Raw genomic sequence first — 54,852 nt, forward strand, 5'->3', positions numbered from 1 at the left:
GGCAAGTTGCTGCTCCTGCACGCCGTCCGCCGGTAAAAAGGCGCTGGCCTGACGGTTACCGAGCGTGATGGTGCCAGTTTTATCCATCAGCAGAATATCGACGTCGCCCGCCGCTTCCACTGCACGTCCGCTGGTAGCGATCACGTTAGCACTCAGCATGCGGCTCATACCGGCGATGCCGATGGCCGACAGCAGCGCACCAATGGTGGTAGGAATCAGACAGACCAGCAGCGCCACCAGCACCGTGACGCTGACCGGTCTGCCGCCCCAGGCGGAAAACGGATAGAGCGTAGCGGTAGCCAACAGAAACACGATGGTGAGCGAAATCAGCAAAATGGTCAGCGCCATTTCGTTGGGCGTCTTCCGGCGGCTGGCGCCTTCCACCATAGCGATCATGCGGTCCAGAAAGGTTTCGCCCGGGTTGACGCTACAGCAGATCACCAGCCAGTCAGAGAGAATGCGCGTGCCGCCGGTGACGGAGGCGAAATCGCCGCCCGCCTCACGGATCACCGGCGCGGACTCACCGGTAATGGCGCTTTCATCCACCGAGGCGCCGCCCGCCAGCACTTCGCCGTCGCACGGGATGATGTCGCCCGCGCTGACCAGCACAAAGTCGCCTTTGCGCAGGCTGTCGGCCGCAACCTGCTGCTGCGCCGCATTGACGTCCGCCGAGGCGAGTTTTTTCGCCCAGCTGGTTTTCTTGATGCCTTTCAGGCTTTCCGCCTGCGCCTTGCTGCGCCCTTCCGCCAGCGCTTCCGCAAAGTTGGCGAACAGCACGGTGAACCAAAGCCACAGGCTGATTGCCGCGGTAAAGGCCACTGGCTGCTGGTGCGCGGCTAAATTGATCGCCAGTAAGGTGGTGAGCACGCTGCCCAGCCAGACCACAAACATTACCGGATTACGGTACTGCGCCCGCGGATCGAGCTTAAGGAATGAGGCGGTAACCGCCGTGCGCCAGATGGCGTTTCGCTGTTGTGCAGGCAGCGAATGCCCGCGCTGTGACTTCTCCATCAGTTCATACCCCGGAGTTGCAAATGTTCAATAACCGGACCGAGCGCCAGCGAAGGCACAAAGGTCAACGCGCCAACCAGCATCACGGTGCCGACAATCAGGCCAACAAACAGCGGCCCATGGGTCGGTAAGGTGCCGGGGGTCGCAGGCTGGATTTTTTTGTTGGCCAGCGATCCCGCAATCACCATCAGCGGAATAAAAGGGGCAAAACGGCCCACCAGCATCGCCATGCCGAGCAGCAGATTCCAGAACGGCGTATTGGCAGATAAACCGGCAAAGGCGCTGCCATTGTTGTTGGCGGCAGATGAGAGCGCATACAGCACTTCACTGAAGCCATGCGCGCCCGGATTGAGCATGCCCGCACGGCCCGCGTCGGTCATCATCGCCAGCGCCGTGCCGAGCAGCACCAGTGACGGCGTGATCAGGATATAGATTGCCGCCATCTTCATTTCCGGTACGCCGATTTTTTTACCCAGGTATTCCGGCGTGCGACCAATCATCAGCCCGGCGATAAACACCGCCAGCAGCACGTTCATCAACATGCCGTACAGACCGGAACCGACGCCGCCAAACACCACTTCACCCAGCTGCATTAACCACAGCGGCACCATGCCGCCCAGCGCGGTAAAGGAGTCGTGCATGGCGTTGACTGCGCCGCAGGATGCGGCCGTGGTTACCACGGCATACAGCGCCGAGTTCAGAATGCCGAAGCGGCTCTCTTTGCCTTCCCAGTTCATGGCGCTGTCACCGCCCAACGCGGTCAGATGCAGGTTGCCGTTGACCTCCGCCAGCATCACCAGCAGCGCGGCAGCGACAAAAAGCAGCGTCATCGCCCACAGCACGGTATGGCCCTGACGACGATCGCGCACCACATTGCCAAAGGTAAAACAGAGCGCGGCCGGAATGAGGAAAATCGCCAGCATCTGCACGAAGTTGGTCAGCGCAGTGGGGTTTTCAAACGGATGAGCGGAGTTAACGTTAAACAACCCACCGCCGTTGGTGCCCAGCAGCTTGATCGCTTCCTGCGAGGCCACTGGCCCCATGGGTAAGGTTTGCTGTGCGCCTTCCAGCGTATGCACGGTAATAAACGGCAGCAGATTTTGAATCACGCCCTGCTGCATAAAAAACAGCGCCAGCAGCAGAGAGAGCGGCAGCAGCACGCCCAACGTAATGCGCAGCAGGTCGCGCCAGGCGCTGCCTAAATCCTGCGTGCTGTGGCGGGTAAAGCCGCGCATCAGGGCAAAGACCACCGCCATGCCGGTTGCCGCTGAAAGGAAGTTCTGCACCGTCAGACCAACCATGCTGCTGAAGTAGCTGATGGTTGATTCACCGGCATAAGATTGCCAGTTAGTGTTACTGACAAAGCTGATCGCCGTGTTCAGCGCCAGATGCCAGGATAAGCCCGGAAACCCCTGCGGATTAAGCGGCAGCATGCCCTGCAGCAGCAGAACCGCAAACAGAAACAGCACGCCCAGCAGGTTGAACAGCAGAATGGCGAGCAGATATTGCCGCCAGTTCATCTCATCCTGACGCACGCCGCAGATCCGCCATAGTGCGCTCTCCAGCTTGCCACCCGGACGATCCAGCACCATTGCGGTCATCATGCGTCCCAGCGGCTGCGCTAACAGCAGCAGCACCGCCAGGAAGCAGGCCAGGAGTAAAAACGCTTGTGCGGCCATCAGAACTCCTCCGCTCTGAACAGGGCGTAAAACAAGTAGGCCAGTAATATGAACACCAGCGCGATGCCAGCCAGTAATGCTGTACTCACGGTCATTCTCCGAATTAATTAGCGTCGGAGTGAGTCTACGGAAGGGGCTATATATTTGTTGTAAAGATACAAACGGCAGATATAAAGAAAATATAAAAATGCGTGGAGAACAGCCGGATAGAGGAGTAAAAACGGACAACCTCCGCGCGCCATTGCGGCGGTGCGGAGGTGATAACGCGATCAGATCAGCGATTTGGACATATTAAAACCGGTCACCGCAAAGCCCGCTTTTTCGTACAGGTGTTTGGCAGCACCATTCTGCGTGGCCACGCGCAGGCCGATCTCAGTAATGCCTTCCACCATCAGCACGTTGCCCAGCAGCTCCAGCGCCTCAGCGCCCAGTCCTTGACCGCGCCATTGCGGATAGATATAAAAATCGCTGATCCAGACGGTCTGACCGCTGACCACCAGCCAGAGATAGCCCAGCGTATCCTCTGCAGGCGACGCAATGCACAGCAGACGGTTTTGCGGCGTGTTAACGCCCTGCTCCAGCGTCAGATCGATCGAAGAGGTGGCGCGGGTTAGCGCATCATCTTCGGAGCAGCCGCGCGATGAGGCGATATCATCGGCATATTCTTTAATGAAAATCTCACGGTAAGCGGGAAACTCGTCTGCGGTCATGGGCCGAAGGATCATGGTTAATATTCTCTGTCAGAAAAAGGAAGATAACGCGGTGTGGCATCTTTTATAGAGTGTGCTCAACAGGTTGTCCAACCGTGAGGATTATATTTACGCTGCCAGATTAATTATCAGAATTATCCCTCGCCGACGCCGGAGGGAAAAAGCATCGCTGCGATAAAGAATAATGTGAGGGCCAACAGATACAAGAGAGAAAAATAGAGGAAAAGGATTAGCGCCATTACTGTTTCATTCAATATATAAAAAACAGATCTACCGATTGTCGCGGCAGATCTGCATTATTTTTTCAGACGTAAAGGCAATTACGCGCTTTTCCAGTGGCTTTCCACTTCATCTTTATTTTTAGAGAGAATGACTTTGTTGTCATCAATCTCTTTTACCCAGGCCAGCGGAATAATATGGTGCTTGCCGCCTGCTTCCGGATCGTTTTTCACCAGCTTGATGCTCTCATCGCCATCAAGGTGATCAACAACGCCAACGTGTTCGCCGTTGACGTCCACAATCTGAGCGTGATCCAGAATTTTGCTTTTATCTACCATAATTTCCTCCTGTTAATGACCTGAATTAAGTTAGTTAATAAATGCTGGAATTGCCAATTTCGCAGTGCAATGAAAACAGAAGTTACATTTAGAATTATGTTGCGTATCCGCGTTAGTGGCATAAAGGCGTTATTATCCTGATGAGAAGGTTGATGATTTTAATTAAACCGGCTTTGGTCGGGCGTTAAATTGCCGCCACCCTTAAACCACGATGGATAAAGGTAAGCACGTCTGATTGATTGCGCGGGCAAGCCGGTAAATGACACGGAGAAAATGATGAAAACATGCAGGCTTAAACGGTGAAACGATTAACCGTCACCGACTTCCCTTCGACGCTAAAACATGATGCCTGGCTTGGCCTGTGCTGTTTACCGGCGCTGATGCTGATTTTCTTTGTCGGCTATTATCTGGAGCGAATGCAAACGGCAAGCATCGTTGCCAGTGGCGCCATTACTCTGGCCTACGGTGCTAATAAAACCTGGGAATCGTCGTCATTATTGCTGTTGCTGGCAACGGCGGTGGGCGTTACGGTATCGACCTGGCTTGGCAGCCTGGCGGGCAATGTAATGCCGGTCTATATCTTCGGCTCGATGCTTTACGCCGGGCTCTACGCGATGCTGGCATCGATTCAGAGTGGATTGTGGTGGGCATTGTTGCAATGTGCGATCGCCTGGCTGGTAGCCGGTTATTTTGCCGGTTCCCCTCTCCATGCCGCTGAGCGTGCCGCACTGGTCGGTATCGGTGGCCTGCTACAGATTGTCTGCCTGGTGCTGCTGTTCAGTAAAATCCGCTTTCAGCTACAGGACGTCACGCGCCACACCTGGGCAACTATTTTTCAGCACGCCAGGCAACGCTATCGGCAAAAAATCCATATTGGCTGGAGCGTGTTTTTCGCCATGGCGGCGATGGGAATCGCCCTCTGGCTGGTGGAACGTCATGCGGTGGGCAACGGCTACTGGGCGGGCATGACGCTGCTGCTCTGCTTACGCAACGATTTTCGTCAGTCGGTACGCCGCGTGCCAGCCCGCATTCTCGGTACGCTGCTCGGCAGCCTGACCGCCACGCTGTTGTTGACGTTCCTGCATACACCGCTGATGTTGGCGGTTGGTCTGACAGTAACTGGCTATGTGGCCTTTACCGCCTCCTACACGCTGGCGACGCGCTCCTACTTTATTTTCACTTTTCTGGTCACAGTAACGGTGATCTTTTTGATGTCCAGCCTTGGTTTGCCTCAGCATAACGTGGCAATCAACCGGGTGATTTCCACCACCACCGGCGCGCTGTTTGCGCTCTGTGCCATTGTGCTGGCGCGAATGATGACCGATTTTCACGTAATGAAAAAACTTCGTCAGCGCGCGGCGCGTTTACCGGATGCTGCACGATCTTTTCGTCGCAGAGATACAGGGAACAGAGAGAAGCGTTAATCTGATATGCCGGATAGCAAGGCCGCCAGGACCGCGCAGAAAGAGCAAGCGAGGCTAATGGCGTTTCGGGGCGACGTAATCGGGATCTTCAATGTAAGCCAGATGCTGATTCAGGCTGGCGATCAGTTTACGGGTCATCCCGGCGGTGAGACTAAAAAACACCGATTCCTGTGGATCGGTGCCCGGCAACGCCTGCGCTTCGGTGTAACTGAACTGCAGTACGATCGCGGGATGCCCGCTCACTGGCCCAATGTGCCATCCGGTTATCGGATAAAATACGAGTTCTTCAAACTTAGTCACATGATAGCCTTACAACGTTGGCGTGTTACCTTACTGTAGTTAGCATTAATGGTGAGGTGAGATAATCGTCCCATCGCTAGCAATCTATGATCGGTTTACGGGTTTGTTGCCTTTAAGTAGTTTTATTCACTACTTTAATTCAATTTATCAGTTATTCCTGCCAAATAAGCTATTTTACCTTCATTGCACCGTTAGCGTGCAGAACTCAGGCTGTTGTTTCCGGTGAAGATTTAGGCAAAGCCCACCTTTTCAATTATTGTAATCAGCATGTTTAACTGTATCTTTCCACAGGTATTCGCTTCATACTGTCTGTTCATCCCCGGCGAAAGCTGGCGGCCTTTCCCCTCCTATGAGGGCACAGTATGACTCTTCACACAACTGACAGCGTTTGCGCCATAACAGGTTCTCAGCCGGCTAATCTTCGCCGCTGGTACCGCAGTGGATTGATAACGCGCAGTGATATTCAGCAAGGCTGGAACGATGTTCAGCTTGGCGAGATTCAAAGCATGATGCAGGTAACCGCATCAGGTGCGACTCAAAACGAAATCAGCCAGGCGCATCTGGAAGCGCGGGCGGTGAATACCGCAGGCTGGATGGGCCGTAAAGGCGATCTCATCTGGCAACTGGAATATGGCTCCGACCGCTCACTCTATCGTGAGCTGCGCACGCTGGCGGACAGCTTCAGCGGCGACGACTTTATCAACAGCCTGATGCGGCCGCTGAGCCGGTGGCTGTATGATGACAAGCGCTGCGGTGCCGATCGCCGTCTTGCGCGCTTTCATCACTGCGTCATGAAACGCGCCAGCCTGAACATGCGCCACTCCGCGCGTAATAAGGCGACGCCGCTGGTGCTGCTGCAAGCACTGAGCGTGGCCGATGAAACTGAGATTTGGCTGGAAGCGATTCGGCTGGGTGGTCAGGGATTCAGTGTGGATATTACCCGTTTCACGATGGATGCCACCGACGGCTACGAACATCATATGTTGTGGTGTGGTGCCGGTATCAGCGAAGCATCGCATCAGCATTATCATGACGATAAAGCGGCTGGCAAACCGGTTATGCTGTGCGGCCCGGATCGCTCAATTACCAAACCACTAAAACGCCGTTTACGCTCTGCCTGATCCCCCATTCCCTTCGCTTCCCGATTTAGCTTTCACCGTTGTATCCAGGCCTGCTGTTCAGGCCGGGTAGCGGTGATGTTGCTTCCGATCGGATAACGCTCGCTTTTTATGCTGGCAGATAACCTGTGCAGCATTCGACATAAGGCAAATTCCTAAAGCGCTGGCATTGCGAATGCGCTCCCGGTTTGCTCAGGTAATCCTGTTATGGTTAGCCTGCCGAAGCGCGGAGCCGTACCTTTCCTCCTGTGAAAGAGTCAGGTGCCCGCTTCTCGCTTCGGCAACTCCCCTTTTTCTGCCTGCTCAACCCTTACTTCGTTGTTGATCCTGTATCAGTTTCCGTCGCAGACGTATCCGTTGTGGTTTTTTCTGCGCCCGGTGCTTCAATCACCGGCTGCTGCTGTACGGCGGCTGGCGTTTGCGTTGTCGCCGGAGTTTGCGTTGTCGCCGGAGTTTGCGTGGTCGCCGGCGTTTGCGCTGTCGCCGGCGTTTGCGTTGTCGCTGGCGTCTGCGTTGTCGCTGGCGTTTGCGTTGTCGCTGGCGTTTGCGTTGTCGCTGGCGTCTGCGTGGTCGCTGGCGTTTGCGTCGTGGCTGGCGTCTGCGTTGTCGCCGGCGTTTGCGCTGTCGCCGGCGTTTGCGTTGTCGCTGGCGTTTGCGTTGTCGCTGGCGTTTGCGTTGTCGCTGGCGTTTGCGTGGTCGCCGGAGTTTGCGTCGTGGCCGGGGTGCCGGTTTCAGGCGTTGCTTTCTCAGCACCAGGCGCTTCAATTACCGCAGGCGCAGTGGGGATAGCAGGCAGTGCAGGCGCTTTCGTAGCTTCAGGTGCTGGCGCGGCAACGGGCGCGGCCTCTACCGGCTTTTTCTTTTCTACCGGCGTTGGCGAGCCTTCGGCAAAACCGGGCTTAGTGCGCGTCACCGAGTAGGCGATATTACGGATCTGCTGTTCTGATGTGGTGACTTCAATCGGCGCGATGGTCACACGGCCCATGCCCAGCAGGGTTTGCACATAACCGCCAACGCGATGTTTGCCCGCCGGAACAAAGAATTTTTGCTTCTCTTCGCCGGTCAGCACGCCTGCGTTTTTGCCGTCGATGGTGACAAACACCACCGAGCCATCATCCGCGCGGGTGAAGATATGCGATACGTTGATTTGGGTAGGGCCGGAAGCGAACTCGTTAGGCGCATCGGCCGTGGAGTGTTTAGCACAGCCGGTGAGGAATAGCGTGGCGCACAGCGCCGCAGAAATAAAACGATAACCCATTATAACTTTCTGACCTCTGATAGTAATAAGCGCGCTAGTGTAGCCTGCCGGAACAGGTGATGACAGCCTCACGCCTGGTGAGTTCATGCTGTTTCATCCGCCTGCATCCAAAATCAGATTACACCTTAGTTACGCACCCGTTTTCCTTTCAGACATCCAGGCTTGGGTCATTTAGCGACACTGGTTGGTGCAGGCCTGCACACACATTTGCGCCTCGGTGCTACAGCCGCCGCCCTCTTTGTTTTTGCAATGCGTCCGGGCGACATAACAATCCTGCTGACAGCGCGACAGGTCGCATTTGGCGGCCGCTGGCGTTAACTGCACCATGGTCGGTGAGGATGGGGGCTGCCACGGCGTAGTGGTTGGCTGCGCAACCACGCTGACGCTAAGGCAGGCACCGATCAGGCAAAGCAGTAATGAACGTTTCATGATGACGTTTCCAGTAGGGTAACTGTGATCAGTATGGCTGCAGATGCCATTCACGTCCTGTTCATTGTCCAGCCAGCAGCGAGTCAACCGGTAAAAACAGCGTAAAACAACCACTTGCCGCTTCGCCTGTGGTTCAACTTTCAGGCAAACGCACAGCCAAAGGCGGCAACCGCGAGCATTCTCAACTACGCTTTTTTTCATTGTCCCTTACGGACCAACCGGTTAATTTTCCGGCGACACACTCTGCTGCTGTTGCCATCACTCAACCATTAACGGCACACAGGCCGTTCAGGAGGAGACGCTATGTCAGATATTCATCGTCCACAACCCCCACAACCTGAGCAACAGCAAAGCTGGCCTGGCGATACTGCCAGCATGACACCGCAACCCGATCACGGTGAAAACAGCTATAAAGGTTCCGGCCGCCTGAAAGGTAAAAAAGCCATTATTACCGGTGGCGATTCCGGTATTGGTCGCGCCGTTGCCATTGCCTATGCCCGCGAAGGCGCCGATGTGCTGATCGCCTATCTGGATGAACACGATGATGCCAAAGAGACCGCGCGCTTGATCGAAGAGGCGGGTCAAAAAGCGGTGCTGGTTGCCGGTGATATTACCGAAGCAGCGCAGTGCCAGGCGATTGTTGATAAGGCGGTGGAGACGTTTGGCGAGATCAATATCGTGGTCAATAATGCCGCCTTCCAGATGACGCGCGATTCACTGGACGAGATCAGCGATGAAGAGTTTGATCGCACCATGAAAACCAATCTCTACGCCATGTTCCGCATCTCGAAAGCCGCGGTGCCGCATATGCCTGCTGGCAGTGCATTTATTCACACCGCATCGATCAATGCCGATCAGCCAAAACCCAAGCTGATCGCCTATTCGGCAACCAAAGCGGCGATCATTAACTTTTCTGGCAGCCTGGCGGCGCTGTTGGCCGAGAAAGGCATTCGCTCCAACGCGGTGGCGCCTGGCCCGATCTGGACTCCGCTGATCCCGACCACTATGCCAACCGAGCAGGTCAAGAATTTCGGCAGCGAAGTGCCTTTGCAACGCGCCGGTCAGCCAGCCGAACTGGCGTCGAGCTATGTCATGCTCGCCAGCGATGAAGCGAGCTATATTTCCGGCGCGACTATCGCGGTGACCGGCGGTGTTGCCTTTATCTGATATTGTCCGGAACCATCTTGCCTGCGCATCTGCGGCTATTATCCGCCGCAGATGCGCAGGCGACTGCTAAGGAGCCCTGTAATGAAAGCCCATCCTGTACAGCTGACTCTGCCGATGGCATTTCACATCTTCGGCGGCAATCTGATCGAAAAAAAACTTGGTAAAGCGGATCTGCCCAATCGGCGCATCGCAGAAACCTGGGAAGTCAGTGACGTCGATGGTATGAACGCGTCGGTAAAAAACGGTCCGCTGGCCGGTAAAACCCTGCGCGAGTTGACCCTTAATGAACCCGATGCGTTGGTCGCGCCCGGCTGGCGGGGCCCGCAGTTCCCACTGCTCACGAAATTTATTGACGGCACCGGCATGCTGCCGGTGCATCTGCACGCCAACGATGACGCGGCACAGCGCCTGGAACAGCAGCCAAACGGCAAGACGGAAGCCTGGCATATTTTGTGGGCAGCGCCAGGGGCTACCTGCCTGGCGGGCATTAAACCCGGCATCAGCCGTGAACGTATTCGCGAAGCGCTGCTGGCGGAAGAGTACGACAGCATCATGCAGCGCCTGCCGGTCAAAGCGGGTGATACATTTTATATTCCTGGCGGCATGCTGCATTCGTTTGGTCCCGACACGCTGATCTATGAGATTGAGCAAACCTCCAATATTCAGCAGCACGCGATGCCATGGCGCATGGAGGACGGCAGGAAAATTTCACCCGCCGAGCGTGAGAAAAACATTGATGCGCTGATGCAGCAGTTACGGCCTGAGTTACAGGTGGAGCCGCAGCCGGGACTGTTGCTGGAAGAGAGCGAGGCGCTGACGCGCCGACTGCTTTGTGCTGGCCCCTATTTTGCGCTGGAGCGCACGACCTTCGCCGAACGCTACCATTACGCCTTCAACAGCGTGCGCATTATTTCCAACCTCGGCGCGCCGCTGCATATCGAAATGGGTGATGAGCGCTGGCCGCTGGATCGCGCCGCTACCTGCATACTGCCCGCCTCGCTGGGTGAAGTCACCTTTAGCGGTGAGGGCGAACTGCTGGTCGGCTATCTGCCGGATCTGCAGCGTGAGGTTATCGCACCGCTGGAGGCGCGTGGCTACGATCGGCAGGCCATTTCGCAGCTGGGCGATGTCTGGGATGAAAAAAGATAGGCCGTGCGCGCAGCGAAGCAACAGATTGCTGTAATTCACCACAGGCAGAGTGATGCGCTGCCCGCCGCGCCGCAGGCCGTTGAGCGCGGCGCTTCGGCTGATTTACCTACGTCGGGACTCGCGGATGCGTACAAGCCGACAGCCGCGCAAAAAAAGAGTCGGTTGTCCGCGCAAGCGGCTCACCGGCATACGCTACCACTTTACCCGATGGCCTTCCCTGGCTATGATTGCGCACAGACATCAGGGCGCCTGCCCTTTTGCGTAAGCGTTAACGTCAACCAACGCATTAATCAGCAGATTTTCTGCTCATTGTGCGATCGCGATTATGTCTCTTTCTTCTGTTAACACTACCGCTGGCTCCCGTTCCTTACTGTTTGTGGTGCTGCTCACCGCAGCCAATTTGCGTACGCCGATCACCGCCACCGGCCCGATTCTCGATAATATCTGCCAGACCTTTGGACTCAGCGCTGCGCAGGCAGGGCTACTCAACTTTATTCCGCTGATGATGTTTGCCGCGCTGGCGCCGATCTCGGCATGGGCTGGCAACCGCTTTGGGCTGGAGAAAACCTTGTGGGCGGCGCTGTGGTTGATTGGCATCGGATCGGGATTGCGCATCAGTGGCAATGAGAGCGGCTTATGGTGCGGCACGCTGCTGCTCAGTGGCGGAATTGCCGCCGCTAACGTGCTGCTGCCACCGTTAATCAAGCGCGATGCGCAGCAGCATACGGCAAAATATATTGGCCTGTATGCGTCGACCATGGCAATCACCGCCAGCATCGCCTCAGGGGTGGCAGCGCCGCTGGCGGCGTTCAGCGAAGGCGGCTGGACAGTGTCGCTGGCGGTCTGGCTGCTGCCGGTGATCGTGGCGCTGTTCGCCTGGCGCCCGCTGCTGGCGCGGGCCGCCGTTCCGCGCACGCAGGCAGCGGCGCCCACCCCTGCGGGGCTGTCGCCGTGGCGTTCATGGCTTGGCTGGCAGGTTTCGCTGTTCATGGGATTGCAATCGCTGGTGTTTTACACCCTGATCGCCTGGTTCACGCCGTATGCGCAGTCCAATGGTTTTAGCCAGGTCAGCGCCGGATGGCTGCTGTTCCTCTATCAGATTGTGGCGGTGGCCGCTAACCTTGCCTGCATGAGCGCCATCAGGCGCTTGCGCGATCAGCGTCTGCTGGGATTTATCGCCTCGCTGGCAATTTTTAGCGGTGTTGCTGGCCTGTTGCTGTTCCCCGCACTGGCCGCGCTGTGGCTGATCGTCGCCGGTCTTGGCGCGGGCGCGTCAATGGTGCTGTCGCTTTCGCTGTTTTCGCTGCGCACCGCTCATCCCCATCAGGCCTCACATCTTTCTGGCATGGCGCAGTGCGTCGGCTACAGCCTCGCCGCGCTGGGACCGCTGTTTTTCGGTCTGCTGCATCAGCAATTGCACAGTTGGTCACTGCCGCTGCTGGCGCTGTTGGGCATGAGCCTGCTGCAAATGATGCTGGCGCCGCTGGTGGGCGCCAGTCGTCAGATCGGCAGCTAGCCCGATGTTACGGCGCCGCGAGTGAATAGCGGGAAAGCGGCGCCACCTGCGTGATCAGCTTGTTGGCCAGCATGTAATCGGCAAAGCGTTGATAACGTGTGGCATCAAACGCGCCCGCATCACTGGCAAAATAAGGCAATGTCGCCAGCCACGCCTGATGGTTTAACGGCGTGTTTAGCTCAGGATAGGCCTTGATAAAGGCGAGCCATACCTGCTGCGGATGCGCGCGTAACCAGGCGACACCGGCATTTAATCCTCGCAAAAATGCAGGAATGCGTTTGTCACTGGCCGCGGTTTTTTGATTCGCTAAAATAATCAGCTCATCCCACGCGGGTACGCCGTGTTCCTCGGGCTTGAACGTTATCGGCGTGACACCTTTATCCTGCAATTCCAGCTGCTCATAGTTGCGATAAATGGTCATTGCGCCATCGATGCGCTTGCTCAGCAATGCGCTCACGGCAGACATATTCAGGTTAACCAGCTTCACGGAATCGGGGTTGACGCCTGCCGAGGTGAGCATGGTGCGAACGGTTACATCCTCAAAACCCGGAATGGCGTAGCCCAGCGTTTTACCGGCGAAGTCGCTCAGCGAATGAATATGGCTGTCCAGCGTGGTCAGGGTGTTTAACGGCTGATTAATCAGCGTGCCAACCCTGATGACCGGCACCGCTTTCTCCACCAGCGTATAGAGCTGCGGCTGATAGCTCAGCGCCAGATCTGCCTGGCCCGCCGCCAACAACAGCGGCACGGCGGCGGAATCCGCTGGCGCAATCATCTCAACATCCAGCCCTTCGCGCGCAAAAGCCCCGCTTTGCCTGGCGGCAAAAATGGCGGCGTGGTTGGGATTAACAAACCAGTCGAGCAAGAGGCGCACGCGTTCTGCGGCACTCACCGACAGCGAACAACCCAACAGCAGAACAACGGCAAAAAAGCGCACAGTTTTCAAGGTGACATCCTCAGGATTGCCAGAGATATTTACGCCGCAACAGCGTCACAATAGCTGAGAGCAACAGTGTGATCATTAACAGCAGGGTTAGCGCAGCAAAGCTCAACGCCGTTTCCAGCCGCGCATTGGACTGCATCATTAAATAGCCCAATCCTTCGCTGGCGCCGACCCATTCCCCCATCACTACACCAATCGGCGCGAGTATCATCGCCATGTGCAGCCCGGTAAAAAAACCGGGCAGTGCGGCGGGCCAGTAGAGATGGCGGAAACGGTAAAACCGTGATGGCGACAGGGTTTGCGCCAGCTCCAGCCAGCCCGGCGGCGTACGACACAATCCTTCGAACAGCGACAGGCAAAGTGGAAAAAACAGGATCAGCGCCGCCACCGCGACCTTAGAAGCGATGCCGTAGCCAAGCCACAGCACCAGCAGCGGCGCGAGGGCAAAGATCGGAATCGCCTGGCTGACGGTAATGAGCGGAAAAAGCAGCCGCCGCAGACGCTGACTGCTGGCCATCGCAATGGCCGCCAGCGTGCCGCTGCCGATGCCCACCAACAGGGCCAGCAGAATTTCAGTCAGCGTATAAAACAGATGATGTGCCAGCAGCGCCCGATGCTGCACCAGCGCGACCAGCACCGCCTGCGGCGCAGGCAGCAGAAACGCCGGAACGCCAGCCGCGCGGGCAGCCTGCCAGGCGCAGCCAATCACCACCAGCAGCCAGAGCAGGCTGTAAAATTTATCTCTCATCGCGGCTCAACCGGCTGAACAGCCTGCCCTGCTGATGCAGCACGCCCGCATCACTGACCTCGCGCGGCGGCGCGGCCTCTGGCGCACCAAAAGGTTCGTAGCGCAGCGGATTGCCGGTGAGCACGCCAATATCATCCGCCATACGGCACGCCTCCAGCGGATCGTGGGTGACCAGCAGTACGGTTTTATCCCTGAGCAGGTTGGCGGTAAGCGTTTGCAGGCTGAGCTTGGTTAACACATCGAGCGTGGCAAAAGGCTCGTCCATTAACACCACCGGACACTGTGGATAGAGAGTGCGCGCCAGTGCTACCCGTTGCCGCATGCCGCCCGACAGCGCAGCGGGTTTTGCCTCGGCCAGTCCGCCCAGACCAACCTGTTCCAACAGCTCATCGGCCCGGCCACCGTCTGCTTTTTCTCCGTTGAGACGGGCCGCAAGCATCACGTTTTCTCGTGCGGTAAGCCAGGGATAGAGTAAATCCTGTTGTCCCATCCAGCTGATCCTGCCGGGCAGCGGCAAGCCATCGCTGCTCGTCACGTTACCGGCCGCGGGCAGTAGCAGGCCGGCGATCAATCTCAGCAGCGTGCTTTTGCCACTGCCGCTGCGGCCCAGCAGCGCGGTGGTTTTGCCACCTCGCAACGATAACGAGAGCTGCTGACAGACCGGCTGGTTGCCCCAGCTAAACGACAGCGCATTCACCGTAATGGCCGGTGCGGAAACGACTGGATTGCGCATCTCAGTAATTCGCCGCCAGCAGCGCGAGTCGGAAGAAACCGCGCTGCTGTAGCTGTTGCGCCGCCTGTCCTGCACGCAAACCGCTGGCGCAGACCAGCACGATGCGCCGATCGGCTGGCGGTTGCCAGCCAGCTATATCCGCTGGCAGGATGCGCTGGGCATGCGCGCTAACGCTGTGCGGTGCTTCGCTGCTGCTGCGCAGATCGACCACACAATCATCGTCGCACAGCAGCTGACGATCGATGAAAGGAAGAAGATTGACGGGCTCTTCTGCGCCATCAAAGCGGAAGCTATTGAAGTGCCAGCGGCTAAAGTCGCATTGTGTCACGCTACCCAGCGGCGAAGGCTGATGCGCCAGCAGCACGCTCAACGCCATCTGCGCCTGAATCGCGCCCAGCGCGGCGACTGCGGGTCCCATCACACCTGCGGTATTACAGTTTGCCGCCGTGCGCGGCAGCTGAGGAAACAGCGCGCGATAGCCAGGCGCGCCGCCGCAAAAGCCGCCAACATAACCCTGACGGCCCAGCACTGAGGCGCTGATCAGCGGCAGCGCAAGGCGCTGGCAGGCATCCGACAGTAGCCAGGTTGTGGCAAAGTTGTCGGCGGCGTCGATCACCAAATCAACCTGCTCAAGCGCGCGATCTACGTCGCTGGCGGTGAGCATCGCAGTATGCGCCTCAACCCGGCAATCGGGATTAAGCCGCGCCAGCGCCTGCTGTGCACAGTGAACCTTTAGCGCGCCGATATCCTGCATGCCGAACAGCGTTTGACGATGCAGATTGTGCAGCGCCACCCGATCGCCATCGTAAATATGCAGTGTGCCGACGCCCGCGCCTGCCAGCAGCGGCAGCAGCGTGGCGCTCAGTCCACCGGCGCCGATCACCGCGACACGCGCCTGCGCCAGACGTTGCTGCCCCACGTCGCCGACTTCCGGCAGCATGGTTTGACGTTGATAACGATCCATTTTTCCTCGCTTGTTAACTGAACTCGGCCAGGCCAAAGATCGGCGTGGAGGCTGCGGCCATGTCGCGCTGCTCCATTAATCCTGCGGCGTAAGCCTGTTCTCCGGCGCGAATAGCGGCGGCAAACGCCGCGGCCATCCTTACCGGATCTCGTGCTTTCGCTACCGCGGTGTTAAGCAGAATGCCATCAAAGCCCATCTCCATCGCCTGCGCGGCCTGGCTTGGCGCGCCGATGCCCGCATCCACGATCAGTGGAATGCCTTTGAACCACGCGCGCATGGCGCGCAGTCCGTGCGGATTGCGCAATCCCTGCCCTGAGCCGATCGGTGCCCCCCAGGGCATCAGCAGTTCACATCCCGCCTCAATCAGCTTGTCGCCGACGATCAGATCTTCAGTGGTATAGGGAAACACCTGAAAACCCTCGGCACAGAGAATGCGAGCGGCCTCAACCAGCGCAAAAGGATCGGGCTGCAGCGTGTCGGCATGGCCGATTACCTCCAGCTTGATCCAGCGCGTGTTAAACAGCTCGCGCGCCATGTGTGCGGTGGTTACCGCTTCTTTCACCGTATGGCAGCCTGCGGTATTGGGCAGCACGCGCTTATTGAGCTGCGTCAGCAGATCGCGGAATGCTGCGCCTTCGCTGCCTTCACGGCGCAGGCTGACGGTGATGATGTCGCTTTCTGCGGCGGTAATGGCCTGCTGGAGCACGTCGGGTGAAGGATAACCGGCGGTGCCGATCAGGAAGCGTGACTGCGGCGTAAAGTCATAGAACATGGTTCAGCCTCCCTGCATCGGCGACAGCACTTCCAGCCGCATGCCGTCGCCAAGTAGCTGCGTTTCATAATGCGTGCGCGGCACAAACTCGCCGTCAATCGCGCTGGCCACGCAGGCGGGATCGAGCTGCTGTTCGTGCAACAGTGCCGCCAGCGTGCTGCTGCGGGTAGTGATGGTGCGCCCATTGAGGATAAGGGTGATCATGAATGCGACTCCTGTTTCAGTTGCTGCATCAGTTTTTCGGCCATGACTGGCGCCAGCAAAAAGCCGTGACGATACATGCCGTTGAGATAGAACCTGCCGTCCTGATAATGAATTTCAGGCACGTTATTGCTGAAGGCGGGACGCAAACCGGTGCCGCTTTCCAGCACGCGCGCTTCGGCCAGCGCCGGGTGAATCGTCCAGGCGGCGCTGAGCAATTCCATCATGGCGCGAGCGCTGATCGGGCTGCTGTCGTGGCTTTCGACCATGGTTGCGCCGAGCATGAAACGGCCCTCGTCACGCGGCACCAGATAACAGGGAAAACGGGGATGTAACAGGCGGATTGGCCGGGAAAACTGCACGTCGCAGCTCTGCAGGATCACCATTTCACCGCGTACGGCACGCAGCGAGGGCAAGGCTTGCGCGGCGTGAATGCCCCGGCAGTCGATGACCTTGCCAACCGGCTGCCCGCGGTGAAAATCTACGCCGCGCTGCGTCAGGGTTTCACGCAGCTGTTGCATCGCCTGCCGCGGATCGAGGTGCGCTTCATCAGCAAAAAACAAGCCGCGGGCAAAACGATTTTCCAGCTGCGGTTCCAGCGTGGCCGGTTCCACCCACTGATGAGCCTGCGTCATATCGGCGAAACGGATAAGCTCCTGGCGATCGCGCGGAGCAGCGAGCACCAACGTGCCATGATGCGTAACGCCGCTGACCCGCTGAGCCCACCAGCCCGCCGCGCGCTGGCCCCCTTCGGTCACCTGCGCAGGCGCGCTTTCGCCTTCACACCAGGGCGCCAGCATGCCGCCCGCCCAGTGCGATGCCGCAAGCCGTGTCTCATCGGTAATAATCTCAACCGATTCGCCCTGCTCTGCCAGCAATGTGGCCACACACAGTCCGGCAACGCCGCTGCCCAGCACTGACCACCGGCTCATTGCGGCTTGTCCAACAAGAAAAATAGGGAAGTAAAAAACAGCGTCACTTTGGCCTCTCAGCGTAACTGAGACCCGTGATACAAGAAGGGGAAAATGCGCGGACGGATGAATACAGCCCTTGCGGCAAGCCGCTGAAAAGCATCAGCGGCCCGTCTTCCTACGCCAGTATCAACTGGGTCAGGTTCTAAGGGTCGCTACGCCGCGAATCGCTCGCTAGTAGCCTCTCAGTCTCTTTGGCGAGACTCCCCTGACGGCTCTATTTGTAGGTTACGCGGCGGGTTGACGTCAAGCCCTGTAGGAAAATTCTGCTGCAATAAAAAAGCCCTCGCTCAGCGAGGGCTTCCAATGCGCAACGTGTTCAGGCAGAAATCAGTGCCCGATGCTGCTGCCCTGTACCGCAGGTGTTTTGCTTTTCAACAGCGTGGTCAGCGCGCTGATAACAAAAACATAGGCATACAGACCATTCAGGAACCACAGCGTTTTTTCTACGCCGATGGAACCGACCATCGGACCGGTCACCACGAAGGTCAGCATGGTGCCTACCGTGCCGCAGGTCAGGATGAAGTTTACCAGGCTCGGTGAAGCGGAACGCACCTGCAAGGTACCTAGCGTGATCAGCGTGGTGTAGATACCACTGGAGATAAAGCCAGCGGCGATCAGCGCATAGTTGGCGACTTCAAAATTGTCCGAGGTGATGGAAAGATAGATAAGCAGGCTGCTCAGCGCAGTCTGCGGGATCAGCACCACAATCGGGCGCAGGTATTTCAGGATCACGCTAAAGCACCACATACCGACCATATAGGCAGTCCAGAAATGTCCTACGGTGGCACCGGCATCGGCAATCGTCACATTAAAGCGCTCCATCACCGACTGCGGAATCCATGCCATCAGGCCAAGCTGGCCGAGAATATAGGCAAATGCCGCGGTAGAGATCAGGTAAACGCCCGGCCCCCATTTTTCGCCGCGGGTCACGCCGGTAGTCGCTGCTGCTGCCACCGCAGGTTTTTTCACCGCGGCCGCAAAATTAGCCACCAGCGACAGCAGAATAATGACCACGCCCATGGCGATAATGGCCGCATAAATCCACTGCCACGGCTGGTTGCGTACCAGAATATAGCCCGCCAGCATCGGAAACAACGTACCGGCCATGCTGAAGAACGAGTCGGTCAACAACAGTCGCGACGCACGCATACGCCCTTCGTACATATTGGCAATCAGCGAGGTGCCCACCGACATGGTGATGCCGCTGCTGACGCCCAGCAACAACATGCCAAAAGAGAAACGCGTCAAATCGTGATCGGCAAACAGCAACCAGAGTGCCAGCAGCAGCAGCACGCCCATAAAAATGAACTGTTTCTTCGCGCCGGTCTTTTTGAGCAGGAAAATATTGGCCGTGGTGGCCAGCAGGATACCGCTGTTCAGCCAGGTGAATATCATTCCCATTTCAGCCGCAGGCAGGCCAAAGTATTTTGCCAGGTCACCGAGCACAACGCCCGTCACGATGACGGTTGCCCCGGTAAAGCCATAGCAGAGAAAGCATATAATCAGCACCGGGTTAATTCTTTTAAACATATGCCACCTGTAAGTATTGAGCATGTGATGAACCGCAAAGGTCGGCAATTGACCTGAGTTATTCGCCCTGGTAAGAGAATTTTGGGTTGATGAATATATATCAAAAACAACGTTGTCCCTAATAAGGATGCGTCAACAATGCAACTTCCTGAGCCAGATCGCTTTCTGCTTTTTGTTGCAGCGCGTTGCATTCATAACGTGATCAAAATCCCATTTCTACACGTACGCTGCTGTATAATCACGCGCCCTCAAAATCAAATTTCAGCCAAATACAACGCCGTTGCGTATGGCCAGTCGAGTTGAATATTCTTCCTCGTTTACCGCACTTTTCTCTGGGGACTGATTACCGGGTCCAACCTAAACTGAGAGAAGAGACTCGCTATCCCGGTGCCAGGCTCCATTTGTTCACCGCTACATGATTACTCTCCCTCTGCTCAAAGCGAGAACACGTGAGACCCAGGATAACCTTTGATTAACTGCATTTCTGGCGGCAGTGCTACCGACAACGCTTCATATTCTGCTACGGAAATAAACATCAATTTATTTGAAAGACTTGAGCAAGATAATGGCCTTTTAAGCGTCAGACATCGCGCCTATGATAGTTTCCATCGAGGCAAAACGGCCTCAAAATTAAAAAATAACCTTGGGAATTCATCATGAAAAACATCAAAAAAATTGCAGCAGTTATCGTACTTTCTTTCGTATCAGCCAGCACCTTTGCTGCTTCACTGAGTGTTACTGCCCCTACGCTTGACGATGCAGAAGCGAAAATTGCTGCGCAGGCACAGGAAATGGGCGCCAGCTACAAAGTGACCAGCGCCTATTTTCAGAATGGCGTTTACATGACTGCCACGCTGACTAAATAACATCCTCTTTAAAAAAACAGCGTAGCCTCAGGCACGCTGTTTTTTTATTACCTGCCTCCCCTGCTTCCCGTCTCTTCTGCTTTAGCGCTCCATGCTTCCTTTCTCCCGTCGCGGGCGATAATCTGAAATCCCGATCTATCCTGCTTTGCAGTCGATACGACAGATGATAATGATTTGTATTGTGTTAATATCAAAACCCCGTTTTAAAATGATGTAAACAATGACGAACCTGCAGATCTTATGGTCGCCATTCCGCAGCGCAAACACGATCGCTGGCAGCAGTCACAGAGGCTGATTATGGAACGAATCGTATATGTGGTTGATGATGATAACGCGGTCAGAAAATCGATCGTCAGGTTGCTTCAGTCGGAAGGTTATAGCGCAATGGATTTTGCATCGGCCACGGCATTTATGTCGCATACGTTTTGCGACGCGCCAGGCTGTCTCATTCTCGATATGAATATGCCGGTTGCCGATGGTTTCGACGTCGTTGGCGCCCTCAAGCAAAGTGGCCGTGTACTGCCGATCATTTTTCTCACCGGTTACGGCACCATTCCCCTCTCCGTTCGGGCGATGAAAGCGGGCGCGCACGAATTTTTAACTAAGCCGGTCGCGTCTAATGTGCTTTTGCAAGCCGTTGAGGGTGCGCTTCAGCTTGCCACGCGCAATTCCAGTCATTGCCTGGAGAGCCACCAACTCCAGCAGCGTTTTCTTAGTTTGACCCGCCGCGAGCAGGAAGTGCTATGGCTGACTATTCGCGGATTATTGAACAAACAGATGGCGGCGGAATTGGGCGTCAGTGAGATTACCGTTAAAGTGCATCGTCGTCGGGTAATGGAAAAAATGCAGGTGCGTTCGCTGGCCGATCTGGTGCGCGCCGCAGAACGGTTACAGCCGACCGAAATCGCCTGAGACATAACACAAAAAAAAGAGGATGCCCTGGAGCATCCTCTTTTAATTTAGCCAGCCACGATCGTTCACTGTAATCAGCCACGCTTAGCGGGTGGGATGATTAACTTCCACAGGCCGCAAATCGAAAAACAGCACTTCCGCATTATCGCCCTGACTAAATGTCAGCGCATGTTCTTCACGAACGCGCGCACCATCACCAGCGGCGAACGGCAAACCGTTAATCACCACGCTGCCACGGGCAACGTGAATATAACCATAGCGGCCTTCACCGATCTCAATCGTATCCTGCTCATCGCCATCAAACAGACCGGCATAAATTTTCACATCCTGACGGATATGCAGGGCGTGTTCAGCGCCGTCCGGCGAGATGATCAACCGCAGCTTGCCGCGTTTTTCAGCATCCGGGACTGAGATTTGCTGATATCCCGGTTCGCCATTTTTCTCAGCCGGCACCACCCAGATTTGCAGAAAATGCACGCCATCGGTGGTGGAATGATTATATTCACTGTGCGTCACGCCCGACCCGGCGCTCATTAACTGAACATCACCGGGGACAATCACTGAACCCGTGCCCATCGAATCCTTATGTGCCAGCTCGCCCTGCAACACGTAGGAGATAATTTCCATGTTGCTGTGTGGGTGCGCACCGAAACCGCGACCGGCGGCGACACGATCGTCATTGATCACCAGCAGATCGGAGAAGCCAACCTGAGCCGGATCGCGATAGCCAGCAAAAGAGAAAGTATGACGTGAATGCAACCAGCCGTGATCGCCGGTACCACGTTGTGCAGATAATCTTTGCTCGATCATGATGCTTTCCTTAATGGTGTGAGGAAGTGCGTTTACGCTTCCGATGCATAAAGATTACCCGTAAACTCATTCCCTCAACAATGCCCTGACGCGGCAATCAGTGTCACAATTTGGTGGACAATATGCAGATTGAAGATCTTCGCATTTTTCTCGCGGTAGTGAATGCTGGAAGCTTTACCGCTGCGGCGGAACAGCTGCTGTTATCTAAACAATATGTCAGTCGCCGTATGGCGGCGCTTGAGGCTTCACTCGGTGCGCGGTTGGTCAGCCGTAATACGCGCAAGCTGTCGATAACCGATTCAGGTCTGGTTTTTGCCCGCCATGCACAGCGTATTCTGGATGATATTCAGGAGGCTGAACAGGCGGTCACCGAACGCCGTCACGATTTGCATGGTGCGTTCAGGATCAGCATGCCGATGTCTTTTGGCATGAGCCACCTTTCGCCGTTGATTGCCCACTTTCTGTGTCAGCACCCCGCCGTGCAGTTTCAGGTTGAGCTGGCCGATCGTTATGTTGATGTCATTGGGGAAGGTTTTGACATGGCGATCCGCATCGGCACGCTGGCTGATTCCACCCTGATTTCACGCTGGCTTGGCGAACTCAAGCGTGTGATCTGTTGCAGTCCCGATTATCTGGTACGTGAAGGAGAACCAGAGACCGCGGATGCATTAATCCATCATGCGTGTCTGCGCTATGGCAGAGAAGGTCAGCAAGGCTGGGAACTGATTCAGGATGGCAAACGCAAACTCGTCGACGTGCGCGGACCGATGGTGAGTAATAATGGTGAGATGCTGCGCGATGCGGCTATCGCCGGTCTGGGAATGGTGTTGCTTCCGGAGTTTATCGTCGGACCCGCGCTCAAAAGTGGCGAACTGGTTGCCGTGCTTGAAAACAGTTATCCCGCCTCACTCAATCTGCATGCTGTCTATCCTCAGCATCGTCAGCGCAGCGAAATTAATCGGGTTTTCCTTGATTATCTGGTAGAGGCGTTACGCAGTGCATAAGCCATTACAATGATGAGAATCCAGCTGGCCGCTACGAACTCACCGCCAGTACATTTTTTGGCAAAAGCAAAAACTGAAAAAGCGTCTATTATTAATAATAATCAGCATCATGATTAACGTACTGTCCCCCCTTACCGGATGGTAAAATTTTCAAATAAGGGATATCAAGGAAATGAAAAAAACAATTTTCGCCGTAGTGGTTGCCTCACTGTTTCTTGCTGGCTGCTCATCTAACCAGTCTCTGCAAACGACCGACGGCAAAACCATTGTAACTGATGGCAAGCCTCAGGTTGATAGCGATACAGGTCTGGTTTCTTACAAGAATGCACAGACCGGCAAGATTGAACAAATTAACCGTGATCAGGTTAAAAACATGAGTGAACTGGATAACTAACAATCAATCAGGAGATGACCATGAAGAAGATTATTTTACTGCCAGCGGCAGCGTTAATTTGTGTAGCAGCTCTCTCTGGCTGTACGCGTACCAGCTATGCTATCCACACTAACGACGGCCGCACTATCATCAGTGATGGCAAGCCAAGCGAAGCTGAGACAGGCCTGCTGGGCTACGTTGATGCAAATGGCGTGAAGCAACAAATCAACAAAAGCGATGTAAAAGCGGTCTCAGAAGTTCCGTAATAACCGTACATTGCCAGGCCCCTTCGGGGGCTTTTTTTTTGCCTGCTATTGATTCTCCCTTTTCGACAATTGTATTCCCCGCGCGTATTTTCACAACAGACAGTGCCATAGCTAAAGACTTATGAGCCAGGGTAATAACCTCTAGCGATGTTACCCCTCTAATCAAAGCCAGTTAATGCCGTTATGCTGTTTATCACTTATAGCGAATTAGCCAATGCCATTTGGCTATTCACCCTCATGTTAGCGGCTGACGAAACGCTGGGCATTCAGGCGTTTTTTATAGCAGGAGTAATGATGAAAATTATTCGTAGTGGTTCCGTTCCATCAGCATCCGGCCCGGACAATTATTTCACTGGCCGCGTCCGTATCGATGCCCCCTTTCAAACTGACGCACCAGCCAGAACCGGCGGGGCGACCGTTACTTTCGAACCAGGCGCGCGTACCGCCTGGCATACGCATCCTCTCGGCCAAACGCTGATAATCATTCACGGACAGGGCTGGATTCAGTGCGAAGGGGAAGAGAAAAAGATTATGAACCAGGGCGATATTGTCTGGATACCGGAAGGTATTCGCCACTGGCATGGTGCCACCGATAAAAATGCTATGTCACACATTGCGATCGCGGAATCGCTGGATGGCTCACCGGTAACCTGGCTGGAGCAGGTTAGTGATGAGGAGTATCGTAGTTAAATAGTGAAAATCAGGCTGAAACAGTGGCGATTTCAGCCTGAAATACTTTATAAAAAACCATATAATTCATTATATTAGCGATGAAATTAGCGTGGCGAACCTTCGCAATTTCAGGTGCTCATTTCCCCTGTTATCATGGTCGACGAACTTGAAACTTAAGATGATGATTCACACTCAACAGCAGCCTCTTTCAGCCACGTGATAAACCACGCCAAACGTGCAACAAAAACCGTCTTCTTAACACAAGGTGAATGGCTCTGCTTTAAAAAGTAATCCATCAACTCACGATGTTGCGGATAAACAGCAACGATTTTATCCACATGATCCTGAAGCGAATAAGGCCAGTCGCGATCGTCGCACTCTCGAAGAATGTTGGTGCTGCGAATCAATTTTTTAGCAGCAGATTTCTTAAGAGCGTATAACTCCACAGCGCATTTCGCAGCTTCTATACGTTTCAGGTAATCCACAAGCACGCTTTCGTAATCTCCGTTCACCGCTAACGCTATCTCCTTTGAAGGCGCAAAGTCGGCAAAGCCAGCGCTGAGATCGGCGCCATAAAGCGGACGGCAATGATGCCTCAACCAGTATCCCCAGCTGTACAAATTTTGTGGCGCCAGCACTTCATTGAGCGTTCCCATATCAACATCTATTTTGCGGACAACATCATGCTTTTGAGTAAGACGTGAAACCATTGCTTTCAACTGCGCCTGTTCAACGGCACTCAGCGGCTGAAAGAGAATCACGCAGATGTCCAGATCGGAATGTTCTGGGAGGGCACAGGTTTCTGCCACGCTGCCGTAAACGTAAACGCTGTGCAGATTATTGTTCAGGATTTGACGTAAGGTTTCTGGCACTGCGCTAAGCAATGGAATAAATTCTGGTTGAAATGGATCTGAGGAAGGCCGCCTTATAAAACAATCGGACGAGCAGGTCATAAAGACTCCTGGTTCACACGTGCTAAATGAAATGTTGGCGATTTCAGGCTGAAATTGTATCAGAATTGCCATTGCTTACATTAACTTAGCAGTGAAATTAAACTGGCGAGCACAGAGAGGGCAAGAAGGGAGAAAATCTCCCCTCATAAGCGCTGACGGCATGAGGGGAGAGAGAAGACTAGTCGGCGAGATGCTTTTTCAGGGTGGCGGCAATAACGCGATCGAGCTCATCCTGCAGCTCTTTAGACTGACGATTGAACTCATAGCTAAAGCTGCGTCCGCGGCTCTTCTTACGTGCGTAACGATCTTTATCGGCAAATGACCACAGCGATGTTGTCACCGCTTTCTCTTTTACCGACCGCTTAAGCAGCGCAGCGCTCTCAGCACGCACATAACGTAAGATGGCATTTTTGATTTCATCATCGGCCAGGTTTTCGCTCGCCCGAACGTCATCGACTTTTCCTGCTAAACCATCAATCAGCGTATCCAGCGTCTGGCCAGACTCCTGTAGCTGTTCACAGGCAATTAGCAACGCCTTATAGTCAGGATGCGTCAATTCAGCATGGTTCGGAAACAGCGCTAACAATTCGCCGGGTACGCTGGCCGCCTGTAATGCGCGCGTCACTTTGGCGGGTGACAGTCCCTGGCTCTGTGCGATCTCTTTTTGGCTCAGACCACCCGCCTTGAGCGCCAGTAAACGCATGCCGATCTCACGCAGACTGTGCTCACGGGCGGTTTGAATATCCTGCGCCAGTTTTCTCGCTTCTTCAGCCGAGATATCAGCATCTGTCACCAGGATATTCAGCCCGGTTTTGCAATGAAGTGCGGCGGCACGGCGACGTGAACCATCAAGAATTTCAACCTGCTCGCCGCGACGAATACCGATCGCCGGGAAGAACTGCTGCAAACGGATAGTGCGGATAATATCCTTCAGCGACTCTGGGGTTAAGCCGGCCTGATCGCGGCCGTTAGTGTCAGTATCGACAAAGGTCTTTTCTTCAATCTCTTTAGCCGCCACGCGCTCGAAGCGAAAGTCTGCTCGCTTGCCGGTGTACAGCACGAAGGTCTGTACAGGATTACTGCTGTCTTCCGTTTCCACCGGCGTTTGACTAAACGTCCGGCCAATAGTAATTCTTTTCGCACTCATGATGACCTCAGTTCAGTCGGATAAATTCAATACGATCAAAAACCGCTTTAGCGAAATCTTCAGCAGCGGAGCGAGCATTTTTCAGTGCTTCACTGCTGCCAACATAGGTCGCGGGATTAGCGGATATAACCGTATCAAACGATTCTCCGCATCGCTCAAAACCATCCAGGCGCGGCAGCGCAGCATCCAGCATATCTCCGCCAAAAATTTCTTTTGCCAGACTGTGGCACAGCTTGTGGTCGGCCTTGTTGGAGAGCTTGGACATAAAGCCAATGTTGCCTTGCAGGCGACAGGCCGCGCCGGAGTCCTCGATGATCGAAATCAGTTCAGGCAGGCGCGTCAGGTATTTTAAGGTGGAATGAAAATCAACCTGAGCCGGGGGCACTGGCGTTAGCAGTAAATCAGATGCAGCGATGGCGTTTTTAAGAAAGGCATCCAGATGCGGGCCGCTATCAACAAAAATGAAATCGTAATCGTCTTTCAGTTTAGCAATGACATTTTCATACAGAACGGTATGCACGTTTTGGCCCGGCAAATGTTCTGCACACAGCTCATCCCAGCGTGAAGCAATAAAGGCATCGTCAATGGAAGCTGGCAGGACATCGACACCAGGCACGATAGAAGGCGCAATAAACTCCGCTTTGAGTTCTTCACCGCTGACGTTTTGCAGCATCGCCTGTGCGGCAGTGGCTTCCACTAAACCTACCGAACGTTCGTGATTCAAAAACATGGTGGCTGAGGATTGCGGATCAAGATCGATAACCAGAATTCGCAAATCTTCGCAGAGCAGGTGAGGATGGGCGCGCAACGCATGCGCCAGCGAGACTGTTGAAACCGTTTTTGATACGCCACCTTTTAGATTGCCGATGAACAGCGTATAGGCACCATCGTGACGATCGCGATACTTGGGAACGCCGCGATGATGATAGATATCGATAATATTTTGAATGGAGATAGCATATTTGGTTGAGCTGCCAGCGGCACGTTTATCAAATACGTAACCATTTTCTTCCATTTCATTAACGGCATAATCAACACTGGCGCGCGTCAGCTTAGGCAGTTTAGCCAGCGCCGCTTTAGCGTAAACTTGGTAAAAGGTGTTTTCACGTAATTCTGCTTTTTGTGCCTGAATTTGATCCGTCAATGAATGCAACATTTTCTCAGAGCGCTGGGCAACTTTCAGCACCTGCTTTTCATCAATTCCCATACATGCCTCATATATGTAGCTTTTTCACCTTTATACATAATTCCTGCATGTATGACAACATTAGACTTAGAAGAAGCTACGTCAGAAATTATCCTGAATGCACATTACTGACCGATTACCAAAACATTCACTGTAATGAGCAGAGCAGTGAAAGAAGGGGGTACTCAAGGTGTCATACATTCACTGTAATGAGTAAATATCGCCGTGAGCATAACGTTCACTGTAAGGAGCAGATTTGCTTTCTCAATAACATTCACTGTGATCAGCAAAAGCAGGAAAAGCGCGGGCAGGGGAGGCGAATAAAGTGTACGCCAGCGTCGTTAGCGCTGCCGAGCCGGTTAAAAACACTCATCACAGTGAATGTTACTCATTGCAGTGAACATGCGAACCATCAAAAAACCACTGTGCCTGAGGGTTTTGAAATGCTGCTCATTACAGTGAACGTTAGTGAAAGCGCACATTTTACTGATTACAGTGAACGTTACTGATTACAGTGAATGATCAGCCGCCCAGCAGTGCTCATTACAGTGAACGTTTGGAATGAGGTCATGCTGCAAGCAGCGCTGCTCATTACAGTGAACGTTTAGCAGAAGGGATTAAGCACTCATTACAGTGAACGTTTGCCGATTACAGTGAATGCTATCGACATCAGCTCACGCTCATTATAGTGAATGCTCTAACTTGATGGCTTTGCAACTTATTGATAATAAAGGAAATTTTACTCTTCAACTGGGAAGTCAGTAAACTCAGCGATATCTTCAATCGACTGAATACCATCCAGCTTAGGCATGCGATTATGGATAATGAAATAGACGGCACGGCCACGCTTCACTTCGGTGTAATCGAGGTAGCCAATCTCCTGCAACTGCTCCATTGCACGACGCACCACATGGTTTTGCGTGGTGGTCTTGGAGGCCAGATTGAGGCGCATACGCAGACGAGCAAGGGAAACGGGTGCCGGATTGGCTGGAAGGCTCTCCAGATAGGTATAGAGCGCCTGTGCGGACTCTTTGCGCTTCAATCGGGAGATAGCCCGGAGCTGCAGCAAAACCTTGTGGTCGAAGTTGTAGAGCTCAAACAGCTTGGGATCGGCCTGAATACGCACGATGTCTTTTTCACGATCGTAATAGGCGGATTGCACAAGGTGCGTGTGATAGGCTTTGCCGTTGCCTTCAAAGGAGAGCGTATTGGTGGCGATGCGACGTAATGAAGCATCGAGCCTTTTACGCAGCGCCGCTGATGAACTGGAAGAGGGGATACCGCACATCTTCACGAAATCAACAAAAGGCAGCGTCACCGTATCGCCTTTGCAGGGATAGCGGGAAAACGACTGAATAATCCCGGCCCAGGTCTTAAAATCGTTATCCATATCCAGCCGGGCGCCGGTTATGGTGATCTTCTCATAACCTTCCGCTTTCACCAGCGTTAAGTTCTTGAGTTCTTTAGTGGCATCGGTAGAAGCCATCGCACCTGATTTGCCGCGGGCCGTGGACTTTAGTGTCGGCACAAACAGCCCAAGACGCATCAACGCGACAGGCTGAACGGTATTATTTTTATTGGGATGAAGCTGAATAACTTCACCATTATGTTTGGTCACTGACAGAAAAGGATCAATCAATCCTTTGTTTTCATTGATATTATCTGCCATGGCTTCGGATCTTCTTTTTGTGGATGGAAAAAGCAATGTCCTGATTATAGTGAACATTAGCACTGTTTACAGTGAACATACCACTCTTTATAGTGAACACTGTGCTGATTACAGTGAACAGTTTACTCATTACAGTGAATGCGATCACCCTCTCAGCCCTTGGTATGTCTGGCCTGAGACGATCAGGGATCTCTTTGGATCTATTCAGGAACTATAAGGATCTTATATTAGGATCTATTCACTGTATAAGTGGATAAGTTTTACCCGTTTCCGCTCGACATTAACGTGAAAGCATCGCTATTGAGCAACCGCGATATGGCGCTTCCTCACGCCTTCGTCATAAAACTGACTCAGTCGCTTGCGGCGAGCGCTACGGATACCTACTGCGGCATAAGCTGATGTAGCAATCTGTTTAAAAAAGCACCCAACATTGACAGTAATAAGCAGATCCTTCTACGAACGATTGCAGAGATGCAACACAGGATCATAGTGGCGATCGCATTACGATCTTGGAAAAGGATCGGGCCAAATCGTACGACGCATTAATGAATGCCTCCGATCAAGATCGTTATGGGCCAGATGAGGGTAAAGAGAGGCTCTGTAAGGAACCCACGGAGTTGCAAAGCGCGTTTTGATGTCAGGAGTAACGTTTTGCTCAACATTGCTCAAAAGGCAGCAAGCGCGCGCTTTTAGCAATAAAACAAAATATGTACGGATCATGGCTTTTCTGGAGGGTAAGGATGGATTTTTCAGCCATACACTTTGTTTCAGCACAAACAGCAGCAGATTGTCATCAGTTTGCCACCAAAAGCGTAAAAAATAGTCAGCCAGCCAAATACCGAGCGGTCAACGGCATGACTTTTAAACACTTAGCGTGCTCATTTTTCTCAGCCCTGTTCGCTTAACCAGAGAAAATTCAGTTTTATACTTTTTCATACACAGCCTATCCCCATTTTCTGTGGATAACTTTCTGCTGTTTTCGCTGTGGATCCCTGCTGCAAGCAGCTCAGCATAACAATAAGTAAATTCACTTATTTTTGCCGGGGCCATAAAAAAGCCCCCGCACAAGGCGAGGGCAGTTTGATACATCGGGCTTATTACAGCGCCATATCGTGCTGTGGGCTGTTAGTGGCTTCTTTTTTCTTAGGCTCAGCTGCCGGAGCAGGCGCACCCTCTTTCATATTAATGACCGGTGGTTTGGTGAGCTGCAGCGTAGCTGCCGTCTCGTCCCATACTTTCTGCGTCAGCGCAGTATTACCGTTCAGCGTTTCACCATAGCTCGGCACAATCGTACGGATTTTGCTCTGCCATTCAGGCGAGTTGAACTGTTCAGGGAACAGCTTCTTCATCACATTGATAGAGATGGGTGCCGCAGTAGATGCACCAGGCGATGCGCCTAACAGTGCAGCCAGCGTTTTCTGCTGATCGGTCACAATTTCAGTTCCCAGTTTCAGCACGCCACCTTTCTCAGCGTCTTTCTTGATGATCTGTACACGCTGACCCGCCTGGATCAATTTCCAGTCTTCTTTACGTGCAGAAGGGTAGTACTCTTTCAGCGCAGCAAAACGATCGTCATCACTTAACATCACCTGGCCGATCAGGTATTTCACCAGATCAAAGTTATCCAGACCCACATCGGTCATAGGAATGACGTTTTTAGTGGTGGTGGTGCCAAGCAGATCCATGAAAGAACCGTGCTTCAGGAACTTGGTAGAGAAAGTGGCGAAAGGTCCAAACAGCACCACGCGTTTTCCATCAAGGAAACGCGCATCAAGATGCGGTACAGACATTGGCGGTGCACCTACCGATGCCTGACCATACACTTTCTCGCCGTGCATTTTGGCAATCTCTGGATTTTCGCTTACCAGGAAAGATCCGCCTACCGGAAAACCTGCATAGTTATCTGCTTCAGGAATGCCAGTTTTCTGCAGCAGTTTTAGTGCGCCGCCGCCAGCACCAATAAAGACGTATTTCGCATCAATATTGTGCTCTTTACCGCTTTTCACGTCGGTCACGGTGACATGCCATGAATTATCGGCATTGCGTTTAAATGCCGTGGCTTCCGTTGAGGTTTCCAGCGTGAAGTTATCTTTCTTCTTCAGGCTGCCAACCAGCTGGCGCGTGATCTCACCGTAGTTAACGTCAGTACCAACCGGCGTCCAGGTTGCTGCCACTTTCTGATTAGGATCGCGACCTTCAATGATCAGCGGCGCCCATTTTTTGATCTGATTCTGATCGGTAGAAAATTGCATACCCTGGAACAGGGTCGTGTGTTGCAGCGCTTCATAACGCTTGGTCAGGTAATCGACGTTGGTGTCGCCCCAGACAAAGCTCATGTGCGGTGTGGAGTTAATGAACGAGTGCGGATTATCCAGCACGCCGCGCTTAACCTGAGATGACCAGAACTGGCGAGAGATCATAAAGGCTTCGTTGATCTCCAGCGCTTTGCTGACGTCAATCGAACCATCGGCGCGCTGTGGCGTGTAGTTCAGTTCCATGTTGGCTGAGTGGCCAGTACCGGCGTTGTTCCAGCCGTTAGAGGATTCCAGCGCCACGCCATCAAGTTTTTCAACCATTAACTGTTTCCAGTCGGGCTGAAGTTCCTGCAGTAAGGTGCCTAAAGATGCACTCATAATACCGCCGCCGATCAGTAACACATCGGTTTTCTCCGTTGCGTTTTCAGCATGAGCGGTAGAGCAGAGCAGGGCCAAAAGGGAAATAACGGGAACAAATTTCTTAGGAGTTTGTGACATGTAGGCAGCTTTGATAAACAATTATTGAATAATGAAAATTTATTTTATCGCAATTGTTAACAATTTAAAATCATATTTACTCACATTTCAGTGACCTTGCGTTTACAGATGAAAAATAAGAAGTAAGTGATTGTTATTATTTTAATTAATAAAAACCCTGTTATTTATAATGTTAACAAGTTTGATTCAATTTTAAGCTTGATAAGTCAAATTTATGACCACGATCTGGCACTGCTCTTGAACAGAATTTATATCGTTTTGGCCGTAACAATCGCGGAGTGAATATATTACGCAGTATCATCTGATTAAGAGTGACGCTATTTTGCTTTGAACAAGCCAATAGACGTCAAAAGAGAAATGAAGATGAAACATTAAATTAATGTTAAATACTATGCTAATTAGCGCCTTATCGCTTCTCAGGTCCAGCTGTGACTGGAGTGTAAAAAACATCCTCATCTCATCGCTTGCTTATTGAGCTGTTTCAACCAGACTTCTTCTCTTACATCTACCAGGTTTCATCTTTATTACAGCTCGATTGCCCGGCATTACAGGCTGAGCGGAGATCAAACACATAAAGAAGGAGGCATTATGGCAGCGCAGAAGAAAGAGTCAGCATCGGGCAGCAATGTCCTGACGTTTCCCGCAAGACCCGCCATGAACGAGGTGGCAGAGCAGCCGACCAGGCAGCGAGAGCTGGAAATTGAAATCCTTGCACTGATGCAAACGTTGGAATCAGAAGCCGATCCCGTTGAGCAGAAGCGCATTCGCGCTCAGCTCTGGCAGGCGGTAAAAAACGGTAGAGCAGAGTAAGAGATGTTGGCCGAAAATTTTCAGGTTGTCTCTTTTCGGTCAACCCAATCCGCTGTGGTCTGAGCTGCCATCTGTTTTATGCAGTTCCCTCTATAGACCTGTCAGCATTGTCGTCGTGCACGGCAGAACAAAACCGTCCGTATTATTATTAAGTTGAAATAAACATTGCGTAGTAAGTCCGACCATGGCTTAATAGCGTCATCGGTTTGGAACACAGACCTTATGAACGCAGTTTTAGTAAAGCAGTCCTCAGCTCAAGTGTTATCCTTTGATATCCTTCTTCGTGAGCCTCCTCCTAAGTGCCAAGTAAGTTTCTCTCTGCGATACAGGCCATCTTTCGCCGCTTTAAGTGGCTCATAAATAAAGGAAATATCACATGTCTGATACAATGACTGGTACAGTAAAATGGTTTGATGCTGGTAAAGGTTTTGGCTTTATCACTCCTCAGGACGGCAGCAAAGATGTATTCGTACATTTCTCTGCAATCCAGAGCGATGATTACAAAACTCTCGACGAAGGCCAGACCGTGACCTTCACCATCGAGAAGGGCGCTAAAGGCCCATCAGCTGCAAACGTTAAAGCTATCTAATATATCGACCGCTGTATCTGTGATAACGGCTTAGCCTGAGCAGATAAGCAACGATATAAGCGACAAAACCCGCCTCGTGCGGGTTTTTTGTTTTTTTCGAACGGCTGTTTACCGCCGCATGATGATCTTAACCTTCTGATTTTGCCCGCCGCTCGCTATCCGCCTGACCCTTACTGACCGACCTTTCGATAAATCACCTCAAGTTCAGCCTCAGAGATGGCCTGTTCATCGGTGAAAAGAGCCTTAACCTGTGAACAAAATTCGGCAAAGTTCTGCACGTGCGTTTCTCTGCGCGTTTCGCCATGCGTGGTCTGGCGCAAATCAGACATATTTACCTGAACGCCATCTATGATTCTCGCCATCAGCAGATGATGACGAAAATGTGATTGTGGCCAGGTCGATACAAAATGATTGGCAACCACAATATCCACGGCTTCGCACGCGCGCTGATGGAAGCGATACATCGGACGCGCCTTATCGTTCAGGTTAGCCGCCAGCAACCAGTCGCCACTATCGTCTTGTTTCAGGATAAAACCGTGCTGTTCTCCCGGTTCAAGCAACAGCGGCCGGGTAAGGCTGACGCCACCAAAACCGACATCAGCAAGATATTGCCTGCCTTGCAGTTCCACCAGCAACACCATATGCGTTTCAGGTGATGCCGTGTTCTCCGCTGCGCCCCACACCACTCTTGCCAGATGGGTGGAAACATTAAAGCCCATCGCTTCGAGCATCAGCCTGAACAGCGTATTGTGCTCAAAACAGTAGCCGCCACGCCGGTTAATCAGCAACTTTTCAATAACATCCGCAGGCTCGATGCTGATCGGCTTGCCGAGTAAGACGTCGATATTCTCAAACGGCAGATGTTGAACATAGAACTGCTGAACGCCTGCAATGCAGGAAGGTCGGCAGACATGTCTGGCGTAAAAGAAAAAGTGTCGCAAAAACGTTGAAGCGCGGATTGAGCATGCATGAGCGTTAACCTGTAGCCAAAACGCTATGATAAAACCCTTTTTAGCCAGCATTTTTCCATGCGTGCGCTAAGGTAATGAACGGAAAATTTCAGGGAATATCATGACACTCACGATTCGCAAGGCTGACCAGCAAGACAAAAGCGTATTACATCGGCTGGGTGCTGAGATTTATCGCGCTCATTTCGCCCATCTTTGGCAGTCAGCCAGCGAGCTGGATGCCTTTTTGGCAGCGGATTATGGTCTTGCGCAGCTGGAATCCAGCCTTTCTGACGATAATGTCAGCTGGTGGATAGCGGAAAATGCCCATCCGGTGGGCTTTGCAAAAGTCACCTGGTCCGCCGAAATACCGAACAGCGAGCTCTCGGGTGTGATGTTGAATAAACTTTATCTGCATCCAGCTGAAACGGGAAGCGGCAGCGGTAAACAGATGTTTGACCAGGTTGTCACGCTGGCACGCGAGCAACAGCGGCCCATGTTATGGCTGGAAGTCTTGCAGCAGAACCGGCGAGCGCAGCAGTTTTATGCCGCCCGGGGCATGAAAACGATCCGCGAAGTGACGTTCAGCACCGCGTCACAGCAAAGTGTCGTCTGCATTATGGCAATGGATCTGTGAGGAACAACTCTTGTTAGCGAGGATCGAGCCGCTTTGCCAGACAGATCGTCTCCTCACGGCCAACATAATCGCCATAATTATCGATGATGTTATAGCCCTGACGGCGGTAAAACGCCACGGCGCCGCTGTTAATAAGGCGGGTCGCCAGCCAGATATCGCAATAGCCCAGCAGCAGGGCATTATTTTCGAGGAAGCGCATCAGCGCTGCGCCGGTGCCGGGGATTTCTCCTGTGGAAAAGACCCTTTTTACTTCAGCGGTGGATGCCGAAAGCGGCCTGATCGCACCACACCGTGATGATTGCGAGCCAGTGCCCATAACGCGCGCGGCGCACTCAGCGTATCGGAAGAGAAATGGCCTTTGCCCTCATCGCCGGTAATGTCGGCTAACACCGCAGAGAGCTGTGCGATAAGCCGCTGCGATTCCGCCGATGTCGGATCGGATTTTTCTATCGATATCATTACCGCACTCAGCTCCACGCAAAAAAGTCTCTGTGCACAATATCATCGCACTGACCCCATCAGCAAAATGCCTCCGAGGTAACATCATGCTGTTAGAAACCCTGATTGCACTGGAACGCTCGCTGCATGCTGAAAAGCGCAAAGATGCTGGCTGGCTTGACGCGATTCTGCATGCTGATTTTCACGAAATTACCCGTTCCGGCACCTCGGTAAGCCGCGCCGAGACGCTAAGTGCGCTGATTAATGAACCGGTACATCAACCGATCGCTGGCACTGATTATCAGCTGGTGACAGTGGCGTCGGGTCACGCGCTGCTGCATTACCACTCCGATAATCAGGACGGAACGCGCAGCACGTTACGCACTTCATACTGGGTCATGAATGACGCCTCACGCTGGCAGCTCTTTTTTCATCAGGGCACGCCCGCTGCGGAATGCTGAACCAGAAGGAAAGGAAATGTTTATTGCGGTATACCGCTTCACTGTTATTCCCGGTAAAGAAGCGACCTTTGAAGCAGCATGGCTGAAGCGAACCCAGGAATCTACTTGCGCCTCGGCAGTCTCGGTTCCCGCTTGCATCGTCAGGCCAATGGCGATTACATCGCTTATGCGCAGTGGCCTTCGCGTGAAACCTGGTTAAATGCGGACAGCGAGCACCTTGATGAGCACTACATGCGTGCCCGAGATGACGTACAGCGCTGTCTGCTCAGCGATGAAACGCTGTTTGAATGGGGCGTGGTTGAGGACTATTTGCAGATCAGAGCTTTTAAATAACGCTGGCAAGCCGGTACAGCCCCCTAAAACCGGCTAACTCTGCGGCGCCTGGCTAATTTCCCGAGCACGGTGGCAAGGCGAGAGGGCGATCGACCTGAAGTCGCACTGCGCATCATTGTCGCCTCTGGCAAATCAATTCGCTGCACATACCATCAACGGCTGCGCTCAGCATCAGCTGACTGGCCAGACGTCTGCAGCCGGCGAGCAGATGCGCAGCACCTGCGGCGGAAAGCACTGCTGATGAAATCGCCCGGCTGCGCTCCAGCCGCAGGTAATCCGTTCTTCCTCAACCGTCATTACTACCATCAGCCGCCAGCGCCCTTTCTGCTTTACCACCATGCCAGGCATAAACATCGTCACTCCTCCCCGGCGAGCGGCCCGGGCGGATGGGTCTTCAACACCGAGCGGACGATAAAGGCGTTAGCAGCGCGCAATGTTGCAATATCGGGCTGAATCTTGCCATACACGCGCATGCCTTCAAGCATCATAAAGATCGCTTCCGCCATCGCCTGCGCATCTTCATCCGATCTAAAAACCTGCTGCTGCTGTCCCTGACGCAAAATAGCGGTCAGGCGGCTAACGATGCCGTGAAACATCATCTCAATTTTACGGCGCACATCATCATCGCCGGGCAGCATTTCGTTTGCGGCGGCAATGGAAAAACAGCCTTTTTCGCCATCGGGGCCGGTTGATAGCAGCGCCCCAAAATCCAGCGTTTCGCGCAGGGCGGCTTCAGGAGAAAGCGAGGCCTCGCGCTGGTGAAGGCGTGTCAGCCCGGCTTCCATATAGTGCTGAAGCGCCGCGAGAAACAGGCTGCGCTTATCAGGATAAAGTTTGTAGATGCTGGCGCTGGCAAGGCCCGAAGCCTTCTTCAGTTCAGCCAGCGAGGTGGCGTGATAGCCGTTTCGCCAAAAAGCGTGCAGCGCAGTATCAAGAAACGCCTGGGGATCAAATTGTCGCGGCCGTCCGGCTGTTTTCTTCATCATCGATTATCACCTGAACAAATGTGCAATCATTGTAGATCGATCAATCTACAATGTGAAAGCACACTTTTGCATAAGGTTATCCGCGTTGACTGCCCGCCAGCGGCCAGCGGCAGTTAGCTGACGATATCAATCTGTTCGATAGCGGTATAAATCTTAAGGCCCCGTTTTTTTGCCACTTCGATATCCATATCGGCACCTTTCGATGCGCCCGCGATACGAAAAATCGCATCGCATCGGCTAATCAGGCGATGGGCAACCGGATAAAGCATCGACTCGGCAATCTCATCATCCAGGCGCTGAGAACCGGCAGCGTGAGCCAGCGGCAGCGCCAGCCATTCGCCAATCACCGGCACATGGCCCGCCTGATAAACCTGCAGGGCGGCCGCTTCCAGGCGGGCTAAATTTTGCTGGATTAATACAGGATCGCCCTGCGTGCCACTGCGATAAGGACCGGCAATCAGAATTAGCTGTGCGTGCATGATGAACCTCGCATGATGCCTTTCAGGGCAACGTATTGAATGAGCATGATGGTTTTTGCATCGGTGATTTCACCGTTCTCAATGGCGTTGAGCGCGTCAGCCCAGGCCATTTCCACCACTTCGATATCTTCTCCTTCGTCACGGATGCCGCCGCCGCTTCCGGCGCGATGGCTGGCGTCATATTCCGCGATAAAGAAATGCAGCTTTTCCGTTACCGAGCCGGGACTCATAAACGCCTCAAACACCTTTTGTACCTGTTCGATGCGATAACCGGTCTCTTCCTCCGCTTCAGCTTTGATGCGCACTTCCGGCGCTTCGTTATCCAGCAGGCCGGCGGGCACCTCCAGCAGCAAGCCAGAATGGCCATTGACCCACAGTGGACAGCGAAACTGGCGGGTGAGAATCAGCGTTTGTCGGGCAAGGTTGTAGAGCAGGATGGCCGCACCGTTACCACGATCGTAGACTTCACGGCTTTGACGCTGCCATTCACCGTCCCGGCGCGGATAATCGAAGGTATATTTCTTTAACGAATACCAGTCGTCGGATAACACTTCACTTTTTATCATGCGTACTTTTGCACGTTCAGATTGCATAAAACCCCCTTAATCCGTAGAATTTGCATCATAGTGCGCATAAACGTGCAAACACAAGCAATATCGTGCAAAGGAAATGACCATGCTAACGTCGCAACGTAAGAAGCTCATCCTCGACAAGCTGGCCGCAGCGGGCCAGGTGCTATCACGACAGCTCAGCGAAGAGTTTGACGTTTCAGAAGATACCGTACGGCGGGATTTGCGCGAGCTGTCGGCGGAAGGATTACTGCAGCGGGTGCACGGCGGCGCCTTGCCTGCCTCAGCGGCCGTGGTGACCTTTTCGGAACGCAAAAACGTGCAGCTGGATGCCAAGCGCATCATCGCTAAAAAAGGGGCCGAACTGATCGCCGAAGGGCAGGTGGTGATCATTGATGGCGGCACCACTACCGCCGAGCTGATCACCTTTTTTCCCCGGAATCTGCGTTTTACCGTGGTCACGCACAGCCCCAGTGTGGCGCTTGGGCTGGCAGATTATCCGTTAATCGAGGTGATCATTATTGGCGGCCAGCTCTATAAACATTCGCTGGTGGCGGTAGGTGCCGCGGCGATGGAAAGCATCGCGCATATTCGTGCCGATATTTTCTTTATGGGCGTAACCGGCATTCATGTGGAAGCGGGATTAAGCACCGGCGACTATGCGGAATCGTGTATCAAGCGAGCGCTGTCTGCCCGGGCAGCTGAAACCGTAGTGCTGGCGTCAGCGGAGAAGCTCAACAGTGCCTCAGCGTGGGTCATCGGCGACATCAGCATGGTGAATACGCTGGTGGTCGCAGCCGAAACCTCTGAACAGGTGCTGAAACCCTTCGCCGCAGCAGGCCTGAGCGTCATTAAAGCCTGAAGTCATTAGTCGGCGGCTACCGTCTGTTCGTGGGTAACCGGCAAGTGGTAAAAGCCGCTGAAGGTGGCCGCATCAAGGCTCTCTCCCTGCTGCGCATCAAGACTAAAAATGTCGGGGCCGTCGCGGCGCGCTTCGGCACGGCCGGGCAGAATATGCCGATAGATATCAGCCTGCATTGCCACCATTTCGTTGATATTACCGTCGAAGCGAAAACGCAGGAATCGGCCATCCACCGGCGTTTCCTGCCGTTGCGCTTCGCCGTCGATGTCGCAGTAAAACGTCAGCACAAACCGGATGCTGTCGGTCATCCCGGCCGGTTCATAGCGCTCGGCGATGTAACGTGGCTTTTTCCCCATCAGCTGACCCTCGGCGCTTTGCAGAGCGCGCTGCAGATGCTGAGCATGAAATGCCGGGTTGCCCAGCGTTTCACTGGGGCAAATATAGCTGAAGGTTATGCCCTGCAGCGGAGGCAGCGTCAGGGAAACCACTTCCGGCTGCGGCAGGCTGTCACAGTTGTCGTTAAGGCTCGGCTGCAAGCCGCCGAAATGCCAGTCGCGGGAGACGCGATACTGTCCCGGCGGCATGCTGAAATGGCGGCCAAAGGTGCGGGTATGGGTTTGCTGATTGCTAAATCCGAAACGTTCAGCTGCATCGATCACCGGCATATCGGTCATTTTCAACAGGATGGCCGATTCTGACAGGCGGCGCTGACGAATGTAGGTGGCGAGATTAATGCCGGTTTCCTGCAGGAACAGCCGCTGCAAATACCATTTGCTGTAGCCCGCTTTGCTGGCCACCTCATCCAGCATAATTTTTTTATCCAGATTCTGCTCAATCCAGACGATAAGATCGCGCGTAAAGCTTTTCATTATTCACCCTGGGGTTATTCGCTGAAATAATAAAAACATTCTGAAATGCGCATTAAATTTATTGTATTAATGAAAAGGTTGTGAGCAATAAGCACGTTCACCTTTCCTGCGGCATTCCAGCAGAAAATATATAGCAAAAATAACAAACTACCAATCTTTGCCGATGAAAATGCATTATTTTCAACTCGCTGAATGTAAAGTGAAAACCTATCTGCGTACGGCGCTATCGCCGCCGCGGCTGGCCGCTTATTTATTAATTTCACAGCGGTTTTCTTTCTGCACTAATATCAACTGAGGCAGCCGCAGTTATTATCATAAATCGGATAATGACGCAGAGAAAAACAGGAGCCCTGATGAGTTTGCAGGTGGTGTGGTTCAAGCGCGATCTGCGCACGTACGATCATGAAGGGCTGTTTCGTGCCTGTCGCGGCGGGCCGGTGCTCTGCCTCTATGTCATTGAACCGGAATACTGGGCGCTGACCGACACCAGCAATCGACAGTGGCGCTTTGTGCGTGAATCGTTGGCGGATTTGGCGCAGCAGCTGGTGAACATGGGCGGCAAATTACAGGTCGTGTCCGGCGATGTCACCGATGCGCTGATTGGCCTGAAACAACGTCACGGCGTATTTACCCTGCACAGCCATGAAGAGACCGGCAATCTCTGGACTTATCAACGCGATCTGGCGGTAGCCGCCTGGTGCCGTCGCGAAGGCTGCAACTGGCAGGAATATGCGCAGAACGGCGTGTGCCGTCCGGTTTCACGTCGCCGCGAGCGTTTCAAGGCGCACTGGCAGCGCTGGGCGGCGCGGCCGCTGTTTCCGGTTTACGAACATGCCCATTTTGTGGATGACTATAGCGGGCTGACGCCGACGCAGTGGCCGGAAAACGTCTGCGACGAAGACGATCGCTGCGATGGCCGGCAGCCCGGCGGACGCCATGCGGGTCTGGCTATTCTGCACGATTTTCTGCATCGTCGCGGCGAAAGCTACAGCGGCTCGATCAGCTCGCCGATCACCGCCGAAGCGAGCTGCTCACGGCTTAGCCCGCACATCGCTTACGGCACGTTAAGCCTGCGGGAGATTGTGCAGCGGACTCAGCAGGCGCGCGAGCATGCGGCCTCGGCAAAATGGAGCCGGAGCCTGGCGGCTTTCGCCACGCGGCTCGAATGGCACTGCTACTTTATGCAAAAGCTGGAAGATCGCCCTGACATTGAGCATAACGCGGTGGTGCCGCAGATGGGCGCATTGAACCGACCTTATGATCGGGTGCGTTTTGAGGCCTGGCAACAGGGCCGAACCGGCTGGCCACTGGTCGATGCCTGCATGCGCTACCTGCACCATTACGGCTGGATAAATTTTCGTATGCGCGCCATGTTAGTTTCCGCTGCGACCTGGTCGCTCTCCCTGCCGGGCAGGCCGGTGGCGGAATGGCTGGCGCGGCAGTTTGTTGACTTTGAGCCTGGCATTCACTATCCGCAGATCCATATGCAGAGCGGCACCTCAGCGCATACCGTGCTGCGTATCTACAATCCGGTGACCCAGGCGCGTAATCTCGATCCCGATGCCCGGTTTGTGCGTGAATGGGTGCCTGAACTGCGTAACGTCAGCGATGCGTGGATTTTTGAACCCTGGCTGATGTCCGCTAACCTGCGCAAACAGGCGGGCTGGACCGATGAAGGTGGTTATCCGCTGCCGCTGGTGGACTTTACGCAGGCTCACCGACAGGCCAAAGCAGAGGTGGCGGCGCTGCGGCTGGCGCACGGTATTCAGCCAGACAGGCCAGTTCGTGAACGCACCAGCGCTAAAGCACCAGCACGAAACGGCGTGAAGAAGCCAAAAAAGCGCGCGGTGAACGCCTCCGGTCAGCTCGATCTGTTTTAGTCCGGCGCTTTTGCCTGCTGAACAGATAACCGCCTTGCCACCATAAACCTTTCTCCGGCCATGCCGATATTCTCAGGATAGCCATCTCATTTGAGAGTAAAAACATGTCCCTGAAAAAGTCCTCGCTGTTGGTTCTGCTGTTTCTGTTTATTCTGTTTTTTGCCAGCATGGTAACAAACGTCTGGCTGCTGACCCGCAGTAATCATTCACTGGATGCGGTGAATAAAGAGATCCGTGTGGTGTTGTCGATCATCGATCCCATCAACCACAGCCGCACCCTGCGCGTGCGTTTGATGGAATACATGACTGCGCAGCAAGCACCAGGCGCGCTGCCGTCCGCGCAGGATCTCAGTAATATCAAGGTGATTCTCGGCAAGGCAGATGCGGCGTTTAACGCCTATCAATCGGCGCCGCGGCTGGCAGATGAAGCCCCAATGGCCGAGCGCTATCGCGACACCTACCAAACGTACCGCGATCAGGGGATTCAGCCGCTGATTGACGCGGCCACGGCCAACGATGCGGCGCGCTTTAACGCGCAGTTGCCGACGGTGATCAAACTGGATCATCAGTATGAGCAGGTGCTGGATCAGGTACTGGCGCAACATGAAGCCTATGCCAAAGCATTAAATCAGGATGCGCAAAGCCACTTTCGTTTGGGTATCGGGCTGATCGTCGCCTTCGGCGTGGTGTTTTTATTGATGATTGGCGCGGTGCTGATCTTCCTGCGCCGCTTTGTGCTGGTGCCGCTGGACAGCGCCCGTGAGCACTGCGCGCAGATCGCGCAGGGCATGCTGGCAACGCCGGTGCCGGTCAATGCGTCGTCACGCAGCGAGATTCAGGCACTGATGCGCACACTGGAAGAGATGCGCTGTTCGCTGACCAATATCATTTCTCAGGTACGTAACGCCACGCATACCGTTGCTGGCGCATCGCAGGAAATTGCCCTCGGCAACGTCGATCTCGCCTCCCGCACCGAGCAGCAGGCGGCAGCGCTAACCGAAACGGCAGCCAGTATGGAGCAGTTGGGCGCAACGGTGAAACAGAACACGGAAAACGTCTTTGAAGCGAGCCGCCTGACCAGCGAAGCGGTGAAGAACGCGAAAACCGGCGAGCAGGTGTCGCAGGAAGTGATCGTCACCATGGGGCTGATCAACAGCAGCTCGAAGAAAATCGAAGACATTACCGGCGTGATTAACAGCATTGCGTTCCAGACTAATATTCTGGCGCTCAACGCCGCGGTGGAAGCGGCGCGTGCAGGCGAGCAGGGCCGCGGATTTGCTGTGGTAGCCGGTGAAGTGCGCAACCTGGCGCAGCGCAGCGCAGTGGCGGCGAAAGAGATTGAAAGTCTGATTGCAGAATCGGTGAATAACATTCGCGCCGGGTCCGATCAGGTTTCCCGCACCGAAGAGGCGATTGGCGCGATCATCGCCTCGGTCAGTCAGGTTGATGTGCTGATGTCGCATATCTCTACCGCATCTGATGAGCAGAGCCGTGGCATCGGTCAAATCGAACAGGCGGTGACCGAGATGGACAGCGTCACTCAGCAAAACTCCGCGCTGGTTCAGCAGTCTGCCGCAGCGTCGGCGTCGCTGGAAGAGCAGGTGCAGCATCTGACCCATTCCGTTTCCACCTTCCGTCTGGCTACCGAATAGCCTGTCGCGCCTGGCCTGAGAGCATTGCCGTTTCTGGGTCAGGCGCGATATGTTGGCCGGGATGCAAGTTCTTGTGTTCTGTCGGTCGCGCTTACTCTAAGCTGATGGCGTGTATTCACTATCAGGCAGATGCTATGAACGACAAGAAAATGATTTCAATCGACCAGTTTACCGCTGATGAGCGCGTGGCTGTGGACGAAGCGTTCAACGCGCTGATGCAGAAGTTCGTGCAGCGCACCGGCAAACAACCGGATGCTAAAAAAGAGAAAGAGCTGACCACCGAAGCGCGACACACCGTCATGGCTATCAAGCTGGAAAAAGAGAAAGAGAAGGCGCTGGCGGCTAAAAAGCCCGTGCGTAAAAAGAAACCCGCTTCGCTTGCCGCCAGTGAAGTCAGCGACTTCAGCTGGACCGCCTCGGTTAACCGCTACAAAAAACGCTGATTCGTTCAGCCCGTCGCTTCACCCGGATGCGTCACCAGTAATGCCTTAAGCAGCTCGCTGAGCTGTTTTTGCTGCTCGCTATCCAGCCCCTGCAACAGCGCATTTTGCGTCTCGGTATGCACGTGCACCGCCTGCTCAATCGTCTCCACGCCACGTCGGGTTAACCCCACCAGCATACTTCGGCCATCCTGTGGATCGGCCAGCCGTTCAATCATGCCTTCATTAGTCAGACGATTCAGCCGGTTGGTCATGGCACCGGACGTCACCAGCAGCGAGGTATAGAGCTGCGTCGGCGAGAGGCGATAAGGTTTTCCGGCGCGCCGCAGCGTCGCCAGCACGTCAAATTCACCTTCATGAAAGCCAAAGGGTTCCAGCGCGACGGCGCGCGCTTTGGCCAGATGTTTCATCAGCCGCAGCATGCGGCCAAAAATCGCCATGGATGAGGCATCCAGTTCCGGCATGGCCGATCGCCACTGATCGACAACGAAATCGATATGATCCTGCATGTTATTCCCTGTTTATTCTGTGGGTTTGTGTCCGCCGGTGCGCTGCGGCTTTTCATTATAACCTTTATATCTTAACGTTAAGATAGATGGCGCAGTGGTGACGGCTGCGCTGAACCTATCCCTGTTAAGGAACCGATGATGAAAGCTCTGTTGCCCGCTGGCGTAATGTTCGCATTAATTACCTTTCTTGTCGGGCTGAATCTGCGCCCGGTGTTGGCGGCGGTAGGCCCGCTTTTTCCTTTGCTGCAGAGCACCGCCGGGCTGTCGGCCACCCAGTTCAGCCTGCTCACCACGTTACCGGTGGCGATGATGGGGCTGGCAGCGCTGGCTGGACCAACGCTGCTCAGGCACACCGGCGCGTGGCGCGGCATCGCTATCGGGCTGTTTATTCTGGCGCTGGCAGCGGCGCTAAGGGTCTTCAGCCTCAATGCCCTCTGGCTGATCGCCACTGCGCTGCTGGCGGGCGCCGGTATTGGCATGATACAGGCGCTGATCCCGACCATGATTAAACGAGATTACGCCCGTTCAGCGGGCACGCTGATGTCGCTGTTTTCTACCGGCATTATGGCGGGCGCGGCGCTGGCCGCGGCCAGTGCTGCCCCGGCTGCGGAGACAGTGGGCATTCATTTCACTCTCGCAGCGGCGGCGCTGCCAGCGATCATCGCATTGGTCATCTGGCTGACGGGCATCGCACAACAGACCGCCGCGCCGACTGCCGCAGCCGTTGTCCCACGCACCACCCAACGCGCCTGGCTGCTGCTGATCTTTTTCGGTATCGGCACGGCAGCCTATACGCTGGTACTGGCCTGGCTTCCGGCGCTCTATATTGCCGCAGGCTGGAGCGCACGCAGCAGCGGATATCTGCTGGCGGGATTGACACTGACCGAAGTGGCCGCTGGATTTATGGTCTCGCTGGTGGTGCACCGCTTCAGCGATCGGCGACCGCTGTTAATGCTGGTGCTGCTGTTACTGCTGGCTGGGTTGATCTGCCTGATTGGCTGGCCGGGCGAGATGCCGGAGATCTCCACGCTGCTGTTGGGGCTGGGAATTGGCGCGCTGTTTCCGCTTTCACTGACCGTTACCCTGGATCATGCCGCGACGGCAGCGGAAGCGGGCAAGCTGCTCGCCAGGGTGCAGGGCGGCGGCTACCTGATTGCCGCCACCATGCCGGTTATCGCGGGTGTGGTGCGCGATCGTGCTGACTCGCTTAACGTCGCCTGGCTAATCATGAGCGCGGGCGTGATCGTACTGCTGATCATTGCCACGCGTTTCAGGCCGCTGAACGCGAGGCAATAAGGCTTACTTCACCGCGCCCTCGGTAACGCCGCTGATAAATTTGCGCTGGAACACCAGGAAGATAGCCAACAGCGGCAAAATCACGATCATCGCACCCGCCATCAGCACCGGAATATCGATGGTGTTTTTATTCTGGAAAAACATCATGCCGATCGGCAGGGTGCGCAGTTCATCTTTATTAACCAGAATCAGCGGGATCAGGAACTCATTCCACGTCCAGATAAACAGCAGCAGCGCCAGCGTCGACAGCGTTGGCCAGATGGCAGGCACCAGAATGCCCCACAAAATCTTCGCCCGCGATGCGCCGTCCATCACCGAGGCTTCAATCAGCTCTTTGGGGATCTGCTGAAACGCGGTGGCAATCATCAAGGTGGTAAAAGGCAGTGACAGCGCGATCTGCGGCAGAATCAGCGCCAGATAGGTATTCGTCAGCCCCATCCAGCGCAGCTCGTGATAGAGCGGAATAATAAAGGCTTCGCTGGGCAAAACCATACCGAGTGCCAGCAGCGCGGCCAGCAGCTTTTTGCCCGGAATCTTCAGCATGCCGAAGCCAAACCCGGCGAGAATGCCGAGCAGAATGCTGCATATCACCACCGGAAACACCACGATCACCGAGTTCATAAAGTAGGTGTTGAAGTGCCCCTGATGCCACGCGGTGACGTAGTTACTGAAGTTCAGCGAGGAGGGCAGGGTAAATACGCCCTGAAACAGCTCCATCTGCGTTTTGAACGAGGTCATCAGCGCCATCAAAAAGGGCAGGATGGTCATCAGGGCGATCAGCCAAATCATCGCCCGCGGAAAAAGTGGCGTGCCTCGCATCAGTTACGCTCCCGAATGGCAAAGTGAATCAGGCCATTTATCACTAACACAATGATCATGCTGAATACCGCCACGGCGGAAGCGTAACCAAAGTTGTGCAGATCAAAGCCCTGCTTATACATAAAGATGTTGGTCACCATTGTGCTGGTACCCGGTCCGCCCTGGGTCATCACATAGACCAGGTCAAACGCTTTGAGGCTGGCAATCACCGTCATCAGCAGCGCAATGCGGATCTCCGGGCGCAGTGAAGGCAGAGTAATGCGCAAAAACTTCTGTCGACGCGATGAGCCATCCAGCTCGGCCGCTTCCAGCAGCGACGGGTCCATGCGCTGTAACCCGGCCATAAACAGCACCAGACAGAAACCGAAGAAATACCAGGTGGCGACAAAGCCCACCGCCGGCAGCGCCCAGGTAAAATCGCCCAGCCAGGAGAGCGCCAGATGCGGTAAACCGATCGCGCGCAGCAGCTGATCGATCGGCCCAAACGCCGGATTGTAGAGCCAGCGCCAGACCACGCCCAGCACCGCCATCGGCATAATATAAGGCAGGAAAAACAGCACCCGCAGCGTACTGCGTTCGGTTTGATTGCGCGTTTCATACAGAAAGCTGCACAGCGTCAGGCCAACCAGAATCGGGAACAGCGTATAGAACAGCATCAACATGACGTTGTTGCCGAGCGCTATCCAGAACACCGGATCGCTGAACATGCGCATAAAGTTCGCTACGCCGTTGTAGACCGGCAGAGAGGTGCCGTCCCAGTCGGTAAAACTGATGCCCAGCGACGCCAGCAGCGGGAAAAGCAGAAACAGGGCGTAAATCGCCATCGCGGGCAGAACATAAAGAAAGTTGCGCCAGCTGCTCAGATTCAACATGGGGTTCACCTGCAAAATCACCCGCCACCTCAGCGTGGCGGGTCAACATTAATGTTTCAGGGTTTTCAGGTAACGCTGATAGTTATCGTCCAGATTAGTAGCCAGCTGCTGGGGCGTCAGCCGGTCGGCCATCAGCAACTGAACGCCCTGATTAAGTTCCGCCAGCATGGTTGGCGTCGCCCAGTCGGTGTAATGCCCAAGGCCGTCGTATTGATTGAGCGCCAGCCACACCTGATAAGCTTCACCCAGCAGCGGATTATCCGCCGGGATTGTCACGTTTTTACTGGCGGTAGCCGGCAGGAAGCCGACCTGCAGCCAGCGGTTGGCCATGCTGTCGGAGACCATATAGTTAATGAATTTTGCGCCAGCATCGCGCTGTTCCTGGGTTTTTGCCGTGCTGGTGACGGAAAAGGCCAGATCGGTGCCGCCGACGCCCAGCGGATGCGCGACGCCGTCCGCCGCAGGCATGGCAGCAAAGTGGATATCTTTATTCTGCTTAAACTGGCTGAGATACCAGGTGCCGCTGATCAGAAAGGCCGCCTGACCATTCTGGAACAACGTGGCCGCATCGTCTTTGCCAATGCCCTGGTAGCCGGGGAACAGATACCCTTTTTTGTTCCACGCCTGCATCATGCCCGCCGCCTTGATCAGCTTCTCATCTTTGAAGCTGCCGCCGATGTCATAAATCAGGTCATCAAGCTTCTTGCGATCGCCGCTGTCGATCTGCGCCTGCCAGACGCTGCCCAGCACCTGCTGACCCATACTGCCATCGAGCAGGCCCATCATCAGCGGCGCCACGCCCTGATCCTTGAGCTTCGCCATGGCGCTTTCCAGCTCTGACAAGGTTTTCGGCACGGCGATGCCCGCCTTATCCAGCAGCGCTTTGTTGTAATAAAGCCCGACCATTTCGCCGAGGCTGGCGACGCCATACAGTTTGCCGCTGCCGAAATCGAGCTTGTCTGACCAGCGGTTACGCTTCAGGATCGAATCGGGAAAGCGGGTGGTCCAGCCGTACTGTTGCGCATAGCTGTCCAGCGGCTGCAACAGCTTGTCTTTCACCAGCGATCCCATATCGCCGCCGCCCTGATTAACCTGAGCAATCTGCGGGCCGTCGCCGCCAGAGAGCGCCAGCTTGAGCGGAATACGCGTATCGTCGAACGAGTGAACTGAACGCTGGATGGTGATGCCAGGATTCTGGCTGGAAAATTCCTTGATGCCGTCATCGACGGCTTCGGTCTGGCCAGGATAGTTGTAAATATCCCATTCTGACAGGGTCACCGCGCTGGCGGATGTGGCGCAGGCGCCAGCCAACAAGGCGGCGCTAACCAGCTGAGTGAGACGGCGAGCCGTGGTGCGGGTCATTGCAGACGTGCTGAGTACGTTGATCATAGTGCCCTGATTCTCCCAACGAGAAGGCGCATCCTTTCCTCATTACAACCCCGCATCCCGCCGGTTGCCCTGTTCTGTGCTGCATCATCAATACTTACTTTATGTGAAAAAGAAAGTCAAACAGGGCGGCGGGCATTTTCTGGCTTTGCGATCCTGCTCAAAAAGCGTGCCGTCTGATTTTGCTCTGCGGGGAAAAAGCGGCTTAACTGGATGAATTTGCAGCGCTAATGGGAACGCAATCCCTCCGCTTAATAGCGGTTAAGCCGCAGTAAACGCGGCTTAACCATATGAAAAAGTTATTATCGCGCGGGGTACGGTGGTACGGCATGCACGGGCTACGGCAGCAGACGCCGTGCGGGACGGTGTTGATCAGCGGCGGAAGCCATGGGTAATAGCAACTTGCTATGGCAGGTCACACTTTGCGCTATCGATTAATTATTCTTTCTTGAAAACTAAGTCAGCTTTCACTACCGTGAGGATGTTCATATTCTGCTCAAGAGAACCCGCCATGACCCTGGATGATGCAGTAATTCGCCAGGCGCAGCCGCAGGATGAGGCCGCGCTGTATCAAATTTGTCTGCAAACCGCCAATGCCGGTAGCGATGCCACGGCGCTCTATTCCGATGCGCACTATCCCGGTCAACGCTTTGTCATTCCCTACCTGCGTTTTGCACCAGCCTTCGCTTTTGTGCTGGAAAGCCAGGGCGAGGTTGTCGGCTATGTGGTGGCAACGCCTGATACCGAAGCCTTTGAAACGCAGCTCGAACAACAGTGGTGGCCCCAGTGGCAGGCCGCCTGGCACGACCGCACGGCCAAAGCGCCGCTGGATGACAAAATCCTCGCTTATGTTCACCAGCCGGAAAGGGCAGCGACCAGCCTGACCTCACGCTGGCCAGCGCACCTGCATATCAACCTGCTGCCGGTAGCGCAAAAAGGCGGCTGGGGCAGGCGGTTGATTGAAACGGAACTTGCCGCGCTGCGCCGGGCGGGCGTTTCCGGGGTTTATCTTGGCGTTAGCCTGCAAAACGAGCAGGTTTGCGCCTTTTATCAACGGCTTGGCTTCGAGCACGTCGTCCGCAGCAACGCCATTTATATGGCCCAGCAACTCTGATGAGGTAAGTCATGACCAGCCTGCGACTCCAAAAGGTTAAGAAGTCCTATGAACACATTCAGGTGATTGATGGCATCGATCTGACGATCAACAGCGGTGAGTTTGTGGTATTTGTCGGGCCGTCAGGCTGCGGGAAATCGACGCTGCTGCGCATGATTGCCGGTCTGGAGGAGATCAGCGGCGGCAAGCTGCTGATTGATGAGCAGGACATGACGCACAAGCCCGCCACCGAACGCGGCATTGCCATGGTGTTCCAGTCTTACGCGCTCTATCCCAATATGACGGTGCGCGCCAATCTTGCCTATCCGCTGGAGGTGGCAAAACGGCCCAAGGCAGAAGTGACGGCGGCCATTCAGGCGACCGCAGATAAGCTGCATCTCACCGAACTGCTCGATCGCCTGCCGCGCGCGCTTTCCGGCGGTCAGCGTCAGCGCGTGGCCATCGGGCGCGCCATTATCCGCCATCCACGTATCTTTCTGTTCGATGAACCGCTTTCGAATCTCGATGCCGAGCTGCGTTTGCAGATGCGCATTGAGATTGCCCGTCTGCACGCCTCGCTGGGTAACACCATGATTTATGTCACGCACGATCAGCTGGAGGCGATGACGCTGGCGGACCGCATCGTGGTGCTACGTCAGGGACGCATTGAGCAGGTGGGCGCGCCGCTCGATCTCTACCGCGATCCCGATAATCTGTTCGTGGCCGGTTTTATCGGTTCGCCGCGCATTAACTTTTTACAGGCAGAGATCGCCGCGGTGCGGCCAGGCGAAGTTCAGCTGCGGCTGCCGGAACTCAACATTGCCGATGTGGTGCTGCCGATTGCGGCGCCGTGCCAGGAAGGGCAACAGGTTCAGCTAGGCATTCGTCCAGAGCATTTCCTGCCCGCCACGCAGGCGAATTCGTCGCTGCAATTCAGCGCCACCCTGTCGTTTATGGAAAAGCTGGGCCATACCAACTATCTCTATCTGGATATTGGCCGCGAGGCGTTACTGACTATTGAGTGCCGTGAAGAGAGCGCCGCCGAACTGGGCGATAGCGTGAGTTGGGCGATCGATCCCGCCAGTTGCCTGCTGTTTGATCAGCAGGGTCAGCGGTTGCGTTAAACGCATAACAGAAGCGGGGCGGTGGTGAGTCGGCGTCAGGCGTCGGGATCGCCATCCGCTTCGGCTGACAGCACATCCAGCAGTTGATTGACCGCAAAACCGGCCGCACCCAGCGCCCACATGCGGTTGGAGTCGGTGAGGAACTGCAGCGGCGTTACGTGCGGAGAGAGCCTGAGGCGGTACTGCTGAAAACTTTGGGTAATGGCATCGAGCAAAATACGCGACGCCATTTGCGGTTCCATCGCCAGATAAACCACGTCGGGATCAAAGGCCACTGACAGGTTCGCCAGCGAGATGCCAAGGTGTTCCCCGGCGTCGTTGAGGATGGCTAGCGTGTCGCTGTCGGGCTGATTGTCCAGCGCTTGTAAGCTGGTGGCATGCCCGCCGCGTGCGGCGTTGACCCGATCGAGAATCGCCTGCGACGCCGCCACATCCTCCAGCAGCCGTTTAGAGCCGTCGCCTAATAAGCCGTGACCAATTTCGCCCGCCTTGCCGAACCGCCCGCGATAGAGCTGACGTTCCAGCACGATACCGGCGCCAATGCCCTTGCCGTAGGTGGCGATAATCGCAGAGTGCGCGGTGCCGAGCTGACCAAACACCAGCGCCGCCATCGCCATGGCGTTGGCGTCGTTTTCAATAAATACCGGCAGGGAAAAGCGTGCTTCGAGCAGGCGTGCAATCGGCACGTTTTCCCACTCCAGCACACGTGAGCGAATACAGGACCCGTTGGCCGCATCGACCAGCCCGGAGATCGCCAGGCCAATGGCGCCGACGCGTTTGTCCTCAACCGTGCGCAGAAATTTTGCCAGCGCATCGCCGAGCTGGCGTGGCGTCATTGCGCCAGAGGGCATCTGCTGTTCGCCCAGCAGCTTGCCGGTTAAGTCAGTCATGACGATCAGGTTGCGTTCGGCGTTGAGCTGAATGCCAATCACGCTGGCGTAATCGGGATTGAGACCGAGCAGGGTTTTAGGTCGCCCCATTGACACGCGGCGCAGCCCCAGTTCGTGAATGACGCCCTGGGCCAGCAGCCGATTGGCCGCCTGAGAAACAGTGGACATGCTGAGCCCGCTTCTCACCTTGAGGTCGGACTGGCTGACCGGTGAGTTCTCAACGATCAGTCGTAAGATGCGTGCGGTCATGTTCGGCGCCGTCATAATTCTCTTCCGCGACTGAAAAAAGGTTAACCGGCGGTGACGCCAGCGTACTGACGCGCCAGCAGCAGGGCACCGCTGAGGGCATCGCCCTGAGGCGGCACGATTTCAGCCCGTCGCGCTACGGGGAGCCAGGAGAGGATCGGCGCAGCGATGCCGCCCATCAGCGCAATATTGCCGTGGCTGAGCTGCCTGAGTTTGTCGGTGAGCAAGGTGATGTCGTGCGCGGTGTCGCCGATCAGCGTGACGCCAGCAGCATCGTTATCTGTGGCCGCTGCAAACACCCAGGGCGCAAAGCGCGCCCAGTCAGCGGGCGTGGCCTGACGTGTCCACAGCAACAACGTTTCCGGGCAGTGGTTGAATTCGGCCATTAGCTGGCGGGTCAGCGGCGTAGGGGGAACGATAGCCTCATGCGCCAGCAGCGCATAGCGCAGCGCGCGACGGCCAAGCTCGGCACCGGAACCATGATCGGAAAGGGCAAAGCCCCAACCGCCCAACAGCGTAAAGGTTTCGCCGTTCCACGCGGCGCCCTGGCTGCCGGTGCCGACGATCAGCACCGCACCGGGTGCGCCCTGATGCGCGCCCATGCAGGCAATTTCCACATCGGTGCAGCAATGAAAACCGGTCTCTGGCGAACGCCATGCCGCCAGCGCACGCGCCACTGAAGCGACGTTAGCACCGGCAAGACCGGCAACGGTGGTGGTCTGTTCGCGCGCCTGTGCGCCTAATCCGGCAAGGCTAAAGGTCTGATCGATGAGCTCCGTGAGCGCGGCGGTGGCGCCGGAGAAATCGCTGAATACGTTGGCTGAGCCGCGTTGACATTCCGCCAGCAACTCGCCGTGAAAAGTGGTCAGGCGCGCACGACAGTGGGTTCCACCGCCATCAATTCCCAGCAGATAGTGTTGATGCACGCAATTCCTCCAGCGAATCCCTGTGACCAGGCAGTGACAGATGTGCGAAAGATAGGACATAAAAACTTAAATCGCAATAACAAATAAATAGCGGGCCATTTTAAATAATAAAAATGCTTATTTATTATAATGTTGAATATTTAACCATCATTACAGGTCATGGTGCTTATTGACATTACTTTTTCTGCCGTACTAAGTTGGTGTATAGATTATCACCGATGGTCTGTGCCGACCGTCTATGTACGCATCTACTCCAGAGGTTCAAACATGAAAGTGGGCATCATCGGGCTGGGTTTTCGCCTTTCTAACGTGGTAAACGAGTTACGCAACGCCGATCCGGACTTTTCCATCACCGGTTATTACGATCCTGCGCCGGCGGGGCTGCCGAATCTGCAACGCTTTGGTATTTCGGCGGGGCAGGCATTCGACAGCGTCGAGGCACTGCTGAATGCAGGCGGCTACGATCTGCTGCTGGTGGGCTCACCCAACTTTATGCACCTTGAACACATTGGTCAGGGGCTGGCGGCGGGCTATACCGTGTTTACCGAAAAGCCGGTGGTGATCAACGAAGCACAGACGCTGGCGATGGCAGATCTGGTCAAACAGTATGGCGAGCAGCGCATTCTGGTTGGGCTGGTATTGCGCTATTCGCCGCTTTATCACGATCTGCTGGCGGCGCGTGATGCCGGTCAGCTCGGTGAAATCACCTCGATTGAAGCCACCGAGCATATCAAGCCTTATCACGGCGCGTTTTTCCAGCGCGACTGGCGGCGTCTGGAGAAATATGCCGGTCCGTACATTCTGGAAAAATGCTGTCATGATATCGATCTCTATCAGGGGCTACTGCAGGAGCGCCCGCTGCGCGTGGCCAGCTTTGGTGGCCGCAAATCGTTTACGCCCGCGCATGCGCCGCAGGGCGATATCACCGCCAGCGCTGAGGTTTATCATCTCAAGCCCAGCGGTTGGTCAAGCACCGACGCGGTATTCGACAGTGATGCCGACATTGTGGATTACCAGACCGCACTGATCGAATATCAAAACGGCGCCACGCTGTCGTTTCACGCCAACCTTAACGTGCCCGATGAATTCCGCCGGTTTTGCGTGATTGGCACCGACGGCATGGCGGAAGGGGATTTCGTGCGCAACTATTTTCGCGTCCACAATGCGCGCACCAGCGAACGCGAAGTCGATACCACCTACAGCGGCAACGCTTACGATGGCCATTATGGCGCCGATGCACTGATGGCGGAAGAGATTGTTAAGCACATGAAGCAGGGTGTGCCGCTGAAAGTCTCGGTGATTGACGCGCTGGAAGCAGGTTTGACGGCGATTAAAATTGATGAGGCGCGCAAGACAAAATCGGTCATCGATCTTACTGCCAGCTGGCAGGCATTCGATCGCCATTTAGGGCGCTGATACCCGAACACGTTTCGCCCATTTCCGCTTTTCCTGAGCGAACTGAAAAGATTACCGGCCCTTACAGGCCGGTTTTTTTATGCCCGTTACCGTTAGTCGCGCAGCAGCGCCAGTACCCGTTCCGGCGATTGATTCGCCAGTTTAGCCACCGCGGTTTGCCCCTGCTGCAGGATTTGCGTGCGTGCCAGCTGACTGGCTTCCTGCGCATAATCTGCGTCCTGAATACGACTGCGAGCCGATTGCATGTCCATACCGTGCTGGTTTAGCACCGCCTTGTTCGATTCATAGCGGTTGATTTTTGCGCCGTAGATGCCGCGATATTGGCTGACCTTTTCCAGCGCTTTATCCAGCGCATTCATGCTGATGGCAATATCGCCTTCAGAAAGCAGCGTAGTGTTATTCAGGCCCAGCGTTTTGGTATCGCTTGGCGTGGCCGGAATGCTGTCCGATTGCACCGGCTGACCAAAGTCGGCGCTGGTGATCACCTCCATCGGGCGGCTCTGCTTCGGTGGAATGGCGGGCACCATCG

61 protein-coding genes and 1 riboswitch (2 of these 62 running past the window's edge) are annotated in these 54,852 nt (G+C 54.7%); of the genes, 24 read left to right on the forward strand and 37 right to left on the reverse strand.

Translation table 11 applies throughout. The annotated features are described in order from the left end of the window. From kdpB to ACJY2L_RS06205, 5 genes are all read right to left on the reverse strand, one after another. Positions 1-1,011, reverse strand: partial view of a potassium-transporting ATPase subunit KdpB gene (gene kdpB / locus ACJY2L_RS06185; protein ID WP_187485296.1) — the beginning only. 1,047 nt of this gene lie to the left of the window's left edge; the window shows 1,011 of its 2,058 coding nt (coding positions 1-1,011); it begins with the start codon at positions 1,009-1,011; the stop codon falls past the left edge of the window. Continuing rightward, the gene (kdpA, locus tag ACJY2L_RS06190; RefSeq protein ID WP_439213235.1) at positions 1,011-2,690 is read right to left on the reverse strand and encodes a potassium-transporting ATPase subunit KdpA; all 1,680 of its coding nucleotides are present in this window, start codon (positions 2,688-2,690) and stop codon (positions 1,011-1,013) included. Before kdpA ends, kdpB begins: the two co-directional genes overlap by 1 nt. Continuing rightward, positions 2,690-2,785, reverse strand: a complete 96-nt coding sequence (gene kdpF / locus ACJY2L_RS06195) for a K(+)-transporting ATPase subunit F (protein ID WP_071852572.1) — start codon at positions 2,783-2,785, stop codon at positions 2,690-2,692. Before kdpF ends, kdpA begins: the two co-directional genes overlap by 1 nt. 174 nt (positions 2,786-2,959) lie before the next feature. Beyond that, entirely contained in the window at positions 2,960-3,415 is a 456-nt protein-coding gene (locus ACJY2L_RS06200; RefSeq protein ID WP_439213236.1) for a GNAT family N-acetyltransferase, read from the reverse strand. Between the two features lie 305 nt (positions 3,416-3,720). Continuing rightward, positions 3,721-3,957, reverse strand: coding sequence for a DUF2171 domain-containing protein (locus ACJY2L_RS06205; RefSeq protein ID WP_209502452.1), 237 nt, complete (start codon positions 3,955-3,957; stop codon positions 3,721-3,723). A 299-nt stretch (positions 3,958-4,256) separates the two neighbouring features. Here ACJY2L_RS06205 and ACJY2L_RS06210 point away from each other — a divergent pair, with 299 nt between their 5' ends. Further along, a complete protein-coding gene (locus ACJY2L_RS06210) occupies positions 4,257-5,381 on the forward strand; it encodes an FUSC family protein (RefSeq protein ID WP_439213237.1) in 1,125 nt (374 codons plus the stop codon). A 54-nt stretch (positions 5,382-5,435) separates the two neighbouring features. Here ACJY2L_RS06210 and ACJY2L_RS06215 read toward each other — a convergent pair whose 3' ends face one another. Next, positions 5,436-5,681 carry a hypothetical protein gene (locus tag ACJY2L_RS06215; protein ID WP_439213238.1) on the reverse strand — a complete coding sequence of 82 codons (246 nt, stop codon included), beginning with the start codon at positions 5,679-5,681 and terminating at the stop codon, positions 5,436-5,438. 443 nt (positions 5,682-6,124) lie between these two features. Here ACJY2L_RS06215 and ACJY2L_RS06220 point away from each other — a divergent pair, with 443 nt between their 5' ends. Beyond that, the gene (locus tag ACJY2L_RS06220; protein ID WP_439351288.1) at positions 6,125-6,802 is read left to right on the forward strand and encodes a transcriptional regulator; all 678 of its coding nucleotides are present in this window, start codon (positions 6,125-6,127) and stop codon (positions 6,800-6,802) included. Between the two features lie 307 nt (positions 6,803-7,109). Here the strand turns inward: ACJY2L_RS06220 and ACJY2L_RS06225 are convergent, their stop codons facing one another. Continuing rightward, on the reverse strand, positions 7,110-8,057 hold the full coding sequence (locus tag ACJY2L_RS06225) for a hypothetical protein (RefSeq protein ID WP_439213240.1): 948 nt from the start codon (positions 8,055-8,057) through the stop codon (positions 7,110-7,112). Between the two features lie 171 nt (positions 8,058-8,228). Then, positions 8,229-8,486, reverse strand: coding sequence for a hypothetical protein (locus ACJY2L_RS06230; RefSeq protein ID WP_439213241.1), 258 nt, complete (start codon positions 8,484-8,486; stop codon positions 8,229-8,231). A 303-nt stretch (positions 8,487-8,789) separates the two neighbouring features. Here ACJY2L_RS06230 and ACJY2L_RS06235 point away from each other — a divergent pair, with 303 nt between their 5' ends. The 3 genes from ACJY2L_RS06235 to ACJY2L_RS06245 all read left to right on the forward strand — a co-directional run bounded on the left by ACJY2L_RS06235 (position 8,790) and on the right by ACJY2L_RS06245 (position 12,318). Then, complete coding sequence (locus ACJY2L_RS06235) at positions 8,790-9,653, forward strand: glucose 1-dehydrogenase (RefSeq protein WP_439213242.1); 864 nt, start codon at positions 8,790-8,792, stop codon at positions 9,651-9,653. Positions 9,654-9,734: 81 nt separating this feature from the next. Then, entirely contained in the window at positions 9,735-10,802 is a 1,068-nt protein-coding gene (locus tag ACJY2L_RS06240; protein ID WP_439213243.1) for a class I mannose-6-phosphate isomerase, read from the forward strand. 325 nt (positions 10,803-11,127) lie between these two features. Beyond that, on the forward strand, positions 11,128-12,318 hold the full coding sequence (locus ACJY2L_RS06245; RefSeq protein ID WP_439213244.1) for a CynX/NimT family MFS transporter: 1,191 nt from the start codon (positions 11,128-11,130) through the stop codon (positions 12,316-12,318). Positions 12,319-12,325: 7 nt separating this feature from the next. Here ACJY2L_RS06245 and ACJY2L_RS06250 read toward each other — a convergent pair whose 3' ends face one another. The 8 genes from ACJY2L_RS06250 to tsgA all read right to left on the reverse strand — a co-directional run bounded on the left by ACJY2L_RS06250 (position 12,326) and on the right by tsgA (position 19,183). After that, positions 12,326-13,255 (reverse strand): ABC transporter substrate-binding protein, encoded by a 930-nt coding sequence (locus ACJY2L_RS06250; protein ID WP_336510437.1) that lies wholly within the window; start codon positions 13,253-13,255, stop codon positions 12,326-12,328. Between the two features lie 19 nt (positions 13,256-13,274). Then, positions 13,275-14,009: an ABC transporter permease gene (locus tag ACJY2L_RS06255; protein WP_439213245.1), complete on the reverse strand. Its 735-nt coding sequence runs from the start codon at positions 14,007-14,009 to the stop codon at positions 13,275-13,277. Beyond that, entirely contained in the window at positions 13,999-14,742 is a 744-nt protein-coding gene (locus ACJY2L_RS06260; protein ID WP_439213246.1) for an ABC transporter ATP-binding protein, read from the reverse strand. Before ACJY2L_RS06260 ends, ACJY2L_RS06255 begins: the two co-directional genes overlap by 11 nt. A gap of 1 nt (position 14,743) precedes the next feature. Further along, on the reverse strand, positions 14,744-15,706 hold the full coding sequence (locus ACJY2L_RS06265; protein WP_439213247.1) for a HesA/MoeB/ThiF family protein: 963 nt from the start codon (positions 15,704-15,706) through the stop codon (positions 14,744-14,746). 13 nt (positions 15,707-15,719) lie between these two features. Then, the gene (locus ACJY2L_RS06270; RefSeq protein WP_067436584.1) at positions 15,720-16,478 is read right to left on the reverse strand and encodes a thiazole synthase; all 759 of its coding nucleotides are present in this window, start codon (positions 16,476-16,478) and stop codon (positions 15,720-15,722) included. 3 nt (positions 16,479-16,481) lie between these two features. Continuing rightward, positions 16,482-16,682: a sulfur carrier protein ThiS gene (gene thiS / locus ACJY2L_RS06275; protein ID WP_439213248.1), complete on the reverse strand. Its 201-nt coding sequence runs from the start codon at positions 16,680-16,682 to the stop codon at positions 16,482-16,484. After that, positions 16,679-17,611 carry an FAD-dependent oxidoreductase gene (locus ACJY2L_RS06280; protein WP_439213249.1) on the reverse strand — a complete coding sequence of 311 codons (933 nt, stop codon included), beginning with the start codon at positions 17,609-17,611 and terminating at the stop codon, positions 16,679-16,681. Before ACJY2L_RS06280 ends, thiS begins: the two co-directional genes overlap by 4 nt. Before the next feature lie 137 nt (positions 17,612-17,748). Further along, positions 17,749-17,870: riboswitch (TPP riboswitch) on the reverse strand. A gap of 110 nt (positions 17,871-17,980) precedes the next feature. Continuing rightward, positions 17,981-19,183 (reverse strand): MFS transporter TsgA, encoded by a 1,203-nt coding sequence (gene tsgA / locus ACJY2L_RS06285; RefSeq protein WP_067436578.1) that lies wholly within the window; start codon positions 19,181-19,183, stop codon positions 17,981-17,983. A 656-nt stretch (positions 19,184-19,839) separates the two neighbouring features. Here tsgA and ACJY2L_RS06290 point away from each other — a divergent pair. Continuing rightward, positions 19,840-20,049 carry a DUF1471 domain-containing protein gene (locus ACJY2L_RS06290; protein ID WP_439213250.1) on the forward strand — a complete coding sequence of 70 codons (210 nt, stop codon included), beginning with the start codon at positions 19,840-19,842 and terminating at the stop codon, positions 20,047-20,049. A 297-nt stretch (positions 20,050-20,346) separates the two neighbouring features. Beyond that, a complete protein-coding gene (locus tag ACJY2L_RS06295; protein WP_439213251.1) occupies positions 20,347-20,961 on the forward strand; it encodes a response regulator transcription factor in 615 nt (204 codons plus the stop codon). A gap of 84 nt (positions 20,962-21,045) precedes the next feature. On the opposite strand, the gene ACJY2L_RS06300 is transcribed toward ACJY2L_RS06295, so the two are convergent. Further along, on the reverse strand, positions 21,046-21,771 hold the full coding sequence (locus ACJY2L_RS06300; RefSeq protein ID WP_225701793.1) for a pirin family protein: 726 nt from the start codon (positions 21,769-21,771) through the stop codon (positions 21,046-21,048). 122 nt (positions 21,772-21,893) lie between these two features. Here ACJY2L_RS06300 and ACJY2L_RS06305 point away from each other — a divergent pair, with 122 nt between their 5' ends. The 4 genes from ACJY2L_RS06305 to ACJY2L_RS06320 all read left to right on the forward strand — a co-directional run bounded on the left by ACJY2L_RS06305 (position 21,894) and on the right by ACJY2L_RS06320 (position 24,104). After that, the gene (locus ACJY2L_RS06305) at positions 21,894-22,775 is read left to right on the forward strand and encodes a LysR substrate-binding domain-containing protein (RefSeq protein WP_439213252.1); all 882 of its coding nucleotides are present in this window, start codon (positions 21,894-21,896) and stop codon (positions 22,773-22,775) included. Positions 22,776-22,947: 172 nt separating this feature from the next. Next, positions 22,948-23,169, forward strand: a complete 222-nt coding sequence (locus ACJY2L_RS06310) for a YgdI/YgdR family lipoprotein (RefSeq protein WP_067436567.1) — start codon at positions 22,948-22,950, stop codon at positions 23,167-23,169. A 20-nt stretch (positions 23,170-23,189) separates the two neighbouring features. Next, positions 23,190-23,414, forward strand: coding sequence for a YgdI/YgdR family lipoprotein (locus ACJY2L_RS06315; RefSeq protein WP_067436565.1), 225 nt, complete (start codon positions 23,190-23,192; stop codon positions 23,412-23,414). Between the two features lie 294 nt (positions 23,415-23,708). After that, the gene (locus ACJY2L_RS06320; RefSeq protein ID WP_187485508.1) at positions 23,709-24,104 is read left to right on the forward strand and encodes a (R)-mandelonitrile lyase; all 396 of its coding nucleotides are present in this window, start codon (positions 23,709-23,711) and stop codon (positions 24,102-24,104) included. 155 nt (positions 24,105-24,259) lie between these two features. Here ACJY2L_RS06320 and ACJY2L_RS06325 read toward each other — a convergent pair whose 3' ends face one another. From ACJY2L_RS06325 to mqo, 5 genes are all read right to left on the reverse strand, one after another. After that, a complete protein-coding gene (locus ACJY2L_RS06325; RefSeq protein WP_439213253.1) occupies positions 24,260-25,039 on the reverse strand; it encodes a nucleotidyltransferase domain-containing protein in 780 nt (259 codons plus the stop codon). 178 nt (positions 25,040-25,217) lie between these two features. Further along, positions 25,218-26,186 carry a ParB family protein gene (locus tag ACJY2L_RS06330; RefSeq protein WP_067436556.1) on the reverse strand — a complete coding sequence of 323 codons (969 nt, stop codon included), beginning with the start codon at positions 26,184-26,186 and terminating at the stop codon, positions 25,218-25,220. A 7-nt stretch (positions 26,187-26,193) separates the two neighbouring features. Then, positions 26,194-27,393, reverse strand: coding sequence for an AAA family ATPase (locus ACJY2L_RS06335; RefSeq protein WP_067436554.1), 1,200 nt, complete (start codon positions 27,391-27,393; stop codon positions 26,194-26,196). 718 nt (positions 27,394-28,111) lie between these two features. Beyond that, on the reverse strand, positions 28,112-29,041 hold the full coding sequence (locus ACJY2L_RS06340) for a RepB family plasmid replication initiator protein (protein WP_067436552.1): 930 nt from the start codon (positions 29,039-29,041) through the stop codon (positions 28,112-28,114). A gap of 1,097 nt (positions 29,042-30,138) precedes the next feature. Further along, on the reverse strand, positions 30,139-31,794 hold the full coding sequence (mqo, locus tag ACJY2L_RS06345; RefSeq protein ID WP_439213254.1) for a malate dehydrogenase (quinone): 1,656 nt from the start codon (positions 31,792-31,794) through the stop codon (positions 30,139-30,141). Between the two features lie 588 nt (positions 31,795-32,382). Here mqo and ACJY2L_RS06350 point away from each other — a divergent pair. Both ACJY2L_RS06350 and cspE read left to right on the forward strand, forming a co-directional pair. Next, positions 32,383-32,604, forward strand: a complete 222-nt coding sequence (locus ACJY2L_RS06350) for a hypothetical protein (RefSeq protein WP_439213255.1) — start codon at positions 32,383-32,385, stop codon at positions 32,602-32,604. 376 nt (positions 32,605-32,980) lie between these two features. Continuing rightward, positions 32,981-33,193, forward strand: coding sequence for a transcription antiterminator/RNA stability regulator CspE (gene cspE, locus ACJY2L_RS06355; RefSeq protein ID WP_067436543.1), 213 nt, complete (start codon positions 32,981-32,983; stop codon positions 33,191-33,193). 170 nt (positions 33,194-33,363) lie between these two features. Here cspE and ACJY2L_RS06360 read toward each other — a convergent pair whose 3' ends face one another. Continuing rightward, entirely contained in the window at positions 33,364-34,134 is a 771-nt protein-coding gene (locus tag ACJY2L_RS06360; protein ID WP_439213256.1) for an arylamine N-acetyltransferase family protein, read from the reverse strand. Positions 34,135-34,264: 130 nt separating this feature from the next. Here ACJY2L_RS06360 and ACJY2L_RS06365 point away from each other — a divergent pair, with 130 nt between their 5' ends. Continuing rightward, positions 34,265-34,777, forward strand: a complete 513-nt coding sequence (locus ACJY2L_RS06365) for a GNAT family N-acetyltransferase (protein ID WP_439213257.1) — start codon at positions 34,265-34,267, stop codon at positions 34,775-34,777. 13 nt (positions 34,778-34,790) lie between these two features. On the opposite strand, the gene ACJY2L_RS06370 is transcribed toward ACJY2L_RS06365, so the two are convergent. After that, positions 34,791-34,976 carry a hypothetical protein gene (locus ACJY2L_RS06370; RefSeq protein ID WP_439213258.1) on the reverse strand — a complete coding sequence of 62 codons (186 nt, stop codon included), beginning with the start codon at positions 34,974-34,976 and terminating at the stop codon, positions 34,791-34,793. Positions 34,977-35,023: 47 nt separating this feature from the next. Further along, on the reverse strand, positions 35,024-35,236 hold the full coding sequence (locus ACJY2L_RS06375; protein ID WP_439213259.1) for a hypothetical protein: 213 nt from the start codon (positions 35,234-35,236) through the stop codon (positions 35,024-35,026). 86 nt (positions 35,237-35,322) lie between these two features. On the opposite strand from ACJY2L_RS06375, the gene ACJY2L_RS06380 reads away from it, so the two are divergent. Together ACJY2L_RS06380 and ACJY2L_RS06385 are read left to right on the forward strand one after the other, a co-directional pair. Further along, a complete protein-coding gene (locus ACJY2L_RS06380; RefSeq protein WP_439213260.1) occupies positions 35,323-35,676 on the forward strand; it encodes a DUF4440 domain-containing protein in 354 nt (117 codons plus the stop codon). Between the two features lie 105 nt (positions 35,677-35,781). Continuing rightward, positions 35,782-36,009 (forward strand): antibiotic biosynthesis monooxygenase, encoded by a 228-nt coding sequence (locus tag ACJY2L_RS06385; protein WP_439213261.1) that lies wholly within the window; start codon positions 35,782-35,784, stop codon positions 36,007-36,009. Between the two features lie 171 nt (positions 36,010-36,180). Here ACJY2L_RS06385 and ACJY2L_RS06390 read toward each other — a convergent pair whose 3' ends face one another. The 4 genes from ACJY2L_RS06390 to ACJY2L_RS06405 all read right to left on the reverse strand — a co-directional run bounded on the left by ACJY2L_RS06390 (position 36,181) and on the right by ACJY2L_RS06405 (position 38,067). After that, on the reverse strand, positions 36,181-36,363 hold the full coding sequence (locus ACJY2L_RS06390) for a hypothetical protein (RefSeq protein WP_225701801.1): 183 nt from the start codon (positions 36,361-36,363) through the stop codon (positions 36,181-36,183). A 2-nt stretch (positions 36,364-36,365) separates the two neighbouring features. Continuing rightward, positions 36,366-36,992 carry a TetR/AcrR family transcriptional regulator gene (locus ACJY2L_RS06395; protein WP_439213498.1) on the reverse strand — a complete coding sequence of 209 codons (627 nt, stop codon included), beginning with the start codon at positions 36,990-36,992 and terminating at the stop codon, positions 36,366-36,368. A 116-nt stretch (positions 36,993-37,108) separates the two neighbouring features. Further along, positions 37,109-37,474 carry an NUDIX hydrolase gene (locus ACJY2L_RS06400; protein WP_439213262.1) on the reverse strand — a complete coding sequence of 122 codons (366 nt, stop codon included), beginning with the start codon at positions 37,472-37,474 and terminating at the stop codon, positions 37,109-37,111. Next, on the reverse strand, positions 37,459-38,067 hold the full coding sequence (locus ACJY2L_RS06405; RefSeq protein ID WP_439213263.1) for an NUDIX domain-containing protein: 609 nt from the start codon (positions 38,065-38,067) through the stop codon (positions 37,459-37,461). Before ACJY2L_RS06405 ends, ACJY2L_RS06400 begins: the two co-directional genes overlap by 16 nt. Positions 38,068-38,149: 82 nt before the next feature. On the opposite strand from ACJY2L_RS06405, the gene ACJY2L_RS06410 reads away from it, so the two are divergent. Continuing rightward, complete coding sequence (locus ACJY2L_RS06410) at positions 38,150-38,905, forward strand: DeoR/GlpR family DNA-binding transcription regulator (RefSeq protein ID WP_264289912.1); 756 nt, start codon at positions 38,150-38,152, stop codon at positions 38,903-38,905. Between the two features lie 5 nt (positions 38,906-38,910). On the opposite strand, the gene ACJY2L_RS06415 is transcribed toward ACJY2L_RS06410, so the two are convergent. Then, a complete protein-coding gene (locus ACJY2L_RS06415; protein WP_439213264.1) occupies positions 38,911-39,774 on the reverse strand; it encodes a helix-turn-helix domain-containing protein in 864 nt (287 codons plus the stop codon). A 353-nt stretch (positions 39,775-40,127) separates the two neighbouring features. On the opposite strand from ACJY2L_RS06415, the gene ACJY2L_RS06420 reads away from it, so the two are divergent. The 3 genes from ACJY2L_RS06420 (at position 40,128) to ACJY2L_RS06430 (ending at position 43,749) form a co-directional block, all read left to right on the forward strand. Then, on the forward strand, positions 40,128-41,654 hold the full coding sequence (locus tag ACJY2L_RS06420; protein WP_439213265.1) for an FAD-binding domain-containing protein: 1,527 nt from the start codon (positions 40,128-40,130) through the stop codon (positions 41,652-41,654). 104 nt (positions 41,655-41,758) lie between these two features. After that, complete coding sequence (locus tag ACJY2L_RS06425) at positions 41,759-43,306, forward strand: methyl-accepting chemotaxis protein (RefSeq protein WP_439213266.1); 1,548 nt, start codon at positions 41,759-41,761, stop codon at positions 43,304-43,306. A gap of 134 nt (positions 43,307-43,440) precedes the next feature. Then, a complete protein-coding gene (locus tag ACJY2L_RS06430; protein ID WP_067436513.1) occupies positions 43,441-43,749 on the forward strand; it encodes a hypothetical protein in 309 nt (102 codons plus the stop codon). Between the two features lie 5 nt (positions 43,750-43,754). On the opposite strand, the gene ACJY2L_RS06435 is transcribed toward ACJY2L_RS06430, so the two are convergent. Next, on the reverse strand, positions 43,755-44,255 hold the full coding sequence (locus tag ACJY2L_RS06435) for a MarR family winged helix-turn-helix transcriptional regulator (protein WP_209502490.1): 501 nt from the start codon (positions 44,253-44,255) through the stop codon (positions 43,755-43,757). A gap of 138 nt (positions 44,256-44,393) precedes the next feature. Between ACJY2L_RS06435 and ACJY2L_RS06440 the strand changes: the two genes are divergently transcribed. Next, the gene (locus ACJY2L_RS06440; RefSeq protein WP_439213499.1) at positions 44,394-45,551 is read left to right on the forward strand and encodes an MFS transporter; all 1,158 of its coding nucleotides are present in this window, start codon (positions 44,394-44,396) and stop codon (positions 45,549-45,551) included. 3 nt (positions 45,552-45,554) lie between these two features. Here ACJY2L_RS06440 and ACJY2L_RS06445 read toward each other — a convergent pair whose 3' ends face one another. The 3 genes from ACJY2L_RS06445 to ACJY2L_RS06455 are packed head-to-tail and all read right to left on the reverse strand — an operon-like array spanning position 45,555 to position 48,604. Then, a complete protein-coding gene (locus tag ACJY2L_RS06445) occupies positions 45,555-46,370 on the reverse strand; it encodes a carbohydrate ABC transporter permease (protein WP_187488020.1) in 816 nt (271 codons plus the stop codon). Further along, on the reverse strand, positions 46,370-47,242 hold the full coding sequence (locus tag ACJY2L_RS06450) for a carbohydrate ABC transporter permease (protein WP_067436501.1): 873 nt from the start codon (positions 47,240-47,242) through the stop codon (positions 46,370-46,372). Before ACJY2L_RS06450 ends, ACJY2L_RS06445 begins: the two co-directional genes overlap by 1 nt. Positions 47,243-47,290: 48 nt before the next feature. Then, complete coding sequence (locus tag ACJY2L_RS06455) at positions 47,291-48,604, reverse strand: extracellular solute-binding protein (protein ID WP_157883950.1); 1,314 nt, start codon at positions 48,602-48,604, stop codon at positions 47,291-47,293. Positions 48,605-49,139: 535 nt separating this feature from the next. On the opposite strand from ACJY2L_RS06455, the gene ACJY2L_RS06460 reads away from it, so the two are divergent. Both ACJY2L_RS06460 and ACJY2L_RS06465 read left to right on the forward strand, forming a co-directional pair. Next, positions 49,140-49,742 (forward strand): GNAT family N-acetyltransferase, encoded by a 603-nt coding sequence (locus ACJY2L_RS06460; RefSeq protein ID WP_439213267.1) that lies wholly within the window; start codon positions 49,140-49,142, stop codon positions 49,740-49,742. 11 nt (positions 49,743-49,753) lie between these two features. Continuing rightward, positions 49,754-50,845 (forward strand): ABC transporter ATP-binding protein, encoded by a 1,092-nt coding sequence (locus tag ACJY2L_RS06465; protein WP_439213268.1) that lies wholly within the window; start codon positions 49,754-49,756, stop codon positions 50,843-50,845. 35 nt (positions 50,846-50,880) lie between these two features. Here the strand turns inward: ACJY2L_RS06465 and ACJY2L_RS06470 are convergent, their stop codons facing one another. Next, complete coding sequence (locus ACJY2L_RS06470) at positions 50,881-51,999, reverse strand: ROK family transcriptional regulator (RefSeq protein WP_439213269.1); 1,119 nt, start codon at positions 51,997-51,999, stop codon at positions 50,881-50,883. 26 nt (positions 52,000-52,025) lie between these two features. Beyond that, a complete protein-coding gene (locus ACJY2L_RS06475) occupies positions 52,026-52,907 on the reverse strand; it encodes a BadF/BadG/BcrA/BcrD ATPase family protein (RefSeq protein WP_439213270.1) in 882 nt (293 codons plus the stop codon). 267 nt (positions 52,908-53,174) lie between these two features. On the opposite strand from ACJY2L_RS06475, the gene ACJY2L_RS06480 reads away from it, so the two are divergent. Next, positions 53,175-54,323 carry a Gfo/Idh/MocA family protein gene (locus ACJY2L_RS06480; RefSeq protein WP_439213271.1) on the forward strand — a complete coding sequence of 383 codons (1,149 nt, stop codon included), beginning with the start codon at positions 53,175-53,177 and terminating at the stop codon, positions 54,321-54,323. Positions 54,324-54,415: 92 nt separating this feature from the next. Here the strand turns inward: ACJY2L_RS06480 and ACJY2L_RS06485 are convergent, their stop codons facing one another. After that, positions 54,416-54,852: the 3' end of a flagellin N-terminal helical domain-containing protein gene (locus ACJY2L_RS06485; RefSeq protein ID WP_439213272.1), read on the reverse strand. It continues 1,012 nt past the right edge of the window; the window shows 437 of its 1,449 coding nt (coding positions 1,013-1,449); the start codon falls outside the window, past its right edge — the gene reads right to left on this strand; the stop codon is at positions 54,416-54,418.

It is taken from the genome of Duffyella sp. Ts4 (genome assembly GCF_051851875.1).
Lineage (GTDB): Bacteria > Pseudomonadota > Gammaproteobacteria > Enterobacterales > Enterobacteriaceae > Duffyella > Duffyella gerundensis.

Bases quoted from the DNA above. Each gene is read 5' to 3' on its own strand.
- kdpA (WP_439213235.1), bottom strand. From the start codon at position 2,690: ATGGCCGCACAAGCGTTTTTACTCCTGGCCTGCTTCCTGGCGGTGCTG.
- kdpF (WP_071852572.1), bottom strand. From the start codon at position 2,785: ATGACCGTGAGTACAGCATTACTGGCTGGCATCGCGCTGGTGTTCATA.
- ACJY2L_RS06200 (WP_439213236.1), bottom strand. From the start codon at position 3,415: ATGATCCTTCGGCCCATGACCGCAGACGAGTTTCCCGCTTACCGTGAG.
- ACJY2L_RS06205 (WP_209502452.1), bottom strand. From the start codon at position 3,957: ATGGTAGATAAAAGCAAAATTCTGGATCACGCTCAGATTGTGGACGTC.
- ACJY2L_RS06225 (WP_439213240.1), bottom strand. From the start codon at position 8,057: ATGGGTTATCGTTTTATTTCTGCGGCGCTGTGCGCCACGCTATTCCTC.
- ACJY2L_RS06230 (WP_439213241.1), bottom strand. From the start codon at position 8,486: ATGAAACGTTCATTACTGCTTTGCCTGATCGGTGCCTGCCTTAGCGTC.
- ACJY2L_RS06235 (WP_439213242.1), top strand. From the start codon at position 8,790: ATGTCAGATATTCATCGTCCACAACCCCCACAACCTGAGCAACAGCAA.
- ACJY2L_RS06240 (WP_439213243.1), top strand. From the start codon at position 9,735: ATGAAAGCCCATCCTGTACAGCTGACTCTGCCGATGGCATTTCACATC.
- ACJY2L_RS06245 (WP_439213244.1), top strand. From the start codon at position 11,128: ATGTCTCTTTCTTCTGTTAACACTACCGCTGGCTCCCGTTCCTTACTG.
- ACJY2L_RS06255 (WP_439213245.1), bottom strand. From the start codon at position 14,009: ATGAGAGATAAATTTTACAGCCTGCTCTGGCTGCTGGTGGTGATTGGC.
- ACJY2L_RS06260 (WP_439213246.1), bottom strand. From the start codon at position 14,742: ATGCGCAATCCAGTCGTTTCCGCACCGGCCATTACGGTGAATGCGCTG.
- ACJY2L_RS06265 (WP_439213247.1), bottom strand. From the start codon at position 15,706: ATGGATCGTTATCAACGTCAAACCATGCTGCCGGAAGTCGGCGACGTG.
- ACJY2L_RS06270 (WP_067436584.1), bottom strand. From the start codon at position 16,478: ATGTTCTATGACTTTACGCCGCAGTCACGCTTCCTGATCGGCACCGCC.
- thiS (WP_439213248.1), bottom strand. From the start codon at position 16,682: ATGATCACCCTTATCCTCAATGGGCGCACCATCACTACCCGCAGCAGC.
- ACJY2L_RS06280 (WP_439213249.1), bottom strand. From the start codon at position 17,611: ATGAGCCGGTGGTCAGTGCTGGGCAGCGGCGTTGCCGGACTGTGTGTG.
- tsgA (WP_067436578.1), bottom strand. From the start codon at position 19,183: ATGTTTAAAAGAATTAACCCGGTGCTGATTATATGCTTTCTCTGCTAT.
- ACJY2L_RS06290 (WP_439213250.1), top strand. From the start codon at position 19,840: ATGAAAAACATCAAAAAAATTGCAGCAGTTATCGTACTTTCTTTCGTA.
- ACJY2L_RS06295 (WP_439213251.1), top strand. From the start codon at position 20,347: ATGGAACGAATCGTATATGTGGTTGATGATGATAACGCGGTCAGAAAA.
- ACJY2L_RS06300 (WP_225701793.1), bottom strand. From the start codon at position 21,771: ATGATCGAGCAAAGATTATCTGCACAACGTGGTACCGGCGATCACGGC.
- ACJY2L_RS06305 (WP_439213252.1), top strand. From the start codon at position 21,894: ATGCAGATTGAAGATCTTCGCATTTTTCTCGCGGTAGTGAATGCTGGA.
- ACJY2L_RS06310 (WP_067436567.1), top strand. From the start codon at position 22,948: ATGAAAAAAACAATTTTCGCCGTAGTGGTTGCCTCACTGTTTCTTGCT.
- ACJY2L_RS06315 (WP_067436565.1), top strand. From the start codon at position 23,190: ATGAAGAAGATTATTTTACTGCCAGCGGCAGCGTTAATTTGTGTAGCA.
- ACJY2L_RS06320 (WP_187485508.1), top strand. From the start codon at position 23,709: ATGAAAATTATTCGTAGTGGTTCCGTTCCATCAGCATCCGGCCCGGAC.
- ACJY2L_RS06325 (WP_439213253.1), bottom strand. From the start codon at position 25,039: ATGACCTGCTCGTCCGATTGTTTTATAAGGCGGCCTTCCTCAGATCCA.
- ACJY2L_RS06330 (WP_067436556.1), bottom strand. From the start codon at position 26,186: ATGAGTGCGAAAAGAATTACTATTGGCCGGACGTTTAGTCAAACGCCG.
- ACJY2L_RS06335 (WP_067436554.1), bottom strand. From the start codon at position 27,393: ATGGGAATTGATGAAAAGCAGGTGCTGAAAGTTGCCCAGCGCTCTGAG.
- ACJY2L_RS06340 (WP_067436552.1), bottom strand. From the start codon at position 29,041: ATGGCAGATAATATCAATGAAAACAAAGGATTGATTGATCCTTTTCTG.
- mqo (WP_439213254.1), bottom strand. From the start codon at position 31,794: ATGTCACAAACTCCTAAGAAATTTGTTCCCGTTATTTCCCTTTTGGCC.
- ACJY2L_RS06350 (WP_439213255.1), top strand. From the start codon at position 32,383: ATGGCAGCGCAGAAGAAAGAGTCAGCATCGGGCAGCAATGTCCTGACG.
- cspE (WP_067436543.1), top strand. From the start codon at position 32,981: ATGTCTGATACAATGACTGGTACAGTAAAATGGTTTGATGCTGGTAAA.
- ACJY2L_RS06365 (WP_439213257.1), top strand. From the start codon at position 34,265: ATGACACTCACGATTCGCAAGGCTGACCAGCAAGACAAAAGCGTATTA.
- ACJY2L_RS06370 (WP_439213258.1), bottom strand. From the start codon at position 34,976: ATGCGCTTCCTCGAAAATAATGCCCTGCTGCTGGGCTATTGCGATATC.
- ACJY2L_RS06375 (WP_439213259.1), bottom strand. From the start codon at position 35,236: ATGATATCGATAGAAAAATCCGATCCGACATCGGCGGAATCGCAGCGG.
- ACJY2L_RS06380 (WP_439213260.1), top strand. From the start codon at position 35,323: ATGCTGTTAGAAACCCTGATTGCACTGGAACGCTCGCTGCATGCTGAA.
- ACJY2L_RS06390 (WP_225701801.1), bottom strand. From the start codon at position 36,363: ATGTTTATGCCTGGCATGGTGGTAAAGCAGAAAGGGCGCTGGCGGCTG.
- ACJY2L_RS06395 (WP_439213498.1), bottom strand. From the start codon at position 36,992: ATGAAGAAAACAGCCGGACGGCCGCGACAATTTGATCCCCAGGCGTTT.
- ACJY2L_RS06400 (WP_439213262.1), bottom strand. From the start codon at position 37,474: ATGCACGCACAGCTAATTCTGATTGCCGGTCCTTATCGCAGTGGCACG.
- ACJY2L_RS06405 (WP_439213263.1), bottom strand. From the start codon at position 38,067: ATGCAATCTGAACGTGCAAAAGTACGCATGATAAAAAGTGAAGTGTTA.
- ACJY2L_RS06410 (WP_264289912.1), top strand. From the start codon at position 38,150: ATGCTAACGTCGCAACGTAAGAAGCTCATCCTCGACAAGCTGGCCGCA.
- ACJY2L_RS06415 (WP_439213264.1), bottom strand. From the start codon at position 39,774: ATGAAAAGCTTTACGCGCGATCTTATCGTCTGGATTGAGCAGAATCTG.
- ACJY2L_RS06420 (WP_439213265.1), top strand. From the start codon at position 40,128: ATGAGTTTGCAGGTGGTGTGGTTCAAGCGCGATCTGCGCACGTACGAT.
- ACJY2L_RS06425 (WP_439213266.1), top strand. From the start codon at position 41,759: ATGTCCCTGAAAAAGTCCTCGCTGTTGGTTCTGCTGTTTCTGTTTATT.
- ACJY2L_RS06430 (WP_067436513.1), top strand. From the start codon at position 43,441: ATGAACGACAAGAAAATGATTTCAATCGACCAGTTTACCGCTGATGAG.
- ACJY2L_RS06435 (WP_209502490.1), bottom strand. From the start codon at position 44,255: ATGCAGGATCATATCGATTTCGTTGTCGATCAGTGGCGATCGGCCATG.
- ACJY2L_RS06440 (WP_439213499.1), top strand. From the start codon at position 44,394: ATGAAAGCTCTGTTGCCCGCTGGCGTAATGTTCGCATTAATTACCTTT.
- ACJY2L_RS06445 (WP_187488020.1), bottom strand. From the start codon at position 46,370: ATGCGAGGCACGCCACTTTTTCCGCGGGCGATGATTTGGCTGATCGCC.
- ACJY2L_RS06450 (WP_067436501.1), bottom strand. From the start codon at position 47,242: ATGTTGAATCTGAGCAGCTGGCGCAACTTTCTTTATGTTCTGCCCGCG.
- ACJY2L_RS06455 (WP_157883950.1), bottom strand. From the start codon at position 48,604: ATGACCCGCACCACGGCTCGCCGTCTCACTCAGCTGGTTAGCGCCGCC.
- ACJY2L_RS06460 (WP_439213267.1), top strand. From the start codon at position 49,140: ATGACCCTGGATGATGCAGTAATTCGCCAGGCGCAGCCGCAGGATGAG.
- ACJY2L_RS06465 (WP_439213268.1), top strand. From the start codon at position 49,754: ATGACCAGCCTGCGACTCCAAAAGGTTAAGAAGTCCTATGAACACATT.
- ACJY2L_RS06470 (WP_439213269.1), bottom strand. From the start codon at position 51,999: ATGACGGCGCCGAACATGACCGCACGCATCTTACGACTGATCGTTGAG.
- ACJY2L_RS06480 (WP_439213271.1), top strand. From the start codon at position 53,175: ATGAAAGTGGGCATCATCGGGCTGGGTTTTCGCCTTTCTAACGTGGTA.